The organism is Streptomyces coacervatus (assembly GCF_029223485.1).
GTDB classification, from domain to species: Bacteria; Actinomycetota; Actinomycetes; order Streptomycetales; family Streptomycetaceae; genus Streptomyces; species Streptomyces coacervatus.
In genome coordinates, this window is sequence record NZ_JARHTP010000012.1 from 288,358 (window position 1) to 346,028 (window position 57,671).

Annotated in this window: 5 protein-coding genes (2 of these 5 only partly in view); all 5 read right to left on the minus strand. The window is 72.9% G+C overall.

Annotation, left to right across the window (positions count from 1 at the left end; translation table 11 throughout):
* Positions 1-8,176: the 5' portion of a type I polyketide synthase gene (locus P2Q00_RS29055; RefSeq protein ID WP_275776010.1), read on the minus strand. 7,925 nt of this gene lie to the left of the window's left edge; 8,176 of the gene's 16,101 nt are visible here — the first part of the coding sequence; the start codon lies at positions 8,174-8,176; its stop codon lies beyond the left edge, outside the window.
* A 70-nt stretch (positions 8,177-8,246) separates the two neighbouring features.
* Positions 8,247-23,729 (minus strand): type I polyketide synthase, encoded by a 15,483-nt coding sequence (locus P2Q00_RS29060; RefSeq protein WP_275776012.1) that lies wholly within the window; start codon positions 23,727-23,729, stop codon positions 8,247-8,249.
* Between the two features lie 275 nt (positions 23,730-24,004).
* Positions 24,005-28,960 (minus strand): type I polyketide synthase, encoded by a 4,956-nt coding sequence (locus tag P2Q00_RS29065; protein ID WP_275776013.1) that lies wholly within the window; start codon positions 28,958-28,960, stop codon positions 24,005-24,007.
* A gap of 74 nt (positions 28,961-29,034) precedes the next feature.
* The gene (locus tag P2Q00_RS29070) at positions 29,035-49,038 is read right to left on the minus strand and encodes a type I polyketide synthase (protein ID WP_275776015.1); all 20,004 of its coding nucleotides are present in this window, start codon (positions 49,036-49,038) and stop codon (positions 29,035-29,037) included.
* A gap of 24 nt (positions 49,039-49,062) precedes the next feature.
* Positions 49,063-57,671, minus strand: partial view of a type I polyketide synthase gene (locus tag P2Q00_RS29075; protein ID WP_275776017.1) — the 3' portion only. The gene runs 1,579 nt beyond the window's last position; the window shows 8,609 of its 10,188 coding nt (coding positions 1,580-10,188); its start codon lies off the right edge, out of view; its stop codon occupies positions 49,063-49,065.

Consider the following 57,671-nt stretch of genomic DNA (forward strand, 5'->3'; position numbering starts at 1 on the left):
CGCAGCCGACCTGGCCGCCGGCGTGGGTGACGAGTTCGACGAACGCCGTGCCCGGCAGCAGCACCGAGCCCGACACGACATGGTCGGCGAGCCACGGGTGGGTGCGCGTCGACAGCCGGCCGGTGAACACCGTCCCGTCGTCGCCGGCAAGTTCCACCATCGCGCCGAACAGCGGGTGGCCGGCCGCCGCCAGTCCGAGCGCGGCCGGGTCGCCCCCGGCGCTACCGGCCGGCGACGGCCAGTACCTGCGGTGCTGGAAGGCATAGGTGGGCAGATCGACGCGGCTCGCGCCGGTGCCCGCGAACACCGCCTCCCAGTCCGGCTGTGCGCCGTGGGCCTGGGCGAAGGCGAGTGCGGCCGTCAGGGTGCCGGTCTCCGGCCGGTCGCCGCGCAGGGTGGGGGCGCAGGCGATGCCCTCGCCGGTGACGCACTCCTGCGCCAGCGCGGACAGCACACCGTCGGGTCCGAGTTCGACGAAGGTGGTGACGCCCTCGTCCTCCAAAGCCCGGACGGCGGCGCAGAAGCGGACCGCCTCGCGGACGTGCCGCACCCAGTGGCCCGGCGTGCATATCTCCTCCGCGGTGACGAGCGCACCGGTGAGGGCGGACACGACGGGGATGCGCGGGGCATGGAAGGTCAGGCCCTCGGCGACCTCGCGGAAGGCGTCCAGCATGCCGTCCATGTGCGGGGAGTGGAAGGCATGACTGACCGTCAGACGCTTCGTCTTCCGGTCCCGCTCCTCGAAGCGGGCCGCAATGTCCAGTACGGCGTCCTCGTCGCCGGAGACGACCACGGACGCGGGGCCGTTGACCGCGGCGATGCTCACGGCGTCGGTCAGGTACGGGGTGATCTCGTCCTCGGTGGCCTGGACGGCCACCATCGCCCCACCTGCGGGGAGTTCCTGCATCAGCCGGCCGCGCGCGGCGACCAGCGTGCACGCATCCTCCAGCGACAGCACACCCGCACAGTGCGCCGCCGCAAGCTCGCCGATGGAATGCCCGGCGAGGAAGTCGGGGGTGAGCCCCCACTCCTGGAGCCGGCGGAACAGCGCCACCTCCAGCGCGAAGAGCCCGGCCTGGCTGTACGCCGTCTGGTCCAGGGGTTCGCGTTCGGAGCCGAACAGGACGTCCCTCAGCGGGTGTTCCAGGTGCCGGTCCAGCTCCGCGCAGACCGCGTCGAAGGCGGCCGCGAAGGCGGGGTGGGCGGCGTACAGCTCGCGGCCCATACCCGGGCGCTGGCTGCCCTGGCCGGTGAACAGGAACGCGGTACGGCCGCCCGAGGCGGCGCGGCCACGCAGCAGACCCGCTGCCGGTGTGCCGTCGGCCAGCGCGGTCAGGCCCGCGAGCAGAGTGTCCCGGTCGTTCCCGACGACGGCGGCACGGTGTGCCAACGGGGCGCGGGCGGTTGCCAGCGTGTATCCGACGTCGGCCGGGTGCAGTCCGGGATGGGCGGCGAGGTGGCCACGGAGCCGGTCGGCCTGGGCGCGCAGGGCGTCCTCGGTTCCGCCCGACACCGGCCAGATCAGGTCCGGCGCCCGGTCGGGTTCCGGCCGGGGGTGTGCGGGGGCGACGGCCGCCGGGGCCTGCTCGATGATGGTGTGGGCGTTGGTGCCGCTGATGCCGAAGGAGGAGATTGCGGCCCGACGCGGCTGACCGGTCTCCGGCCATGCACGATTCTCGGTCAGCAGCTCCACCGCGCCCGCGGACCAGTCCACGTGTGTGGACGGCTCGTCCACGTGCAGGGTCCGCGGCAGGACGCCGTGCCGCATCGCCATGACCATCTTGATGATCCCGGCGACACCGGCCGCGGCCTGCGTGTGACCGAGGTTCGACTTGACGGAACCCAGCCACAACGGCCGGTCCTCCGCGTGCTCCTGGCCGTAGGTGGCCAGCAGCGCCTGCGCCTCGATCGGGTCACCCAGCGTCGTACCCGTACCGTGCGCCTCCACCGCGTCGACCTCCGCCCCCGACAGCCGGGCGTTGGCCAGCGCCTGCCGGATCACCCGCTGCTGCGACGGACCATTCGGCGCCGTCAGACCATTGCTCGCACCATCCTGGTTCACCGCCGAGCCGCGGACCACCGCCAGCACCGGATGGCCGTTCTTCCGGGCGTCCGACAGCCGCTCGACGAGGAGCAGGCCCGCGCCCTCGGACCAGCCGGTGCCGTCCGCGCCCGTGGCGAACGCCTTGCAGCGGCCGTCCGCGGCGAGGCCGCGCTGCCGGCTGAAGCCGACGAAGGTGCCGGGCGTCGCCATGACGGTGACGCCGCCGGCCAGGGCCAGCGTGCATTCGCCCGAGCGCAGCGCCTGGACGGCCAGGTGCAGGGCGACCAGCGACGACGAGCAGGCCGTGTCGATGGTGACCGCGGGACCCTCCAGGCCGAAGGTGTAGGACACCCGGCCGGAGGCGATGCTGCCGGTGGCCCCCGAGCCGAGCGAGCCTTCGGCGACCCCGGGAGCCTGCTCCAGCAGCGAGGCGTAGTCGTGGTACATCACGCCGGCGAAGACGCCGGTCCGGCTGCCGCGCAGGGAAGCCGGGTCGATACCCGCCCGTTCGAACGCCTCCCAGGCGGTCTCCAGGAGCAACCGCTGCTGCGGGTCGGTGGCGAGAGCCTCACGCGGGCTGATGCCGAAGAGCGCGGGGTCGAAGTCGCCCGCGTCGTGCAGGAAGCCGCCCTCGCGGGTGTAACTGGTGCCGGGGTGGTCGGGGTCGGGGTGGTAGAGACCGTCGACGTCCCAGCCCCGGTCGGCCGGGAAGGGGGTGATCCCGTCGAGGCCGGCGGCAACCGCCTGCCACAGGTCCTCGGGGGTACGGACCCCGCCCGGGTAACGGCAGCTCATCGCGACGATCGCGATGGGCTCGTGGTCGTCGGTGACCACCGATACGGCCGTCTCGGCCGTGCGCGTGCCGATGATCTCGGCGTGCAGGTGCCGGGCGAGGACGGCGGAGGTGGGGTGGTCGAAGACCAGGGTGGCGGCAAGCCGCAGTCCAGTGGCCCCGCTCAGGCGGTTGCGCAGTTCCACCGCGGTCAGCGAGTCGAAGCCGAGTTCCTTGAAGGCCGCGTCGGGGTCGATCGCCCGCGGGCTGTGGTGGCCGAGGGTCGCCGAGACATGCGTACGCACCAGGTCCAGCAGCAGGCGTTCCTGCTCGGCCTCGCCGAGGCCGGCCAGATCCTGCGCGAGCGAGGAGGCACCGGTGCCCTGGGCCTCGGCGGTCCGGCGGGCGGGGACCCGCACCAGGCCGCGCAGCAACGGCGGCACAGTGCCGGCGGCCGCGTCGGCACGCAGCGCGGTCAGATCGAGCCGGGCGGGAACGAGCAGGGCTTCGGAGGACGAGGCGGCCGCATCCAGGAGCGTCAATCCCTCGGCCGCGGACAGGCCTTGCACCCCGCCGCGGTTCATCCGCTCGACGTCCGAGGCGTCCAGGCCGCCCGCCATGCCGCCGTCGGTGTCCCACAGCCCCCAGGCGAGCGACACCGCGGGAAGGCCCAGGGCGCGCCGGTGGTGGGCGAGGGCGTCCAGGAAGGCGTTGGCGGCGGCGTAGTTGGCCTGGCCGGGGCTGCCGAAGACGCCCGCGGCCGAGGAGAACAGCACGAACGACGACAGGTCCATCTCCTGTGTCAGCTCGTGCAGATGGAGTGCCGCGTGCACCTTGGGGCGCAGCACGCGCCCGAGCCGCTCGGTGGTCAGCGAGCCGACGACACCGTCGTCCAGCACCCCGGCGGTGTGCAGGACGGCGGTCAGCGGATGTGCCTGAGGAACGTCGGCCAGTACGGCCGCCAGCGCGGCACGGTCGGCGACGTCGCAGGCGGCCCAGGTGACCTGGGCGCCCGCCTGCTCCAGTGCGGCGGTCAGCCCGGTCGCGCCGGCGCCACCGCGGCGGCTGACGAGCAGCAGATGGCGTACCCCGTGCTCGGCCACCAGGTGGCGGGCGACGAGGCCGCCCAGCGTGCCGGTGGCGCCGGTGACGAGAACGGTGCCGTCGGGGTCGTAGGGCCGCGTGCTCGGGTCGGTGACGGCCGCGCGGGCCAGCCGCGGTGCCCGCAGCGCTCCCTCACGCACGGCGATCTCCGGCTCGCCGCAGGCCAGGGCGACCGAAAGCGCGGCGGAGGAACCGTCCAGGTCTACGAGGACGAAGCGCTCCGGGTGCTCCGACTGCGCTGAACGCACCAGCCCCCACAGGGCCGCGTGCGTCAGGTCGCCGGCCGTCTCGCCGCTGTCTGCGGCCACCGCGCCACGGGTGACGAAGACCAGCCGGGCGTCGGCGAACCGCTCGTCGGCCAGCCAGGATTGCAGCAGGCCCAGCGCGCGCCCGGTCGCCTCGGTCACCGCCTCGGCGCCGGTGTCCGCGTCCGGGGACGTGAACGTGACCAGGACCGTGTCGGGCACGGTGGCCGAACCTGCGTCGAGGGCAGCCCGCAGGCCGTCCAGGTCCGCGTACCGGTCCGCCTCGGCGACCGGTGAGGCCTCTGAGTCACCCAGCACGGCCCACCGGCCGGCGGGGATCACCGAGGGCACCGGGACGGCTGCCCACTCGACCCGGAAGAGCGACTCGTGGTGGCCGGTGCGGACCTGCTCCGCCGACACCGTGCGCAGCGTCAGTTCGTCGACGCGGGCCACGGGCCGGCCGGCGGCGTCGGCGACGGTCACGGACACCACGTCCGGCCGTCCGGTGCCCGCCAGCCGCACGCGTGCGGCCGACGCGCCGACGGCCTGCAGCGACACTCCGCTCCAGGAGAACGGCAGCCGTCCCCGGCCGTCGTCGGCCACCACTCCACCGAGCCCGAGGGCGTGCAGCGCCGAGTCCAGCAGGGCCGGGTGCAGCCCGTAGGAGCCGGCCTGCGGCCGCTGGCCGTCGCCCAGTTCGACCTCGGCGAAGATCTCCTCGCCGCGCCGCCAGGCCGCCCGCACGCCCTGGAAGTCGGGCCCGTACTCCAGGCCGGCGGCGCTCAGCCCGTCGTACAGACCGTCGAGGGGCAGCGCGACTGCGCCTTCGGGGGGCCAGACCGTCAGGTCGGCGTCCCCGGTCGTGACGGCCCCCGTGGTCAGCACGCCCGCGGCATGCCGGGTCCACGGCGCGTCGGCGGGCGCCTCCTCGGACCGCGAGTACACGGACAGCGAGCGCCGGCCGGACCCGTCCGGCGGGCCGACCCACAGCTGGATCTGGACCCCGGCCGTCGCGGGCAGGACCAGCGGAGCTTCGAGGGTGATCTCCTCCAGGTGGTCGCAGCCGACCTGGTCACCGGCGCGGAACGCCAGTTCCACGAAGGCCGTGCCGGGCAGCAGCACCGAGCCCATGACGGTGTGGTCGGCGAGCCACGGGTGGGTGTCGAGCGCCAGCCGTCCGGTGTAGAGGAAGCCGTCGGTGTCGGCGAGGGCGACGGCCGCCCCCAGCAGCGGGTGGTCGGCGGCGCCGAGCCCGGCCGAGGTCACGTCCCCGAGCGGGTAGCCGCTGTCCAGCCAGTACCTCTCGCGCTGGAAGGCGTAGGTCGGCAGCTCGACCTGGTGCCCGCCAACCCCGGCGTACACCTCGCTCCACGCGATCGGCACACCTCGCACATGGGCCTGGGCCAGAGCGCCGGCCGTACTCTCCGCCTCCGGCCGTCCCTGACGCAGCACGGGGACGAAGGCGTGGTCCTCGCCGGTGACGCACTCCTGCGCCATCGCCGAGAGCACGCCGTCCGGGCCGAGCTCGATGAAGGTGCGGACGTTCTGGGCTTCGAGAGTGCGGATGCCGTCGTGGAAGCGGACGGCCTCACGGGCGTGGCGGACCCAGAAGTCGGGGCTGGTGAGCTCCTCGGCGGTCGCGATCGTCCCGGTGAGGTTGGAGACGACAGAGATGCCGGGGGCCTCGTACGACAGACGCTCGGCGACCTTACGGAAGGCCTCCAGCATCGGGTTCATGTGCGGGGAGTGGAACGCGTGACTGACCGTCAGACGCTTTGTCTTACGGCCCTGCTCCTCGAAGCGGGCGGCAATGCCGAGCACGGCGTCCTCGTCACCGGCGATGACCACGGAGGTGGGGCCGTTGACGGCCGCGATGCTGACGGCGTCTGTCAGGTACGGGGTGACCTCGTCCTCGGTCGCCTGCACCGCCACCATCGCGCCACCGGACGGCAGTTCCTGCATCAACCGGCCGCGCGCAGCCACCAAAGTGCAGGCGTCCTCCAGCGACAGCACACCCGCACAGTGCGCGGCCGCGATCTCACCGATGGAGTGACCGGAGACGAAGTCCGGCCGCACGCCCCACGATTCGAGGAGACGGAACAGCGCCACCTCGACCGCGAACAGGGCGGGCTGGGTGTACGCCGTCTGGTCCAGGATCCCCGGCTCGTTGCCGAACACCGCGTCCCGCAGCGGCAGTTCGAACCGCGCGAAGACCTCGTCCAGCGCCTGGGCGAACACGGGATACGCGTCGTACAGCTCACGGCCCATCCCCAGCCGCTGACTGCCCTGCCCGGTGAACAAGAACGCCGTCTTCCCTGCCCTGACCCGGCCGTGGACCAGGTTCGTGCGGGGTTGGTCGGCCACCAGTGCGTCGAGTCCGGCGAGGAGGGAGTCGAGGTCGCGGCCGACGACGACCGCGCGGTGGTCGAAGGCCGCGCGGCCGGTCGCGAGGGTGCGGCCGATGTCGGCGACGGTCGTGCCCTGATGGGCCGTCAGGTGGGCGCGGAGCCGGTCGGCCTGGGCGCGCAGTGCCTCGGGCGTCCTGGCGGACAGCGGCCAGAGTTGCGGGACGCGGTCGCCGTCCGGCCGGTCCTGTACGGCGCTGCCGTCGGGCCGGTTCTCGGGGGCCTGTTCGAGCACCGTGTGGGCGTTGGTGCCGCTGATGCCGAAGGAGGAGACCGCGGCCCTGCGCGGACGGCCGGTCTCCGGCCAGGTGCGCTCCTCGGTGAGCAGCGAGACCGCGCCCGCCGACCAGTCGACGTTGCGGGTCGGCTCGTCGACGTGGAGGGTCGGGGGCAGCACGCCGTGCCGCATCGCCATGACCATCTTGATGATCCCGGCGACGCCCGCGGCGGCCTGGGTGTGGCCGATGTTGGACTTGACGGAGCCCAGCCACAGCGGGCGGCCGTCCTCCCGGCCCTGCCCGTAGGTGGCGAGCAGCGCCTGCGCCTCGATCGGGTCGCCGAGCGTCGTACCGGTGCCGTGCGCCTCCACGGCGTCGATGTGGGTGGGCGACAGCCTGGCGGCGGCCAGGGCCTGGCGGATGACGCGCTGCTGCGAGGGGCCGTTGGGCGCGGTCAGGCCGCTGCTCGCGCCGTCCTGGTTGACCGCGCTGCCGCGGACGAGGGCGAGCACCCGGTGGCCGTTGCGCTCGGCGTCGGACAGGCGCTCCAGGAGCAGCATGCCGGCGCCCTCGCCCCAGCCGGTGCCGTCGGCGGCGTCTGCGAAGGACTTGCAGCGGCCGTCGAGGGCGAGGCCGCTCTGACGGCTGAACTCGGTGAAGGTGCCGGGTGTCGACATGACGGTGACACCGCCGGCCAGGGCGAGCGTGCACTCGCCCGAGCGCAGCGCCTGCGCGGCCAGGTGGACGGCGACCAGCGAGGAGGAGCAGGCCGTGTCGATGGTGACGGCGGGGCCCTCCAGGCCGAAGGTGTAGGCCACCCGGCCCGAGGCGATGGAGCCGGAGCTGCCGTTGCCCAGGAAGCCCTCGACCTCCTCCGGCACGGTGAACAGGCGGGCCCCGTAGTCGTGGTACATCACGCCGGCGAACACGCCGGTGCGGCTGCCGCGCAGTGTCGTCGGGTCGATTCCGGCCCGTTCGAACACCTCCCAGGAGGTCTCCAGGAGCAGCCGCTGCTGCGGGTCCATCGCCAGCGCCTCGCGCGGCGAGATCCCGAAGAACGCCGGGTCGAACTCGGCGGCGTCGTGCAGGAAGCCGCCCTCGCGGACGTACTCCCTGGGCCGGCCGTCGCTGTCCGGGTCCGGGTCGAAGAGGACGTCGGTGTCCCAGCCGCGGTCGGCCGGGTAGGCGGAGAGGGCGTCGCCGCCGTGGGCGACGAGCTCCCACAGGTCCTCGGGGGTGTGCACCCCTCCGGGGTAGTGGCAGCTCATCGCCACGATGGCGATCGGCTCGGTGTCCCGCTCCTCCACTTCGCGCAGCCGTCGTCGGGCCTCGCGCAGATCGGTCGTCGCCCGCTTGAGGTAATCGAGGTACTTCTCCTCGTTCACCATGTACGCCGTCCCCGTGGTGATAGTGGTGGGATGTGTGCGAGCCGGAAAGCGCGGGCTCGGTGCGCGTGGGTCAGGAGAGGCCGAGCTCGCCGTCGAGCAGGTCGAAGATCTCGTCCGCGGTGGCGGAGTCGATGTCGCCGCTCGGGGTGGAGTCGGTTGCACTGTGCGTGTCGTTCCACTTGGACAGGAGCTCTCGCAGGCGGGCGTCGATGCCGGATCGTTCGACGTCGTCGGGGCCGACCGCGGAGAGGATCGCCTCAAGGCGGTCGAGTTCGGCGTGTACGCCGTGGGCGGCCGGGGCGGCGCCGTCGCCCAGCTCTGCGCTGAGGTGGCCGGCGAGCGCCGTCGGGGTCGGATAGTCGAAGATCAGCGTGACGGGCAGGCGGATGCCGGCGGCCGTGCCGAGTCGGTTGCGCAGGTCGACGGCGGTGAGCGAGTCGAAGCCCAGGTCGAGGAAGCCTCGGCCGGGGTCGACCGCGTCCGGCCCGCCGTGGCCGAGCACGGCGGCGACCTGGGTGCGTACCACGTCGAGCAGCGCGCGTTCGCGTTCGGTGCCCGTCAGCCCGGCCAGGCGCTGCTCCAGGGAGTTCGCCGTGGGTGCGCCGACCGTGCCCGCGCCGCCGGCGGCGCGCGGCGCCGGGGTGCGGACGAGTCCGCGCAGCAGCGGGGACAGGGTGCCGGCGGCGGCCTGGGCGCGCAGTCCGGCGGCGTCGGTGCGCATCGGAACGAGCAGCGGGTCGGGGAGCGTGCCGGCCGCGTCGAACAGGGCGAGGCCCTCGGCCACCGACAGTGGCGCGACGCCGGCGCGGGCCATCCTGGTCAGGTCGGCCTCCGTCAGGGCGCCCGCCATGCCGTCGTCGGTGGCCCACACGCCCCAGGCGAGCGACGTGGCCGGCAGGCCCCGGGCCGCGCGATGCTGGGCGAGCGCGTCGAGGAAGGTGTTCGCCGCCGCGTAGTTGCCCTGCCCGGCGGCGCCGAACAGGCCGGCGACGGAGGAGAAGAGGACGAACGCGGTCAGGTCCAGGTCGCGGGTGAGTTCGTGCAGGTTCCATGCCGCGTCCGCCTTGGGGCGCAGCACCCGGTCGATGCGGTCCCCGGTCAGTGTGTCGAGGACCCCGTCGTCGAGGACACCGGCGGTGTGGACCACCGCGGTCAGCGGGTGTTCGCCCGGTATCGCCGCAAGCAGCCCGGCCAGCGCCTCCCGGTCCGCGGCGTCGCACGCGGCCCAGGTGACGCGGGCGCCCGACGCCGCCAGTTCGGCGGTGAGTTCCGCGGCGCCTTCGGTGGCCTCGCCGCGACGGCTGGCCAGCAGCAGGTGTCGTACGCCGCGTTCGGCCACCAGATGGCGGGCGACCAGCCGGCCGAGGGTGCCGGCCCCGGTGATGAGGACGGTGCCGGACGGGTCGAGTTCGGTGGTGGTGGTCTCCGCGGTCGCCTCGGCGCGGGCCAGGCGGCAGGCGTGTGCGGTGCCGGAGCGCAGGGCGAGTTGGGGTTCGCCCGCGGCCAGGGCGGCGGCCAGTACCCGGCGCGAGGCGTCGGTGCCGTCGGTGTCGATCAGTGTGAACCGGCCGGGGTTCTCCGACTGCGCGGCGCGGACCAGACCCCACACCGGTGTGTGGACGAGGTCGGTCACGTCCTCCGTGGGCCGGGTTCCGGTCGCACCGGTGGTGACGAACACCAGGTGTGCCCGGCCCAGGCGGGTGTCGCTCAGCCAGGTCTGCACCGTCCGCAGGGCCTCGTGGGTGGCGGCCCTGGCGGCCTCGGCGGTGCCGCCGGTCCCGTTCCCGGTCTCGTTCCCGGCGGGCAGCGGGACGAGCACCACGTCGGGTACGTCGTCGGCGGCGGCGAGCGCGGGCAGATCGCGGTAGTGGACGAGCCGTTCGCCGCAGAGGGTGTCCGCGTCCTCGGGGCGGCCCAGCACGACCCAGCGCTCGCCGGCCGGAATGCCCTCGGCCGGCACCGGCAGCGGTGTCCACTCGACCCGGAACAGCGAGTCGTGGCCGGCGCCGCGGGACGCGGCGAGCTGTCCGGCGTTCACGGGGCGCAGGATGAGCTCGTCGACGGAGGCGACCGGTCGTCCGGTCGCGTCGGCGACCCGCAGCGCGACACCGCCCGAGGCGCCCGGTGCGAGGCGCACCCTCAGCGAGTCGGCGCCGGCGGCGTGCAGCCGGACACCGGTCCAGGCGAACGGCAGGCGGGGGCCGCCCGCGGTGCCGTCCGGGTCCGGGAGGAGTCCGCCCAGCCCGATGCCGTGCAGGGCGGAGTCGAGCAGTGCCGGGTGCAGCCCGAAGGCGGCCGCGTCGGCCGGGAGGCCGTCGGGCAGCCCGATCTCGGCGAACAGGTCGTCGCCGCGCCGCCATACGGATCGCAGCCCCTGGAAGACGGGGCCGTAGCCGAGTCCGGACGTGGCGGCGGCCTCGTACAGGCCGTCGGTGGGGACCTCGGTGGCGCCCTCGGGCGGCCATACGGCCAGGTCGAACGGCTCGGGCTCGGGCGCGGTGGCCAGCAGGCCGGCCGCGTGCCGCAGCCACGGCTGTGCGTCGGCCGCGTCCTCGGGGCGGGAGTGCACGGCGAGGGTGCGCCGGCCCGAGTCGTCCGCAGCTCCGACGCTCAGCCGCAGGTGCAGCCCGCCGTGGTCCGGCAGGACCAGGGGTGTTTCCAGGGTGAGTTCCTCGACGGTGTCGCAGCCGCTCTGTGCGGCGGCGCACAGCGCGAGTTCGACGAAGGCAGTGCCGGGCAGCAGCACGGTGTCCATGACGGTGTGGTCGGCGAGCCACTGCTGGGTCTGCAGGGACAGCCTGCCGGTGAGGACGAGGCCGCCGGACTCGGGCAGTTCGACCGTCGCGCCCAGCAGGGGGTGGTCCGCCGCGTCGAGGCCGGCTGCCATCACGTCCTCGGCGGAGAAACCGACGTCGAGCCAGTAGCGCTGCCGCTGGAAGGGGTAGGTCGGCAGCTCGACGCCGCGCGCGCCGGTGGCCGCGAAGAACGCCGGCCAGTCCACCGCCGTGCCGCGCACATGCAGCCCGGCGAGCGCCGTCGTCACCGACTCGGCTTCCGCCCGGCCGCCGCGCAGCAGGGGCAGGAACGCGCCGTCGGTGACGCTCTCCTGAGCCAGCGCGGAGAGCACCGCGTCGGGTCCGAGCTCCACGTAGGTGGTGACGCCCTGCTCCTCCAGCGCGCGTACGCCGTCGGCGAAGCGGACGGTGTCGCGCACGTGCCGCACCCAGAAGTCGGGCAGCGTCATGTCGGTCTCGGTCAGCGGGGCACCGGTGAGGCAGGAGACGACCGGGATGCGCGGGGCGTGGCAGGTAAGGCCCTCGACGACCTTGCGGAAGTCGCCCAGCATGCCGTCCATGTGCGGGGAGTGGAAGGCGTGGCTGACGGTCAGCCGGCGCGTCTTGCGTCCCCGCACCGCGAAGGCGGCCGCGAGGTCCAGTACGGCGTCCTCGTCGCCGGAGATCACCACGGACTGCGGTCCGTTGACCGCCGCGACGGCGACACCGTCGGGAAGGGTGATCTCCTCCTGTGTGGCCTGGATCGCCACCATCGCGCCACGCTCCGGGAGGTCGCGCATCAGCCGGCCGCGGGCGGCCACCAGGGTGCAGGCGTCCGCGAGCGACAGCACACCGGCGCAGTGCGCGGCGGCCAGCTCGCCGACGGAATGACCGCACAGGACGTCAGGACGTACGCCCCACGCCTCGACCAGCCGGAACAGCGCTACCTCTAGGGCGAACAGGGCGGGTTGGGTGTACTCGGTACGGTCCAGCAGCTCGCCGTCGGCCGCGAAGAGCACCTCTGTCAGGGGTTCGTCCAGGTGGCGGTCGAACTCGGCGCAGACCGCGTCGAGGGCCTGCGCGAACTCCGGGTACGCCGCGTACAGTTCGCGGCCCATGCCGGGACGCTGGCTGCCCTGACCGGTGAAGAGGAAGGCGGTCGTGCCGTCCGTGGCCGTGCCGCGCAGCGCGTTGCCGTGCGCCTCGCCGCGCGCCAGCGCCTCCAGGCCGCGCAGCGCCTGCTCGCGGTCGGCGGCGAGCAGGGCCGCCCGGTCGTCGAGGGCGGCGCGGGTCGTGGCCAGGGAGAAGCCGAGGTCGGTGATGCTGCTGTCGGGGTGGGCGAGCAGGTGGGAGCGCAGCCGGTGCGCCTGGGCCTGCAGGGCGTCCGTGCCCCGTGCGGACAGCAGCAGCGGGACGACCGGCAGCCCGCTGTCCACTCCGGTGTCCGGCGCGGTGGCCGTCGGCTCCGTGGTGGTGGGGGCCTGTTCGAGGATGACGTGTGCGTTGGTGCCGCTGATCCCGAAGGACGACACGCCCGCCCGGCGCGGTCCGGCGCCGGCAGGCCAGGCGCGGCCCTCGGTGAGCAGTTCCACCGCGCCCGCCGACCAGTCGACGTGCGGGCTCGGCTCGTCCACGTTCAGGGTCTGCGGCAGCATGCCGTGCCGCATCGCCAGCACCATCTTGATGATGCCCGCGACGCCTGCGGCGGCCTGGGTGTGGCCGATGTTCGACTTGATCGACCCCAGCCACAGCGGGCGGTCCGCGGGCCGTCCCTGGCCGTAGGTGGCGATGACCGCCTGCGCCTCGATCGGGTCGCCCAGCGTCGTTCCGGTGCCGTGTGCCTCGACCACGTCGACCTGCGCGGAGGAGACGTGCGCGTTGGCGAGGGCCTGGCGGATGACCCGCTGCTGCGAGGGGCCGTTGGGGGCGGTCAGGCCGTTGCTCGCACCGTCCTGGTTGACGGCGCTGCCGGCGACGAGCGCCAGCACCTGGTGGCCGTTGCGGCGGGCGTCGGACAGGCGCTCCAGGAGCAGCATGCCGGCGCCCTCGCCCCAGCCCGTGCCGTCGGCGGCGGCCGCGAAGGACTTGCAGCGGCCGTCGGCGGCGAGGCCGCGCTGCCGGCTGAACTCGATGAACGTGCCCGGGGTGAACATCACGGTGACGCCGCCGGCCAGGGCCAGCGAGCACTCCCCGTTGCGCAGCGCCTGCGCGGCCAGGTGCAGGGCCACCAGGGACGAGGAACAGGCCGTGTCGACGGTGACCGCCGGGCCTTCCAGGCCGAAGGTGTACGCCACCCGGCCCGACACCACGCTGCTGGAGCTGCCGGTGCCCAGATAGCCCTCCACCTCGTCGGGGACGGCGTGCAGCCGGGCTCCGTAGTCGTGGTACATCACGCCGGCGAACACGCCGGTCCTGCTGCCGCGCAGGGACAGCGGATCGATCCCGGCCCGCTCGAAGGCCTCCCAGGTGGTCTCAAGGAGCAGCCGCTGCTGCGGGTCCATGGCGAGCGCCTCGCGCGGGTTGATCCCGAAGAACCCCGGGTCGAACTCCGCGGCGTCGTGCAGGAACCCGCCTTCCCGGGCGTACGAGGTGCCCTGGTGGTCCGGGTCCGGATGGTAGAGGCCGTCGAGGTCCCAGCCGCGGTTGCCGGGGAACGCCGAGACGCCGTCGGCGCCCGCGGCGAGCATTCCCCACAGGTCCTCGGGGCTGCGCACGCCGCCCGGGTAGCGGCAGCTCATCGCGACGATGGCGATGGGCTCGTCGTGGCCTGCCGCGGCCACGGGTGCCGGGACGACGGCGGAGCCTGCGGTGCCGGTCAGCTCGGCGCGCAGATGGCGGGCGAGCACGGTCGGATCGGGGTAGTCGAAGATCAGCGTGGCGGGCAGGCGCAGCCCGGTCGCCGCATTCAGCCGGTTGCGCAGCTCGACCGCGGTGAGCGAGTCGAAGCCGAGCTCCTTGAAGGCCCGGCCCGACTCGACGGCCTCCGGGCCCGCGTGGCCGAGTACGGCGGCCACCTGGGCGCGGACCAGGGTGAGCAGCGTGCGGTCCTGCTCCTCGGCGGGGAGCCCGGAAAGCCGCTCGGCCAGGGCCCCTTCGGCACCGGCGGCGGCCGCCTCGGCCACCCGGCGCACGGGGGTGCGGACCAGGCCGCGCAGCAGCGGCGCCAGGGTGCCGGCGGCCGCCTGCGCACGCAGGGCCGCCGGGTCCACCCGCATCGGCACCAGGGCCGGTTCGCCGAGCGTCCGGGCGGTGTCGAACAGCGCCAGCCCTTCCTCGACGGTCAGCGGCGGCAGGCCCGCGCGCCGCATCCGCTCGATGTCGGTCTCGTCCAGGCCGCCGGCCATGCCGTCCGCGACCGCCCACAGGCCCCAGGCCAGTGAGGTGGCGGGCAGTCCCCGGGCCTGGCGGTGCTGGGCGAGCGCGTCGAGGAAGGCGTTGGCGGCCGCGTAGTTGCCCTGACCCGGGCCGCCGAAGACGCCGGACGACGACGAGAACAGGACGAAGGCGGACAGGTCGAGATCACGGGTCAGCTCGTGCAGATGCAGTGCCGCGTACGCCTTCGGACGCAGCACCTCCTCCAGCCGCTGCCCGGTCAGGGATCCGATGACGCCGTCGTCGAGCACACCGGCGGCGTGCACGACGGCGGTCAGCGGATGCTCTGCGGGTACGGCGGCGAGCACCTCCTCCAGTGCCGCGCGGTCCGCGACGTCGCAGGCGGCCCAGGTGATCTGCGCACCGAGCGCGCCGAGTTCGGCGGTGAGCTCCGCAGCTCCCTCGGCCGTGTCGCCGCGTCGGCCGACCAGCAGCAGCCTGCGTACGCCCGCCTCCGCCACCAGGTGGCGGGCAATCAGCCGTCCCAGGGCTCCGGTGGCGCCGGTGATCAGCACGGTGCCCTCGGGGTCGTACGGCCGCGTCTGCGGCTCGGCCCCGACGGCGGCCCGGGCCAGCCTCAGCGCCCGTACGGTGCCCTGGCGAACCGCCAGTTGCGGCTCGCCGCACTCCAGCGCCGCCGGCAGGATCTGCCACGAGTCGTGGTCGCCGTCCGTGTCGAGCAGGACGAACCGGTCCGGGTTCTCGGTCTGCGCGGAGCGGATCAGACCCCACAGCGCGGCGTGCGCCGGGTCGTCCACCGTCTCGCCGGGCTCGGCGGCCACCGTCCCATGCGTGACGAAGACGAGGCGGGACGCGACGAACCGCTCGTCCGCGAGCCATGCCCGGGCGGCGTCGAGGGCCGCGCCCGCGGCCCGGCGCACCCCGTCCTCGGTCGGGTCGCCGACCGACGGGCAGGGCAGCAGGACCACGTCCGGGACCTGGGCGCCGGTGTCCACGGCGGCCGTCAGCGCGGCCAGGTCCGGATACGCGTCGGCGCGGAGTCCGCCCGGCACATGTCCGGCCGTCTCGCCGTCCGTGCCGAGCACCGCCCACCGTCCGGCGGTGTCGCCCACGGTCGTCGGCGCGGCGGGCAGCGGGGTCCAGTCGTGCCGGAACAGCGCCTCGTGATAGGTGCCGCGGGCCTGGCGGAGCGCATCGTCCGAGACCGGACGGAGCCCGAGCGCCTCGACGGCGGCGACGGGCGCGCCGGTCACGTCGGCGATCTCCAGCCGGACCGCCTCGGTGCCCGCCGCGACGAGCCGGACGCGCACCGCGGCGGCACCGCCTGCGTGCAGCGACACTCCCGTCCATGCGAAGGGCAGCCTGCCCTGTCCGTCGGAGGCGCCCAGTCCGTCGAGGCCGATGGTGTGCAGGGCGGAGTCGAGCAGCGCGGGGTGCAGGCCGAACCGGCCCGCCTCCGCCTCGGCGTCGCCCGCCAGGGACACCTCGGCGAAGAGCTCGCCGTCCCGCCGCCAGACCCGGCGCAGCCCCTGGAAGGCGGGCCCGTAGGCGAAGCCGATGGCGCCGAGCTGCTCGTAGCGGTCCTCGACGTCCACCTCGGTGGCGCCGGCGGGCGGCCAGACAGCCAGGTCGAAGGAGGCCGTCGGCCGGCCGCCCGAGGCCAGCACACCGTCGGCGTGCCGGGTCCATGCTTCCTCGGCGGGCGCGTCCTCGGTCCGTGAGTGCAGGGCGAGCGGACGGCGTCCCGCGCTGTCGGCCGCACCGACCACCAGCCGCAGCTGAAGCCCGCCGTGTTCGGGCAGGATCAGCGGCGCCTGAAGCGTCAGTTCCTCCAGGTAGTCGCAGCCGGCCTGGTCGCCCGCGTGCAGTGCCAGCTCCAGGAAGGCGGTGCCGGGCAGCAGGACCGAGCCCGCGACCGCGTGGTCCGCCAGCCACGGGTGGCTGTGCAGCGACAGCCGCCCGGTGAGCAGCAGCCCGTCCGAGTCCGGCAGCTGCGCGCACGCACCCAGCAGGGGATGTCCCGTCTCCTCCAGTCCGATGGCGGCGACGTCACCCGCCAGGTAGGCGGGCAACTGGGGCCAGTAGCTGCGGTGTTGGAAGGCGTAGGTGGGCAGGTCGACACGGCGGGCGCCGGTCCCGGCGTAGTACGCCTGCCAGTCGACCGGGATGCCGCGGGTGTGGGTGTGGGCGAGGGCCGTGGTCAGGGTCGCGGGTTCGGGGCGGCCCGCGCGGAGCACCGGAACGAAGGCGTGGTCCTCGCCGGTGACGCAGTCCTGCGCCATCGCCGCAAGCACACCGTCCGGGCCCAGCTCGATGAACGTGGTGACGTTTTGCGCTTCGAGGGTGCGGATGCCGTCGTGGAAGCGGACGGCTTCGCGGGCATGACGGACCCAGAAGCCGGGGTCGGTGAGCTCCTCGGCGGTCGCTAGAGCGCCGGTGAGGTTGGAGACCAGCGGGATGCGCGGGGCCTCGTACGACAGACCCTCGGCAACCCGGCGGAACGCCTCCAACATGCCGTCCATGTGCGGGGAGTGGAAGGCATGACTGACCGTCAGACGCTTCGACTTCCGGCCCTGCTCCTCGAAGCGGGCCGCAATCTCCAGTACGGCGTCCTCGTCACCGGAAACCACCACGGACGTCGGGCCGTTGACGGCCGCGATGCTCACCGCGTCGGTCAGGTACGGGGTGACCTCGTCCTCGGTGGCCTGCACCGCCACCATCGCACCACCGGACGGCAGTTCCTGCATCAGCCGACCACGCGCGGCGACCAGCGTGCACGCATCCTCCAGGGACAGCACACCCGCACAATGGGCGGCCGCGATCTCACCGATCGAGTGGCCGGAGACGAAGTCCGGCTTGACGCCCCACGATTCGAGGAGCCGGAACAGCGCCACCTCCACCGCGAACAACGCGGGCTGCGTATACGCGGTCCGGTCGAGCAGCTCGGTGTCGTGGTCGAACATGACGTCCAGGAGCGGCCGTTGCAGGTCCCGGTCGAGGTAGGCGCAGGCGCCGTCCAGTGTGTCAGCGAAGACCGGATATGCCTCGTACAGTTCCCGGCCCATCCCCGGCCGCTGGCTGCCCTGCCCCGTGAACAGGAACGCCGGCTTCCCGGCTACGGGGGTGCCCTCGACCAGTACGGCAGTGCTCTGTCCCTGGGCCAGTGTCTCCAGCGCCGCCAGGAGCCCGTCGCGGTCGGCGGTGATCAGTGCGGCGCGGCGCTCGAAGTGGGAGCGCCCCGTGGCGAGCGAGAACGCCACGTCCGTGAGGTCGGGCGAAGGGTGGCGGGACAGGTGGGAGCGCAGGCGTCCGGCCTGGTCGCGCAGGCCGTCCGCGGTCTTCGCGGAGAGCAGCAGCGGGGCCGCCGCGGCCGGTCGTGCCGGGCGGACCGCACTCTCGTCCTCGGCGGCCTCGGGGGCCTGTTCGAGGATGGTGTGCGCGTTGGTGCCGCTGATGCCGAACGAGGAGACACCGGCCCGCCTAGGACGGCTTTCGACCGGCGTCCACTCCTGGGAGTCCGTGAGGAGGGCGACCGCGCCGCTCGCCCAGTCGACGTGCGGGGTCGGCTCGTCCACGTGCAGGGTCGGCGGCAGGACGCCGTGCTGCATCGCCATGACCATCTTGATGATCCCGGCGACGCCGGCCGCGGCCTGGGTGTGGCCCAGGTTGGACTTGATGGAGCCCAGCCACAACGGCCGTCCGTCGGGGCGCTCCTGACCGTAGGTGGCGAGCAGCGCCTGGGCCTCGATCGGGTCGCCGAGCGTCGTACCGGTGCCGTGCGCCTCGACCGCGTCGACGTCGGCGGCGGACAGCCCGGCACTCGCCAGGGCCTGCCGGATGACGCGCTGCTGGGAGGGGCCGTTGGGCGCGGTCAGGCCGTTGCTGGCGCCGTCCTGGTTGATGGCGCTGCCGCGCACCACGGCGAGGACGGGGTGGCCGTTGCGGCGGGCGTCGGACAGCCGCTCGACGAGCAGCACGCCCACGCCCTCGCCCCAGCCGGTGCCGTCCGCGGCCGCGGCGAACGCCTTGATGCGTCCGTCGGCGGCCAGGCCGCGCTGCCGGCTGAAGTCGACGAACGACGCGGGAGTGGACATCACCGTGACACCGCCGGCCAGCGCCATGGTGCACTCCCCGGCGCGCAGCGCCTGGATCGCCCAGTGCAGCGCGACGAGCGAGGAGGAGCAGGCCGTGTCGACGGTGACCGCGGGGCCTTCGAGGCCGAGGACGTAGGAGACGCGGCCGGAGAGGACACTGGCGGCGTTACCGGTGCCGAGGAAGCCCTCGACGCCCTCCGCGGCGGCCAGCATCAGGGACAGGTAGTCCTGCCCGTTGGTGCCGGCGAAGACGCCGACCCGCTCACGGCGCAGCGTCGTCGGGTCGATCCCGGCCCGCTCGAACGCCTCCCAGGAGGTCTCCAGGAGCAGCCGCTGCTGGGGGTCCATCGCCAGCGCCTCGCGCGGCGAGATCCCGAAGAACGCCGGGTCGAACTCGGCGGCGCCGGCGAGGAATCCGCCGTCGCGTACGTAGGTGGTGTTCTCGCCCCGGCCCTCCGGGTCGTGCAGGGCGTCGACGTCCCAGCCGCGGTCGGCCGGGAAGCCGGTGATCGCGTCCTGCCCGGCCGCCAGCAGTTCCCACAGGTCTTCGGGGGTGTGCACGCCGCCGGGGAAGCGGCAGCTCATCGCCACGATGGCGATGGGGTCGTCGGCGTCGTCGGCAGAGGTGCCGCGGGCCGGTCCCGTGGTGTCCGGGGCCGGCGCGCCGAGCAGGGCGCCGCGCAGGAAGTCGGCCAGCGCGAGCGCGTTGGGGTGATCGAACACGAGGGTCGCGGGCAGCCGCAGTCCGGTGAGCGACCCCAGCAGGTTGCGGATCTCGACGGCGGTCAGGGAGTCGAAGCCGAGGTCGCGGAAGGCGCGTTGGGGCTCGACGGATTCCGGCCCGGGGTGGTTGAGGACGGCCGCGACCTGGGTGCGGACGAAGTCCAGGACGAGCCGCTCCCGTTCGCCTTCCGGTGCATCCGTGAGGCGGCGCCGGAAGGACGACGGGTCACCCGAGGCGGCGTCGGTACCGGCGACACCTTCCAGCGCGCGCCGGGCCTCGGGCAGGCCGGTGATGAACGGGTTGGGGCGCACTGCGGTGAGTCCGGGCGCGAGCCGCGCCCAGTCGATGTCGGCGACGAGCGAGAACGGCTCGTCGAGCGCGAGCGCCCTGTCCAGTGCGGTGAGCGCCAGCTCGGGGTCCATCGGTGCCAGCCCGGCCTGGCGGAGCCGCTGGGACACCACCTGGTCGGTGGCCATGCCGGCCTCGGCCCAGGCGCCCCAGGCGAGCACGGTGGCGGGCAGGCCCTGGGCCCTGCGGTGTTCCGCCAGCGCGTCGAGGCAGGCGTTGGCCGCGGCGTAGTTGCCCTGACCGGCACCGCCGAAGGTGCCCGCGAACGAGGAGAAGAGCACGAACGCGGACAGGTCGAGGTCGCGGGTCAGTTCGTGCAGCACCGTCGCGGCGGCCGACTTGGGCCGCAGCACGGTCGCGAGCCGCTGCGGGGTCTGGGCGTCCAGCACTCCGTCGTCGAGCACACCTGCGGCGTGTACGACGGCGGTCAGCGGGTGCCGCTCGGGAACCGTGGCCAGCAGCTGGGCCAGGGCGGCGCGGTCGGCGACGTCGCAGGCCGCGACGGTCACCTCGGCACCCAGTGCGGTGAGTTCGGCACGCAGTTCGGCGGCACCGGGGGCGTCCGCGCCGCGGCGGCCGACCAGCAACAGGTGTGCGGCGCCGTTGCGGGCCAGCCGGCGTGCGACCCGGGCGCCGAGCGCACCGGTCCCGCCGGTGATCAGGGTGGTTCCGGTGCGGGGCCAGGTGTGCGCCGTCGAGTCGGCCGGGGCCGTCTGCCCGGCGCGGGCGAGGCGGCGTACGAAGATGCCCTGGGAGCGTACGGCGAGCTGGTCCTCGTCGCCGAAGCCGCCCGGGTTCGCCGGGGTGGCCATGCCACCGAGGATGTCGGCGAGCCGGGCGAGCGCGCGCTCGTCGGGCGTCTGGGGCAGGTCGATCAGCCCGCCCCACCGCTCCGGGTACTCCTGGGCGGCCGACCGGCCCAGGCCCCACACATGTGCCTGGCCCGGGTTGCGCAGCAGGTCGGAGCGGCCCACGCTGACCGCTGTCCGGGTGACGCACCACAGCGGCCCCTCGACGCCCGTGTCGCCGAGCGCCTGCACCAGCACGGTGGTCGCCGCCAGGCCCGCCGGCACCGCCTCGTGGGCGGCATGCGGCCGCTCGTCGAGAGCGAGCAGCGACAACACGCCGCTGACGTCCGCGGCGTCGCCGTCCAGTGCGGCGCGAATCCGCTCGACGACCGCCGAACGGTCGTCGGCCGCGGCGTCGAGCACACAGTGCCGTACGGTCACACCGCTGTCGGCGAGCATGCGTCCGGCCGCGCTCACCCAGGCCTCGTCGGCGAGCCCGGCGGGCGTGACCAGCAGCCAGGTGCCGGTCAGCGGCCGGTGCACGGTCTGTGTCAAGGGCTGCCAGGTCACCCGGTAGCGCCAGCTGTCGACGGTGTTGCGGTCGCGGTTGCGCCGATGCCAGGCGGACAGCACGGGCAGGACGTCGCTGAGCGGCTGGTCGGCGTCGACCCCGAGGGTTTGCGTGAGCGCGGCGAGGTCCTCGCTGTCCACGACCTCCCAGAACTGCGCGCTCACCGCGTCGAGGGCCTCGGCGGACAGCGCCTCCGGCTGGGAGAACGGGTCACGTGGCCAGTACGCCTGATGCTGGAAGGCGTACGTGGGCAGATCGACGCGCCGGGCACCGGTGCCGGAGAAGAAGGCCTCCCAGTCGACGGCGACACCGCGGGCGTGCAACCGTGCGGCGGCGGTCGCCAGCGCCTGCGGCTCGGGGCGGTCCTTGCGCAGGGCGGGGGTGAAGGCGGCACCCTCGCGCGTCACGCAGTCCTGTGCCATGGCCGTCAGCACACCGCCCGGCCCGAGCTCCAGGCAGACGGTGACGTCCTGCCCTTCCAGGTACCGCATGCCGTCGAGGAAGCGGACCGCCTCGCGCGCGTGCCGCACCCAGAACTCCGGCGAACACACCTCGTCGCGGGTCGCGATCGTGCCGGTGAGGTTGGAGACGAGCGGGATGCGCGGAGCCTCGTACGACAGACCCTCGGCAACCCGGCGGAACGCCTCCAACATCCCGTCCATGTACGGGGAGTGGAACGCGTGACTGACCGTCAGACGCTTCGTCTTACGGCCCTGCTCCTCGAAGCGGGCCGCGATCTCCAGTACGGCGTCCTCGTCACCGGAGACCACCACGGAGGCCGGACCGTTGACCGCGGCGATGCTCACGGCGTCGGTCAGGTACGGGGTGACCTCGTCCTCGGTCGCCTGCACCGCCACCATCGCGCCACCGGACGGCAGTTCCTGCATCAACCGGGCGCGCGCCGCGACCAGCGTGCACGCGTCGGCCAGCGACAGCACACCCGCACAGTGCGCGGCCGCGATCTCACCGATGGAGTGACCGGAGACGAAGTCCGCCCGGATGCCCCACGATTCGAGGAGACCGAACAGCGCCACCTCGACCGCGAACAACGCAGGCTGGGTGTACGCCGTCTGGTCGATCAGCCCGGCATCGTCGCCGAACATCGCCTCACGAAGCGGCAGTTCGAAGTGGGCGAAGATCTCGTCCAGTGCCCGGGCGAACACGGGGTAGGCGTCGTACAACTCACGGCCCATACCCGCACGCTGGCTGCCCTGACCCGAGAACAGGAACGCCACCTTGCCCTCAGTGGCCGCTTCCGACGCGCTCATCATCTCTCCGGCGGCCAGCGCGGTGAGACTCGTCAGCAGCTCCTCGCGGTCGCTCGCGACGAGCACGGCCCGGCGGTCGAGCGCGGGGCGGCCGACGGCCTGGGAGTAGGCGATGTCGGTGAGAGGCACTTCCGGCCGGGCTGCCAGGTGGGCGCGGAGCCGGCCGGCCTGGGCGCGCAGCGCCGCCTCGTCCTTGCCGGACAGCGCCACCGGTAGGTGCGGCAGGTGCCCGGCCCCCTCGGTGGCCGGCGCCGCGGTCCCGGTGGGCTCCTCGGCCTCTTCCAGGATGGTGTGGGCGTTGGTGCCGCTCATGCCGAACGACGACACGCCGATGCGCCGCGGGCGGTCGGTGCGCGGCCACTCCCGTGCCTCGGCCAGCAGCGACACCTCGCCCGCGGCCCAGTCGACGTGCGGCGTCGGCTCGTTCAGGTGCAGCGTCCTGGGCAGCACGCCGTTGCGCAGGGCCATGACCGACTTGATGACGCCGGCGACGCCCGCGGCGGCCTGCGCGTGTCCGATGTTGGTCTTCAGCGAGCCGAGCCAGAGCGGCTGGTCCTGCGGCCGGTCCTGGCCGTAGGTGGCGATCAGCGCCTGGGCCTCGATCGGGTCGCCGAGTCCGGTGCCGGTGCCGTGCGCCTCGACGGCGTCGACCTCCTGCGGGGTGAGCCGTGCGTTGGCCAGGGCCTGCAGGATGACCCGCTGCTGGGACGGACCGTTGGGTGCCGTGAGCCCGTTGCTGGCACCGTCCTGGTTGACGGCGGTGCCGCGCACCACGGCCAGCACCGGGTGCCCCTTGCGACGGGCGTCGGAGAGCCGTTCGACCAGCAGGATGCCCACGCCCTCGGCGAGGCAGAACCCGTCGGCCGCGGAGGAGAAGGCCTTGCAGCGGCCGTCCATGGCCAGGCCGCGCTGCTTGCTGTAGTCGATGAAGGTGCCCGGTGCCGACATCAGGGTCGCACCGCCGGCCAGCGCCATCGAGCACTCGCCGTTGCGCAGCGCCTGCACCGCCAGGTGCAGGGCGACCAGCGACGAGGAGCAGGCGGTGTCGACGGTGACCGCCGGGCCTTCCAGGCCGAAGGTGTAGGACAGCCGGCCGGAGGCGACGCTGGCGGCGTTGCCGGTGCCCAGGTAGCCCTCGAGATCCTCGGACGAACTCAGCAGCGCGGTCAGGTAGTCGTGGCTGCTGGTGCCGACGAAGACGCCGACCTGCTTGCCGCGCAGGGTCGTCGGGTCGATGCCGGCCCGCTCGAACGCCTCCCATGACGTCTCCAGCAGCAGCCGCTGCTGGGGGTCCATCGACAGCGCCTCACGCGGACTGATGCCGAAGGGGCTGGAGTCGAACCCGGCGATGTCGCGGACGAACCCGCCCTGCTTGACGTAGCTGGTGCCCGGGTGCTCGGGGTCGGGGTGGTAGACGGTGTCGAGATCCCAGCCGCGGTCGGCAGGAAACTCGGTGACGACGTCCACTTCATCGGTCACCAACTGCCACAGGTCCTCGGGAGAGGTGACCCCGCCCGGGTAGCGGCAGCTCATCGCCACAATGGCGATGGGGTCCTGGTTCTTCGCCTCGGCCTCACGCAGGCGCTGACGGGTCTGATGCAGATCCGCCGTCACCAGCTTGAGGTAGTCCCGCAGCGTCTCTTCATTCGCCATTTAAACGCAACCCATTTACGGCAGACGGCATCGGAAAAAGGAACCAGAAATTAATCGGACCGAGAAGTGATTCAACCCGCTCCTCATGGGCAGGCTATGGTCGCCGAAATGCCCCCGACAACCCCTGACCGCCCCCTACCCACCCCTGCATGACCGGGGGTGAGCAGGGGGAAAGAACCTCGGGATCGATTTCACCGCGGTCCTCGACCGAGAAGCCTGACGGACACCGGGGAAATACGTCAATGCTCACGGGCCATACTTCGTGAAAAGGTGAGTTACGCCCTGCCGAGGCCCTCATTGATAAAGGCGATGAGTTCCTCGTCGCTCGCCCCCTCAAGCTGTGACACGTCATCGATGCCACCGCCGCCCGCGGACGGGGTCTCGGCTGCCGGCGCGTCGGTGTCGTTCCACTTCCCCAGCAGCGCCTGCAGGCGCATGGTGATGCGGGCCCTGGTCACGTTGTCCGGGCTGGTGCCGGCGAGCAGCGACTCCAGCCGGTCGAGCTCCTCCAGCACCGGTGCACCACCGTCCGCCTCCGGCACCACCTCGCCGCGCAGGTATCCGGCCACCGCGGACGGCGTCGGGTGGTCGAAGATCAGGGTGGGCGGGAGCTTCAGCCCGGTGGCGGCGCCGAGCCGGTTGCGGAGTTCCACGGCGGTGAGCGAGTCGAAGCCGAGTTCCTTGAAGGCCCGGTTGGCCTCCACCGCGTCGATGCCCGCATGTCCCAGTACGGCGGCGACGGCACCGCGTACCAGATCCAGCAGGAGGCGCTCCTGCTCGGTGGCCGACAGGCCCGCGAGCTGCTTGGTGAGCGGAACCGTGCCCGCGGGGTCGTCCGTGTGCTCGGATTGTGCGTTCTCGATGACTTCCCGGGCCTCCGGCAGGTCGTCCAGCAGGGGACGCGACCGGTCCGCGTTGAAGGCCAGCGCGAAGCGCTTCCACTCCATGTCGATGACGGTCAGTGCCGTCTCGTCCCGGTCGAGGGCGTGGCCCAGGGCCGTGACGGCGAGTTCGGGCGCCATCTCCAGGATGCCGTGCCGGCGCATACGGTCACCCACCGGCCCGGCGACCGCACTGCCATCGCCCCACGGTCCCCAGGCAAGCGTGGTGGCCGTCAGTCCCTCTGCCCGCCGCTGCTCGGCCAGCGCCTCCAGGAAGGCGTTGCCCGGTGCCTGGTTGCCCTGGCCGGGGGCGCCGAAGGTGGCGGCGAAGGAGGAGAACAGCACGAACGCCGACAGGTCCAGGTCCCTGGTGAGTTCGTGCAGATGCCGGGTCGCCTCGACCTTGACCCGCAGGACCCGGTCCAGCTGATCGGGTGTCAGCGCCTCGATGACACCGTCGTCCAGGACGGCCGCAGTGTGCACCACCGCCGTCAGCGGCCGCTCCTGCGGTATCGCAGCCAGCAGTCCGGCAAGGGCGGTGCGGTCGGCGACGTCGCAGGCCGCGACCGTCACCTCGGCACCCAGCGCGGTGAGTTCCTCGAGCAGTGCGCCCGCGCCGGGGGCGTCGGGGCCGCTGCGGCTGGTCAGCAGCAGGTGCCCGGCACCGTTGCCGGCCAGCCACCGGGCCACATGCGCGCCCAGCGCGCCGGTACCGCCGGTGACCAGCACCGTCCCACCGGGCCGCCAGTCACGCACCACCGGGGTGCGATCCAGCGGAGCCCGCACCAGACGCCGTACGAACACGCCCGTGGACCGCAGCGCGAGCTGATCCTCGTCACCGCCCGCCGCGAGCGCGTCCGCGAGCCGGCTCAGCGCCCGCTCGTCGGCCTCCTCCCCGGCCGCGGACGGCAGGTCGAGCAGACCGCCCCACCGCTCACCGTGCTCCATCGATGCCACCCGGCCCAGGCCCCAGACCAGCGCCTGCTCCGGGTTCTCCAGCCGCTCGGAGGGGCTGACGGAGACCGCGCCGCGGGTGGCGCACCACAGCGGTGCCGTGACCTGCGCATCACCGAGGGCCTGCACCAGGGCGAGGGAGCTGTGCAGCGGCTGCCCGGCGTCCAGGGCGAGCAGCGACAGCACCCCGCTGACCGGCTCCCCCTCGCCGAGCTCCTCACGGAGCAGGGCGGCCAGGGTTTCCCGGTCGGCGGACTTGACCACCAACTGCTGTACGCCGGCGCCTCGTTCGGTGAGGGCCTGGGCCATGCCGGTCGCCAGCGAACCCTGGCTGTCCGGGGACGTCAGCAGCAACCAGGTTCCGGAGATCCGTGGCGCCGTCGAACTGCCCGACAGCGGCTTCCAGTTGACCCGGTACCGCCACCCGTCAAGGGTCGACGTCTCACGGCTCTGCCGCCGCCAGGACGACAGCGCAGGCAGCACCTCGCTCAGCCGCTGATCCCCGTCGACCGCCAGCTCCGCAACCAGCGTCTCCCAGTCCTCCCGCTCCACCGCCTCCCAGAACAAGGCATCCGTACGGTCCGTCGGCGATGCGGGCAGTGCCGCGCGGGCAGCGGGCTCGGGCCAGTAGTTCTGGTGTTGGAAGGCGTAGGTGGGCAGGTCGACCCGGCGGGCACCCGTTCCGGCGAACACCGCCTTCCAGTCCACCGACACCCCGTGCACGAACGCCTCACCCAGCGAGGCCAGGAAACGGTCCGCTCCCCCGTCGTCACGGCGCAGCGTGCCCACGACAGCGGCCTGCCGGCCGGCGTCCTCGACGCTCTCCTGCACCCCCATCGCCAGCACCGGATGCGCACTGCACTCGATGAACGCACCAAAACCCTGCACCAGCAGCGTGCGCACCGCACCGTCGAGTTCGACCGTGCGCCGCAGATTCTCAAACCAGTACCCGGCCGAAAGCTCCGCACCCTGCACCCACCGGCCGGTCACCGTCGACAGGAACGGCACCCGTGCAGGCCGCGGCTCGATGCCGTCCAGGAGCTGCAGCAACTCCTCACGCAGCAAATCCACTTGGGCGGAGTGCGAGGCGTAATCCACCGGCACCCGCCGCGCCCGCACCCCGTCGCTCTCACAGGCGGCCAGCAACTCGTCCAGGGCCTGCGGCTCACCGGAGACCACCACCGACGACGGCCCGTTCACCGCCGCCACCGAAATCCGCTCCTCACCCCAGACCGCAATCCTCTCCCGCACCGCCGCCACCGGCAGCGCAAGCGAGACCATGCCGCCCAGCCCGGCCAGCACCCGGCCGATCGCCTGACTCCGCAACACCACCACCCGCGCCGCATCCCCCAGACTCAACACGCCCGCCACGCAGGCCGCGGCAATCTCCCCCTGGGAATGACCCAGCACCGCGGCCGGCTCCACACCCGCCGCCCGCCACACCTCGGCCAGCGAGACCATCACCGCAAACAGCACGGGCTGGACCACATCCACCCGCTCCAACGACGGCGCACCCTCCACCTGCCGCAGCACATCCACCAACGACCAGTCCGTCAACGACTCCAGCGCCGCCGCGCACTCACCGATCCGGGCAGCAAACACGGGCGAAGCGTCCAGCAGCTGCGCGGCCATGCCCGCCCACTGCGAGCCCTGACCCGGGAAGACGAACACCGTCTTACCCCCCGCACTCACCCCCTGCACCACACCCGGCGCCACCGAACCCGCCGCCACCGCACCAAGCCCCGCACACAACCCCGAAGCCTCACCACCCACCACCACCGCACGATGCTCCAGACCCGCACGCCCCACCGCCAGCGACACACCCACATCCACCGCACGCACACCCCCATGCGCGTCCACCCACCCCAGCAACCGCCCCGCCTGCTCCCGCAACGCCGCCGCACTCCCACCCGACAGCACCCACGGCACACACCCACCAACCACCAGACCCGACCCCGGCACACCCACCGGCACGTGCCCCGACCCCGACTCCGGCTCCAGCCCCTCCTCCACCGGCGCCTGCTCCACCACCACATGCGCATTCGTCCCACTGAAACCGAACGCGGACACACCTGCCCGCCGCGCGTGACCGGTCTGCGGCCACTCGGTGGGCCCGGTGAGCAGCTCGACGGCTCCGGTGGACCAGTCGACATGCGGGGTGGGCTCGTCGATGTGCAGGCTCTGCGGGAGCACACCGTGCCGCATCGCCAGCACCATCTTCATCACACCCGCCACACCCGCGGCGGCCTGCGTGTGGCCGATGTTCGACTTGATGGAGCCCAGCAGGAGCGGCCGGTCCGCAGGGCGATCCTGGCCATAGGTGGCCAGCAGCGCCTGCGCCTCGATCGGATCACCCAGGCTCGTACCGGTGCCGTGCGCCTCCACGACGTCGACATCGGCCCCCGACAGCCGGGCGTTGGCCAGTGCCTGCCGGATCACCCGCTGCTGCGACGGACCGTTCGGCGCCGTCAGACCATTGCTCGCACCGTCCTGGTTCACGGCACTGCCACGGACCACCGCCAGCACCGGGTGGCCGTTCTTCCGGGCGTCCGACAGCCGCTCGACCAGCAGGATGCCCACGCCCTCAGCCGGACCGAAGCCGTCGGCGTCGGCGGAGAATGCCTTGCAGCGGCCGTCCGCGGACAGCCCGCGCTGCCGGCTGAACTCCACGAACAGACCGGGCGTGGCCATCACATGGGCGCCGCCGGCGAGCGCGAGATCGCACTCGCCGTTGCGCAGCGCCTGCACCGCCAGGTGGAGGGCGACGAGCGAGGCCGAGCACGCGGTGTCCACCGTCACCGCCGGACCCTCCAGCCCGAACGTGTAGGAGATACGTCCGGAGATCACACTGGCGGCGTTGCCGGTGCCCAGGTGGCCGGCGAAGTCATCGTCGGCTTCCAGCAGGGCGGACAGGTAGTCGGAGCCGTTGACACCGACGAAGACACCGGACTGGCTGCCCCGCAGCGTCACCGGGTCGATCCCCGCCCGCTCGAACGCCTCCCACGACGTCTCCAACAGCAACCGCTGCTGCGGATCCATCGCCAACGCCTCACGCGGACTGATCCCGAAGAACCCCGGATCAAAACGCGTCGCCTCCCGCAGGAAACCACCCTCCCGCGTATACGACGTCCCCTGCGCATCCGGATCAGGGTCGTACAACCCCGCCACATCCCAACCCCGGTCCACCGGGAACCCCGACAACGCATCCCCACCCGAAACCAGCAACCGCCACAGATCCTCCGGCGACCGCACATCACCCGGGAAACGACAACTCATCCCCACAATGGCGATGGGCTCCCGGGCCCGGTCCTCGATGTCCCGCAGCCGCCCGTACGCCTCGTCGAGATCCGTCGTGACTTTTTTGAGGTATTCGCGGAGCTTTGCTTCGTTCGCCATGGGCGCTTCACCTATTCGGATGGTCGTCGAGATCGTGGCAGGGGTGGGTGCGATGCGGTGGCCGGCTCATGGCTTCAACTCGCGCCGAAACGCTTGTCGATGAAGTCGAACAGCTCGTCGTCGCTGGCGTCTTCGAGGACCGCCGTGGTCTCACCGCCGCCCTGGGCACGGCGTGCGTCGTTCCACTGCGCCAGAAGCGACTGCAGGCGTACCGCGACCCGGGCGTGTGCCGCGTCGTCCCCCGTCAGTGCCGCCAGGTCGTCGGTCGCCAGCGAGGAGAACGCGTTCTCCAGCCGGTTCAGCTCGTCCAGCACGGACACCTCCGGCTCGGCCACCTCGGGCGCGACCTGCCCGAGCAGGTGCTGAGCGAGTGCCGCCGGGGTCGGGTAGTCGTAGACGAGCGTGGCCTGCAGGCGCAGCCCCGTCGCCGTGTTGAGCCGGTTGCGCAGTTCGACCGCGGTGAGGGAGTCGAAGCCCAGTTCGCGGAAGGCCTGTCCGGCGCCCACCTCATCGTGCGAGGTGTGCCCCAGGACGGCGGCCACCTGCCCGCGTACCAGATCGAGCACTGTCTGTTCCCGCTCGGCCGCCGACAGCCGGGCCAGCCGCTGCGCCAGTCCCTCGGCGGCGCCTCCGGCGCCGGTGCCGGTGTGGCCGTCGCCGGAGCGGCGGCGGACCGTGGTGCGCACCAGGCCTCGGAACATCGGCAGGAGGTCGCCGCTCGCCGCGGCGGCGCGCAGGGTGCCGAAGTCGAGCCTGAGCGGCACCAGGACGGCCTCGCCGGATGCGGTGCTCGCCCGGCAGGCGGCGTCGAACAGGGCGAGTCCCTGGTCCTCCTGCAGCGGCAGTACGCCTCCGAGCGCCGCGCGGGAGCGGTCGGCGGCGGCCAGCCTGCCCGCCATGCCGCGTTCCTCGGCCCACATGCCCCACACCAGGGACAGAGCGGTCAGTCCGCGGGCGCGGCGGTGCGCGGCCAGCGCGTCGAGGAAGACGTTGGCCGCCGCGTAGTTGGCCTGCCCGGCAGCGCCGAGCGTGCCGGCTGCCGCCGAGAACAGTACGAATGCCGACAGATCCAGGTCCTGGGTCAGGTCGTGCAGATTGAGGGCCGCGTCGACCTTCGCCCGCAGCACCCGGGCGACCCGCTCGGGCGTGAGCTTGTCGACGACACCGTCGTCCAGTACGGCCGCGGTGTGCACGACGGCCGTCAGCGGATGCTGCGCCGGCACCGTCGCGAGGAGTTCGGCGAGCGCCGCACGGTCGGCCACGTCGCAGGCCGCCACCGTGACCTCCGTCCCCGACCGGCCGAGTTCCTCCCGGAGTTCGGCCATGCCCTCCGCGGCGGGTCCGCTCCGGCTGACCAGCAGCAGCCGGCGGGCACCGTGCTCCGCCGCCAGGTGCCGTGCGAGCAGCCGCCCCAGCCCACCGGTGGCCCCGGTGATCAGGACGGTCCCCTGGGGATCGAACGCCGGAGCCGGCCGCTCGACGACCCGCGCCGTACGGGCAAGGCGCGGCACGTACGCGGAACCGGACCGCAGGACGAGTTCCGGCTCCCCGGACATCACGGCCCCCGCAAGCGCGCCGTAGGAGGCATCGGTCCGGTCGGTGTCGAGCAGGACGATCCGGTCGGGGTTCTCCGACTGCGCGGACCGCACCAGGCCCCATACCGCCGCGTGCGCCAGGTCCGCGACGTCCTCTCCCGGGCCGGTGGCGACCGCACCGGCGGTGAGGACCGCCAGCCGGGTGCCGGCGAACCGGTCACCGGCCAGCCAGGACTGCAGGGCGCCGAGCACCTGGGTGACGGAAGCACCGACCTGCGCGGCCAGGCGGGACGTGTCGCCGTGGTGGCCGTCATCGTGCTCGCCGTGAGCGTCGCGCGGTCCGGATACGCAGGGCAGCAGGATCACGTCCGGAACCGCACGGCCCGCGCCGACGGCCGCCTCCAGCGTCGACACGTCGTCGAAGACCTCGGCCCGGATGCCCGCCGTCAGGAGCGACGCCGTCACCCCTGCGTCGTCCAGTGCGCCGATGACGACGTAGCCGCCGCTCTCGGATGCGGCGGCGGATGCGACGGGCGTGCGCAGCCACTGGAGGCGGAACAGCGAGTCATGGTGGGCACCGCTGTCTCCGATCGCCGCGGCGGTGGCGGCCACCTGCTCGGCGGTGAGGGGGCGCAGGGCCACGGACTGTGCCGTCACCACCGGGGCACCGGTGGAATCCGTCGCGGTGAGCGCCACGGAACCGTCGCCCAGGGAACCGATCCGCACCCGCAGCGCGGAGGGCGCCGGGGCGTGCAGTACCACCTCCCGCCAGGCGAGGGGCAGATCACCCGCTCCGGCACCGCCGGGAGCACACCGCTGAGCCGCCAGGAGCGCCGCGTCGAGCAGCGCGGGAGGCAGGGCGAACTGCTCGGCGCCGGCCCGCTGTTCGCCTTCCCTCTGGTCGCCCTCCTCGTGTACCGGAGCGAGTCTCACCTCGGCGAAGACCACACCGTCGCGCACCCACACCTGCTCCAGCGTCCGGAAGGACGCGCCGTGCACGACGCCTGCGGCAGCCGACGCCTCGTACAGCGTGTCGACCGGCACCGCCTCGGCACCGGCCGGCGGCCAGACCGCCAGGTCGGCCGTATCAGGGAGGATGTGTCCGGCATCCGGCGCAGCAGTGAGCGTGGCGCTCGCGTTGCGGGTCCACGGGGCGTCCGGCCGAATGTCGTCCCCGGCACCGGAAGTCGCCCGCTCGGGCCGCGAGTACACCGTCAGGGTGCGGCGGTCCGACCGGTCCCCTGTGCCGTCGACAGGTCCGGACTCGCCGACCCGCACCCGCAGTTGGACGCCACCGTGCTCCGGCAACACCAGCGGCATGTGCACGTCCAGCTCGACCGGCACCGGGCAGCCGACCCGCTCGCCGGCGTGGATCGCCAGCTCCACGAACGCCGACGCGGGCAGCACCACCTGCCCCATGACCGTGTGATCGGCCAGCCAGGGATGTGTCTGCAACGACAGCCGCCCCGTGAACAGGCAACCGTCGGAATCGGGCAGCTCCACGGCGGCACCCAGCAACGGATGGTCCGACGAGCCGATCCCGACGGACGTCACGTCGTCGGAGCCGGTGACGACGTCGACCCAGTAGTGCCGACGCTGGAAGGCGTACGTGGGCAGGTCGACGCGGCGGGCACCGGTCCCGGCGTAGTACACCGGCCAGTCCACCGCGATACCCCGGACGTGGGCGTGCGCGAGAGCCGTGGAGAGGGTTTCGGGCTCCGGACGGCCCGCGCGGAGCACCGGTACGAAGGCGTGGTCCTCGCCGGTGACGCAGTCCTGCGCCATCGCCGACAGCACACCGTCCGGGCCGAGCTCGATGAACGTGGTGACGTTGTGCGCTTCGAGGGTGCGGATGCCGTCGTGGAAACGGACCGCCTCGCGGGCGTGACGGACCCAGAAGCCGGGGTCGGTGAGCTCCTCGGCGGTCGCGAGCGCGCCGGTGAGGTTGGAGACCACCGGGATGCGCGGGGCCTCGTACGACAGACCCTCCACGACCTTGCGGAAGTCGGCCAGCATGCCGTCCATGTGCGGGGAGTGGAAGGCGTGACTGACCGTCAGACGCTTCGTCTTGCGGCCCTGCTCCTCGAAGCGGGCCGCGATCTGCAATACGGCGTCCTCGTCACCGGCAATGACCACGGACGTCGGGCCATTGGCGGCCGCGATGCTCACCGCGTCCGTCAGGTACGGGGTGACCTCGTCCTCGGTCGCCTGCACCGCCACCATCGCGCCACCGGACGGCAGTTCCTGCATCAGCCGGCCGCGCGCGGCGACCAGCGTGCAGGCGTCCGCAAGTGAGAGCACACCCGCACAGTGGGCGGCCGCGATCTCACCGATGGAGTGGCCGGAGACGAAGTCCGGCCTGATGCCCCACGATTCGAGCAGCCGGAACAGCGCCACCTCCACCGCGAACAACGCGGGCTGCGTATAGCCCGTCTGGTCCAGGATCCCCGGCTCGTCGCCGAACACCGCCTCACGCAGCGGCAGTTCGAAGTGAGCGAAGATCTCATCCAGTGCCTGGGCGAACACGGGGTAGGCGTCGTACAACTCCCGGCCCATCCCCAGCCGCTGGCTGCCCTGACCGGTGAACAGGAACGCCGTACGGCCCTCACCAGCCGTTCCCCGGACCACCTGCGGGCCCGGCTCCCCCGTTGCCAGTGCGGCCAGCCCGGCCAGCATGACGTCGCGGTCACCACCGACCACCGCCGCCCGTCGCTCCAGCGCGGCCCGCGAAGTCGCGAGCGAGTAGGCGACATCTGCCGGCCTCACATCGCCGTCCGAGACGATCCGCGTCCACAGGCGTTCGGCCTGAGCCCGCAGCGCGCCGTCGGACTTGGCGGAGAGAACCCATGTGGTGCTCAACGGTTCGGCCTGGTACGGAAGAGTCTCCGTCCGGTCCACATCTTCAGCCGGTGGCTGCTCGAGCACGGTGTGGGCGTTGGTGCCGCTCACGCCGAACGAGGAGATGGCGGCCCGCCGGGGACGGCCCGTCTCCGGCCACTCCCGCGCCTCGGTCAGCAGCTCGACCGCGCCCGCCGCCCAATCGACATGCGGGGTCGGCTCATCGACATGCAGAGTCTGCGGCAGCACACCATGCCGCATCGCCATCACCATCTTGATGATGCCCGCGACACCGGCCGCCGCCTGCGTGTGCCCGATGTTCGACTTGATCGAACCCAGCCACAACGGCCGGTCCTCGCCGCGCTCCTGACCGTAGGTGGCCAGCAACGCCTGGGCCTCGATCGGATCACCCAGCGTCGTACCCGTACCGTGCGCCTCCACCGCATCCACGTCCGACGCCGACAGACCCGCCGACGCCAAGGCCTGCCGGATCACCCGCTGCTGCGACGGACCATTCGGCGCCGTCAGACCATTGCTCGCACCATCCTGATTCACCGCCGAGCCGCGGACCACCGCCAGCACCGGATGGCCGTTCTTCCGAGCGTCCGACAGCCGCTCCACGAGCAGCATGCCCACACCCTCACCCCAGCCGGTGCCGTCCGCACCCGCCGCGAACGCCTTCACCCGGCCATCGGCAGCAAGACCACGCTGCCGGCTGAACTCGATGAACGCGCCGGGTGTCGACATCACGGTCACGCCGCCAGCCAGGGCCAGCTCGCACTCACCACTGCGCAGCGCCTGGGCGGCCAGGTGCAGGGCGACCAGCGACGAGGAGCAAGCCGTGTCCACCGTCATCGCGGGGCCTTCGACACCGAAGGTGTAGGCGAGACGCCCGGAGACGACGCTGGCCGAGTTGCCGGTGCTCATGAAGCCGTCCGTGGCTTCGGTCGAGTTGAGGACCAGGGACAGGTAGTCCTGACCGTTGGTCCCGATGAAGACGCCCGCCTGGCTGCCGCGTACGGACGACGGATCGATCCCGGCGCGCTCGAACGCTTCCCAGGACGTCTCCAGCAGCAACCGCTGCTGCGGGTCCATCGCCAGCGCTTCACGCGGGCTGATCCCGAAGAACGCCGGGTCGAACTCGGCTGCGTCGTAAAGGAATCCGCCCTCACTCGCGTAGGAGGTGCCTTCGCGCTCGGAGTCGGAGTCGTACAACGACTCGATGTCCCAGCCGCGGTCGGTGGGGAAGCCGGAGATCGCGTCCCGCCCGGAGGCGAGGAGTTGCCAGAGGTCTTCCGGTGACCGTACGCCGCCGGGGAAGCGGCAGCTCATGCCGACGATCGCGATCGGGTCGTCCGCCGCCTCCGCCGACCGCGGCACCGGGCCGTCGGCCACCGCCTGGGTGCCGAGCAGCTCCGTCCACAGGTGATCGGCCAGCGCCGTCGGAGTCGGGTAGTCGTAGATCAGCGTGGCGGGAAGCCGCAGCTCTCCCGCGGCCCCCAGGCGGTTGCGGAGCTCGACCGCCGTCAGCGAATCGAAGCCGAGCTCCTTGAACGCGCGGTTGGCTCCGACGGTCTCAGGGCCGGCGTGGCCGAGCACGGCCGCGACGGTCTCACGTACCAGCTCCAGCAGCAGGCGCCGCTGCTCTGTCTCGGGGAGACGGGACATGCGCTGTACGAGGGCCGACGTGGGCGCCCTGTCCGTGCCGGAGTCGGCGGCGGATTCGGCGGGTGCCAGGGCCGCGCGTGCTTCGGGGAGTTCCGCCAGCAAGGGGCTTTGGCGCACGGCGGTGAAGCCGGGTGCGAACCGCTGCCAGTCGACGTCCGCGACGGCCACCACCGTGTCGTGCGCGTCCAGTGCGTGCTGCAGCGCGTCGATCGCGGCCGAGGTGGCCATCGGCGGTACGCCGCCGGCCCGCATCCGCTGCGCGAGGTTCTCGTCGGATGCCATACCGCCTTCGGCCCATGGGCCCCAGGCGATCGAGGTGGCGGGCAGTCCGTCGGCCCGCCGCTGCTCGGCAAGCGCGTCGAGGTGAGCATTGGCCGCGGCGTAGTTCGCCTGGCCCGCCGTTCCCCATACGCCACTCACCGAGGAGAAGAGCACGAAGGCCGACAGGTCCATGTCCCGGGTGAGTTCATGAAGATGCACCGCGGAGACGGCCTTCGCCCGCAGCACCGCCTCGAACCGCTCCGGAGTCAGCGAGTCCAGCACCCCGTCGTCCAGCACACCGGCCGTATGCACCACCGCCGACAACGGCAACTCCACCGGCACCGACGCAAGGAGTTCGGCGATTGCCACACGGTCGGCCACATCACACGCCGCCACCGTCACCCGGGCACCCAACGACCCGAGCTCCGCCGCCAACTCCGCCGCCCCCGGCGCCCCCGAACCACGACGACTCGTCAACAGCACATGCTCAGCACCCCGACCCACAAGCCACCGCGCCACCTCCGCACCCAACGCACCCGTACCACCCGTCACCAACACCGTGCCGCGCGGGGCCCAGGCGTCCTCGTGCTCCGGGCCCTGCGGTGCCCGCAGCAGCCGGCGTCCGAAGAGGGCCGAGGAGCGTACCGCGACCTGGTCCTCGTGGCCGCTGCCGGCCAGCACGCCGGCCAGTCGGGACAGTGCCCGCTCGTCCGGCGTCTGCGGCAGATCGACCAGTCCGCCCCAGCGTTCCGGATGCTCCAGGGCGGCCACCCGCCCCAGACCCCAGATCTGTGCCTGCACGGCATCGTGCACCGGCTCGGAGGCGGCCGTGGCGACCGCGCCACGGGTGAGGCACCACAGGGGTGCCGTGACACCGGAGTCGCCCAGTGCCTGGATCAACAAGGCGGACGGAGCGGCGCCCGTGCCGGCGTCCGGCAGCCACAGCACGCCTTCGAGCTCCGGCGCGTCGCCGACGGCGTCCTGGATCAGCGTGGCCAGCGAGTGCCGGTCGGCGCCGTCGAAGGGGACGGTCAGTTGCCTGAGGCGGGCCCCGTGCCGGGTCAGTCCCTCGATGACATCTGCCGCGGCTTGGGCGCGCGGCACCACCGTCAGCCACTCCCCGGGCAGCCGGGGAGCACCGCTCTCACGCAGCGGCTGCCACACCGCCCGGTAGCGCCACCCTGTGTCCGCCGACGGCAGGGCAGTCCGCGGCCAGTAACGCCGGTGCTGGAACGCATAGGTGGGCAGGTCGACACTGCGGGCTCGACCATCCGCGAAGAACGCCTGCCAGTCCACCGCGACACCGCGCACATGAGCCTGTCCGAGCGCCGTCACCAGCGTCTCCGGCTCGGCGCGTCCCCTGCGCAGCACAGGCACGAACATCCGGTCCTCGCCGGTGACGCACTCCTGCCCCATCGCCGACAGCACACCGTCGGGCCCGAGTTCGACGAAAGTCGTCACATTGTGCGCTTCGAGAACGCCGATCCCCTCGTGGAACCGGACCGCCTCGCGGGCGTGGCGGACCCAGAAGCCGGGGTCGGTGAGCTCGTCGGCAGTCGCGAGAGCGCCGGTGAGGTTGGAGACCAGCGGGATGCGCGGGGCCTCGTACGACAGGCCCTCCACGACCTTGCGGAAGTCGGCCAGCATGCCGTCCATGTGCGGGGAGTGGAAGGCGTGACTGACCGTCAGACGCTTCGTCTTGCGGCCCTGCTCCTCGAAGCTTGCCGCGATCTCCAGGACGACGTTCTCGTCGCCCGCGATCACGACGGAGGTGGGGCCGTTGACGGCCGCGATGCTCACGGCGTCGGTCAGGTACGGGATGACCTCGTCCTCGGTGGCCTGCACCGCCACCATCGCGCCACCGGGCGGCAGTTCCTGCATCAGCCGACCACGCGCCGCGACCAGCGTGCACGCGTCGGCCAGGGACAGCACACCGGCACAGTGCGCGGCCGCGATCTCACCGATCGAGTGACCGGACACGAAGTCCGGCCTGATGCCCCACGATTCGAGGAGCCGGAACAGCGCCACCTCGACCGCGAACAACGCGGGCTGCGTGTACGCCGTCTGGTCGATCAGCTCGGCGTCGTCGCCGAACACCGCCTCACGCAGCGGCAGTTCGAAGTGAGCGAAGATCTCATCCAGTGCCCGGGTGAACACGGGGTAGGCGTCGTACAACTCCCGGCCCATGCCCGCACGCTGGCTGCCCTGACCGGTGAACAGGAACGCCGACTTGCCCCGGCTGTCTGTGCTGCCGCGGATGACTCGAGGCGACGGGCTGCCCAGGGCCAGAGCCTGAAGGTCTGCCACCGCAGTGGCGTGCTCCGATGCCACGACCACCGCGCGCTCTGCGAAGGACGAGCGGCCCACGGCCAGTGAGTATCCGATGTCCGCCAGACCCTGTTCGGGGCGCGCCGTCACATGCGACCACAGCCTGTCGGCCTGCGCAGGCAGGGCGTCGGCGTCCATCGCCGACACGAGCAGCGGCACGACCGTGGCGGCGGGGTACGACCCCGTCCCGGGGACCTCGGCCATGTCCCCTTCGGGCGCCTGCTCGATGATGGTGTGGGCGTTGGTGCCGCTGAAACCGAAGGAGGAGACACCCGCCCGGCGGGGACGGCCGGTCTCCGGCCACGACCGGGCCTCGGTCAGCAGCTCTACCGCACCCGCCGACCACTCCACATGCGGGGTCGGCTCGTCCACGTGCAGGGTCTGCGGCAGCACACCGTGCCGCATCGCCAACACCATCTTGATGATGCCCGCGACACCGGCCGCCGCCTGCGTGTGACCGATGTTCGACTTGATCGAACCCAGCCACAACGGCCGGTCCTCGCCGCGCTCCTGGCCGTAGGTGGCCAGCAGCGCCTGCGCCTCGATCGGGTCACCCAGGCTCGTACCGGTGCCGTGCGCCTCCACCGCATCCACGTCCGACGCCGACAGACCCGCCGACGCCAAGGCCTGCCGGATCACCCGCTGCTGCGACGGACCATTCGGCGCCGTCAGACCATTGCTCGCACCATCCTGATTCACCGCCGAGCCGCGCACGACCGCCAGCACCGGATGGCCGTTCTTCCGAGCGTCGGACAGCCGCTCCACCAGGAGCATGCCCACACCCTCACCCCAGCCGGTGCCGTCCGCACCCGCCGCGAACGCCTTCACCCGGCCATCGGCAGCAAGCCCACGCTGCCGGCTGAAGTCGATGAAGGTGCCCGGTGTCGACATCACGGTCACACCGCCGGCCAGGGCCAGCTCGCACTCGCCACTGCGCAGCGCCTGGATCGCCCAGTGCAGGGCGACCAGCGAGGACGAGCAGGCCGTGTCCACTGTCACGGCCGGGCCTTCGAGACCGAAGACGTAGGCGAGCCGTCCGGAGACCACGCTCGCCGCGTTGCCCGTGCCCAGGTGCCCCTCAAGCCCCTCGGGGTCCTCCAGGAGGAGCGAGAGGTAGTCCTGGCCGTTGGTGCCCACGAAGACTCCGGCCTGGCTGCCGCGCACGGTCGCCGGGTCGATTCCGGCCCGTTCGAAGGCTTCCCAGGTGGTCTCCAGCAGCAGCCGCTGCTGCGGGTCCATGGCGAGCGCCTCACGCGGGCTGATCCCGAAGAACCCCGGGTCGAAGTCGCCCGCGTCGTAGAGGAATCCGCCCTCACGCGCATACGAGGTGCCGGGTGCGTCGGGGTCCGGGTTGTAGAGGCTTTCGATGTTCCAGCCGCGGTCGAGAGGCAGACCGGAGACGGCGTCCGCGCCGGAGGCGAGCAGCTGCCACAAGTCCTCCGGCGACCGTACGCCGCCGGGGAAGCGGCAGCTCATCGCCACGATCGCGATCGGGTCGTCCGCCGTCTGCCCCGCTCGCGACACCGGGCCGTGGGCCACCGCCCGGGTGCCGACCAGTTCGGTCCACAGGTGATCGGCCAGCGCGGCCGGGGTCGGGTGGTCGAACACCAGCGTCGTCGGGAGCCGCAGGTCGCTCGCGGCGCCCAGTCGGTTGCGGAGTTCGACCGCTGTCAGCGAATCGAAGCCGAGCTCCTTGAACGCCCGCCCGGCGTCGACGTCAGCGGCGTCCGCGTGGCCGAGTACCTGGGCGACATGCGTGAGGACCAGGTCGAGGAGGAGCTGTTTCTGTTCCGCCTCGGCGAGCCCGGCAAGCCGCTGGGCCGCCGAGGACCGGGGGGCCGCACCGGGTGCCGGGGCCGCGGCCTGTTCGGGCCGCGCCTCGGGCAGGTCTGCCAGCAGGGGGCTGGGCCGCACTGCGGTGAACCCGGTGGCGTAACGCTGCCAGTCGATGTCCGCGACGGTCACCACGGTCTCGTCCTGGTCCAGCATCCGCTGCAGCGCGGAGATCGCCGCGTCGCTCGCCATGGGCGGGACTCCGCCGAGCGCCATGCGCTTCGCCAGCGCCTCGTCGGACGCCATGCCGGTCGCCCAGGCGCCCCAGGCGATCGAGGTGGCGGGCAGTCCGTCGGCCCGCCGCTGCTCGGCGAGCGCGTCGAGGTGGGCGTTGGCCGCGGCGTAGTTCGCCTGGCCGGGAGCGCCGAGCGTGCCGCTCATGGAGGAGAAGAGCACGAAGGCCGACAGGTCCATGTCCCGGGTGAGTTCATGAAGATGCACCGCGGAGACAGCCTTCGCCCGCAGCACCGCCTCGAACCGCTCCGGAGTCAGCGAGTCCAGCACCCCGTCGTCCAGCACACCGGCCGTATGCACCACCGCCGACAACGGCAACTCCACCGGCACCGACGCAAGGAGTTCGGCGAGCGCCACACGGTCGGCCACATCACACGCCGCCACCGTCACCCGCGCACCCAACGACCCGAGCTCCGCCGCCAACTCCGCCGCCCCCGGCGCCCCGGAACCACGACGACTCGTCAACAGCACATGCTCAGCACCCCGACCCACAAGCCACCGCGCCACCTCCGCACCCAACGCACCCGTACCACCCGTCACCAACACCGTGCCCTCGGGCTTCCACGCCCGTGCCGGCGGGGCACCGGCCGCGGAGGCGCGGACCAGCCTGCGGGCGAGCAGGCCGGAGGGGCGGATGGCGATCTGGTCCTCGTCGGCCGCGCCGGAGCCGGCCGCACGGGACAGGGTGCCGGTCGCACGGGACAAGGTGCCGGCCAGTCGGGACAGGGTTTGGTCGTCCACCGTCTCGGGCAGGTCGATCAACCCGCCCCAGCGTTCCGGATGTTCCAGGGCGGCCACCCGGCCAAGACCCCAGACCGCCGCCTGCGCCGGGTCCCTGGGCCGGTCTCCGACGGCGGTCGACATCGCGCCACGGGTGACACACCACAGCGGGGCCGTGGCCTGGGCGTCGCCCAGCGCCTGCACCAGTACGGCGGTCGACGTCACCGCCTGGGGGCCGTCCAGCAGTGAGAGGACGCCCGTGACCGCGGACGCCGCAGTGGCGAGCCGTTCGGCCAGTGCAGCACGGTCGTCCGCGTCGGTCTGCGTCAGCACGAACTCATGGACGTCTGCACCGCGTTCGGCCAGTCCGCCGTAGATGTCCGCGGCGGCTCCCGTCTCCGGCACGACCACCAGCCATCGGCCGGACAGCCGTGTCCCGGAGGCATCGGCCAGCGGCTTCCACACGGTGCGGTAGCACCAGCCGTCCACCGTCGACCGCTCATCGCGCCGACGACGCCAGGAGGACAGGACGGGCAGCATGCTGTCGAGCCAGGTGTCCTGCTCGACCTCGAGTTCGGCGGCGACGCCGGCCGGGTCCTGGCGCTCCACGGCCTGCCAGAACCGCGCTTCCCCGGCGGCTTCGCCCACCGCGGCGGGCCGGGCAGCGGTGCCCATGTGCTCGGGCCAGAAGCGGTGACGCTGGAACGCGTAGGTGGGCAGGTCGACGCTGCGTGCACCGGTGCCGGCGAAGAACGCCCGCCAGTCCACTGCGACACCCCGGATGTGGATCTGCGCCAGCGCCCTGACCAGCGCCTCCGCTTCGGCGCGCCCCTTGCGCAGCACGGCTTCGAACGCTTGGTCGTCTTCGGTGACGCACTCCTGGCCCATCGCCGACAGCACACCATCGGGCCCGAGTTCGACATACGTCGTCACGCCTTCGGCCTCGAGCGCCCGAATGCCGTCGTGGAAACGGACGGCCTCGCGGGCATGGCGGACCCAGAAGCCGGGGTCGGTGAGCTCCTCGGTGGTCGCGAGCGCGCCGGTGAGGTTGGAGACGACCGGGATGCGCGGGGCCTCGTACGACAGGCCCTCGGCAACCTCGCGGAACGCCTCCAGCATCCCGTCCATGTGCGGGGAGTGGAACGCGTGACTGACCGTCAGACGCTTCGTCTTACGGCCCTGCCCCTCGAAGCGGGCCGCGATCTCCAGTACGGCGTCCTCGTCACCGGCGATGACGACGGAGGCCGGACCGTTGACGGCCGCGACGCTCACCGCGTCCGTCAGGTACGAGGTGACCTCGTCCTCGGTCGCCTGCACCGCCACCATCGCCCCACCGGACGGCAACTCCTGCATCAGCCGACCACGCGCGGCGACCAACGTGCACGCGTCGGCCAGCGAGAACACCCCCGCACAGTGCGCGGCCGCGATCTCACCGATGGAGTGGCCGGAGACGAAGTCCGGCCTGATGCCCCACGATTCGAGCAGCCGGAACAGCGCCACCTCCACCGCGAACAACCCAGGCTGGGTGTACGCCGTCTGGTCCAGGATCCCCGGCTCGTCGCCGAACACCGCCTCCCGCAGCGGCAGTTCGAACCTGGCGAAGACCTCATCCAGCGCCTGAGCGAACACGGGATAGGCGTCATACAGCTCCCGGCCCATCCCGAGGCGCTGACTGCCCTGCCCGGTGAACAAGAACGCCGACTTGCCGCCGGCAGGGGTGCCCTGCACGAGTCCGGTCGTGCTGCTCGCTTCGGACAGCGCGGTCAGCCCGGCCACCAGACCGTCGCGGTCCTCCGCGAGGACGACCGCGCGCGCGTCGAAGGCCGAGCGTCCGGTGGCCAGCGAAGCGGCGATGTCGAGCGGCTGCGGCCCGGTGTGCGTGTCGAGGTGGGACAGCAGGCGGTCGGCCTGGGCGCGGAGGACGTCATGGGAGCGGCCCGACAGCAGGTAGGGCAGCACGGGCGGTGCCGCAGGGCCGGTCGGCCGCTCCGGCTCGTCCGTGGGCGCCTGTTCGAGGACGACATGTGCGTTGGTGCCGCTGTATCCGAACGAGGAGACACCCGCACGGCGCGGCCGACCCGTCCGGGGCCATTCCCTGGGCTCGGTGAGCAGTTCCATCGCCCCCGACGACCAGTCCACGTGCGGGGTCGGCTCGTCCACGTGCAAGGTCTGCGGGAGCAGGTCGTGCCGCATCGCCAGGATCATCTTGATCACACCGGCGGCGCCCGCGACGGCCTGGGTGTGGCCGATGTTCGACTTCACCGAGCCCAGCCACAGCGGGCGGTCGACGGGGCGGTCCTGACCGTAGGTGGCGAGCAGCGCCTGGGCCTCGATCGGGTCGCCGAGCGTCGTACCGGTGCCGTGCGCCTCCACCGCGTCGACGTCGGCGGCGGACAGCCCGGCACTCGCCAGGGCCTGCCGGATGACGCGCTGCTGGGAGGGGCCGTTGGGCGCGGTCAGGCCGTTGCTCGCACCGTCCTGGTTGACGGCGCTGCCACGCAGTACGGCCAGCACGGGGTGGCCGTTGCGGCGGGCGTCCGACAGGCGTTCCACCAGCAGCATGGCGACGCCCTCGGACCAGCTCGTGCCGTCGGCGGCGGCCGCGAACGCCTTGATCCGGCCGTCGGCGGCCAGGCCGCGCTGCCGGCTGAACTCGGTGAAGGCACCCGGCGTCGACATGAGCGTCACGGCTCCGGCGAGGGCCAGTGAGCACTCACCGTTGCGCAGTGCCTGCGCGGCCAGATGCAGTGTGACCAGCGAGGAGGAGCAGGCGGTGTCGACGGTGATCGCGGGGCCCTCGAGGCCGAACGTATAGGAGAGGCGGCCGGAGGCGACGCTGGCCGCGTTGCCGGTGCCCAGGTGCCCTTCGAGGCCGTCGGCGTCCTGCAGCCACAGGGTCAGGTAGTCCTGTTCGTTGGAGCCGACGAAGACACCGGTCCTGCTGCCGCGCAGCGTGGCCGGGTCGATCCCGGCCCGCTCGAACGCCTCCCAGGAGGTTTCGAGCAGCAGCCGCTGCTGCGGGTCCATCGCCAGCGCCTCGCGCGGCGAGACCCCGAAGAAGTCCGCGTCGAAGTACGCGGCGTCGTGCAGGAAGCCGCCCTCGCGCGTGTAGCTGGTGCCCTCACGGTCGGGGTCGTCGCTGTACAGGGCGTCGAGGTCCCAGCCCCGGTCGGTCGGGAAGCCTGTGATGCCGTCGCGGCCGGACACCAGCAGCTGCCAGAGGTCCTCGGGGTTGCGGACCCCGCCGGGGAAACGGCAGCTCATCGCCACGATCGCGATGGGGTCGTCGGCCGCGGCACCGGCCACCGGCACCACGGCGGTCTCGGCCTGCCGGCCGAGGAGCTCACCGTGCAGGTGCTTCGCGAGCGCGGCCGAGGTCGGATAGTCGAAGACGAGCGTGGGGGGCAGCCGCAGACCGGTCGCATCGCCGAGGAGGTTGCGCAGTTCGACGGCGGTGAGCGAGTCGAACCCGAGCTCCTTGAACGCGCGGGCGGGTTCCACCGCCGCGGGGCCGGTGTGCCCGAGCGCGTTCGCGACCTGGGTCCGTACCAGATCCAGCAGGATCCGGTCCTGCTCGGGTGCCGTCAGGCCGGTCAGCCGGTCGAGCAGGTGCGAGGCGCCGCCCGCCGCGGAGCCGGCGGCGCCGGCCGCCCGGCGCCGCGGAGCACGCACCAGCCCCCGCAGCAACGGTGACATGGCGCCCGCCGCCTGGCCGCGCAGGGCCGGCACATCGACTCGCATCAGGACAAGAGCCGGCTCGTCGGTGTCCTGGGCGAGGTCGAACAGCGTACGGCCCTCGGCGGCCGACAGCGGAGGCAGACCGGCGCGGCGCAGGCGGCGGATGTCCGTCTCGTCCAGTGTGCTCGCCATGCCACCGGACTCGCCCCACAGGCCCCAGGCCAGCGAACTGGCCGGCAGCCCCTGGGCCCGCCGGTGCGCGGCCAACGCGTCGAGAAACGCGTTGGCCGCGGCGTAGTTGGCCTGTCCGGGGCCGCCGAAGACACCGGAGGACGACGAGAACAGCACGAACGACGACAGGTCCAACTCCTGTGTCAGCTCGTGCAGATGCACGGCGCCGTCGACCTTGGGCCCGAAGACACGGTCGACACGGTCCGGCGACTGGGAAGCGAACACACCGTCGTCCAGCACGCCGGCTGTGTGCACGACAGCGGTCAGCGGATGGTCGGCCGGGACGGATGCGACGACCTCGGCGAGCGCCTCGCGGTCGGCCATGTCACAGGCCGCCCAGGTGACATGCGCACCGAGCGCGCCCAGTTCGGCTGTGAGTTCGTCCGCACCGGGTGCCTCGGCGCCGCGTCGGCTGACCAGCAGCAGGCGCCGGACCCCGTGCTCCGTCGCCAGATGCCGGGCGAACAACCCGCCCAGCATCCCCGAAGCACCCGTCAGCAGCACGGTCCCCTCGGGGTCGTACGCCGTCGGACGCTCCGCGGCGGCCCCTGCCGCGACCCGGGCCAACCGCGGCACCAGAAGTTCCCCGCCACGTACCGCCAGCTGCGGTTCGTCCGCGGCCGACGCGGTGGGCAGGACACGCCAGGACGCCTCCTCCCCGTCGCAGTCGACGAGGACGAAACGGTCCGGATTCTCCGAGACTGCGGAGCGCAGCAACCCCCATACGGCAGCCAGGGCCGGTTCGACGTCCGCGTCCCGCTCGGCCGCCGCGACCGCACCACGCGTCACCACGACCAGCCGCGCCCCCGCGAACCGGGGGTCGGCCAGCCACGCCTGCGCCAACTCCAGCGCCTCGACCACCGCGGCACGCACCGCGGCCCCGGAGAGGGCACCCGTCGCACCGATGTGAACGAACACCTCGTCCGGCACCGGAGCACCCGAGTCCACGGCGGCCGACAGCGCCGCCAGGTCCGCGTGCAGTCCGCTCGTCGCGTCCGGGAAGCCCGCCGGGAACGAGGTCCCGCTGCCGAGCACGGCTCGGCGGACACCGGCCACGGCGGCGGGTTCGGTCGCCGCGGCGGGTTCGGTCGCCGCGGCGGCCGGGAGGTTCACCCACTCCACTCGGAAGACCGACTCGTGGTACGCGACCCGTGCGGCCTGTACCTGGTCCTTGGAGACAGCGCGCAGCACGAGCGACTCCACGGTCGCCACGGGTGCCCCCGCGGCGTCCGCGACCGCCAGCCGGACAGCGTCCCCACCCGTCGGCGCGAGGTGCACGCGCAACGCCGAGGCACCGCCGGCATGCAACGACACCCCGCTCCAGGCGAAGGGCAGGCGCCCGCCACCGGCGTCGTCCAGCACGCCCAGCCCCAGCGCGTGCAGTGCGGCATCGAGCAGAGCGGGGTGCAGTCCGAACCGTCCCGCCCCGTCCACGGCCGCCTCGGGGAGGGCGACCTCGGCGAAGACCTCGTCCCCGCGGCGCCATGCCGCCCGCAGCCCCTGGAAGGCCAGCCCGTAGCGCAGGCCTGTCTCGGCCAGCTCCTCGTACAGGCCGGCCACCTCGACCGGTTCGGCGCCCGCCGGTGGCCATGCGGACAGGTCGCCGGAGGACCGCCGGGCGCCGGAGACGGCCAGCAGACCGGTGGCATGCCGGGTCCACGCCTGCTCGGTTCGGGCGTCCTGCGGTCGCGAGGCGACGGTTAGCGGCCGCCGTCCGTCGTCGTCCGGCGCGCCGACCACCAACTGCAGCTGTACGCCACCCCGCTCGGGCAGCACCAGCGGCGCCTCCAGCGTCAACTCCTCCAGCCGGTCACAACCGACCTGGTCACCGGCCCGGATCGCCAGCTCCACAAACGCCGTACCCGGCAGCAGCACCGCACCCATCACCGCGTGATCCGCCAGCCACGGCTGCGTCTCCAACGACAACCGACCCGTGAACAACAACCCGTCGGAGTCGGCCAGCGGCACCGCCGCACCCAGCAACGGATGCCCGGCCGCCTCCAGCCCCGCCGACACCACATCACCCACCCAACCCGCGGGCGCCTCCAGCCAGAAACGCTGCTGCTGGAAGGCGTAGGTGGGCAGGTCGACGCGCCGTGCGCCGGTCTCGGCGTAGTACACCGGCCAGTCCACCGCGATACCCCGGACATGGGCATGCGCGAGGGCGGCGGTCAGGGCCTCGGCCTCGGAACGATTCGCCCGGAGGGTCGGCACGAAGGCCTGGTCACCGTCGCCGGTGACGCAGTCCTGCGCCATCGCCGAGAGCACACCGTCCGGGCCCAGCTCGATGAACGTGGTTACGTTCTGCGCTTCGAGGGTGCGGATGCCGTCGCGGAAGCGGACCGCCTCGCGGGCATGACGCACCCAGAAGCCGGGGCTGGTGATCTCCTCGGCGGTCGCTAGAGCGCCGGTGAGGTTGGAGACCACCGGGATGCGCGGAGCCTCGTACGACAGACCCTCCACGACCTCCCGGAAGGCATCCAGCATCCCGTCCATGTGCGGGGAGTGGAACGCGTGACTGACCGCCAGACGCTTCGACTTGCGGCCCTGCTCCTCGAAACGCGCCGCGATCTCCAGCACGACGTCCTCGTCACCGGCGATGACCACCGAGGTCGGGCCGTTGACCGCGGCGATGCTCACTGCGTCGGTCAGGTACGGGGTGACCTCGTCCTCGGTCGCCTGCACCGCCACCATCGCCCCACCGGACGGCAGCTCCTGCATCAGCCGGCCACGCGCCGCCACCAGCGTGCACGCGTCCTCCAGCGACAGCACACCCGCACAGTGCGCGGCCGCGATCTCACCGATGGAATGACCGGAGACGAAGTCCGGCCGCACGCCCCACGATTCGAGGAGACGGAACAGCGCCACCTCGACGGCGAACAACGCGGGCTGCGTGTACGCCGTCTGATCCAGGACCCCCGGCTCATCGCCGAACACCACGTTCCGCAGCGGCAGTTCGAACCGCGCGAAGACCTCATCCAGCGCCTGAGCGAACACGGGATAGGCGTCGTAGAGTTCCCGGCCCATCCCCAGCCGCTGACTGCCCTGACCGGTGAACAAGAACGCCGACTTGCCGCCGACAGGGGTGCCCTGCACGAGTCCGGTCGTGCTGCCCCCTTCGGACAACGCGGTCAGCCCGGCCACCAGGCCGTCGCGGCCACCCGCGACGACCACCGCACGCCGCTCCAGAGCAGCCCGCGTCGTCGCCAACGAATACGCCACATCGACCGGTTCGCAACCGGAGTCCCCGGCGACACGGTCAAGCAACCGCCGCGCCTGCCCCCGCAGAGCACCCTCGGTCCGACCCGACAGCACCCACGGCACCACCGGCAGTGCCGTCGCAGTCACCGGTGTGTCATCGACCGTGGGTGCCTGCTCGATGATCGTGTGCGCATTGGTGCCGCTCACACCGAAGGCCGAGACCGCGGCCCGGCGCGGCTGACCCGTCTCCGGCCACTCACGCGCCCCGGTCAGCAGCCGCACCGTACCCGCCGACCAGTCGACGTCCGGCGTCGGCTCGTCCACATGCAGCGTCCTCGGCAGCACACCGTGACGTATCGCCATCACCGTTTTGATGACTCCGGCGACACCCGCGGCGTTCTGGGTGTGTCCCATGTTGGACTTCAGCGAGCCCAGCCAGAGCGGTCGGTCCTCGGCACGCTCCTGGCCGTAGGTGGCGATGAGCGCCTGCGCCTCGATCGGATCACCCAGCCGGGTTCCGGTGCCGTGCGCCTCGACCGCGTCGATCTGGTCGGCCGTCAGGCGAGCGTTCTCCAGTGCCTGGCGGATGACGCGCTGCTGTGCGGGTCCGTTGGGCGCGGTCAGGCCGTTGCTGGCGCCGTCCTGGTTGACGGCGCTGCCCCGCACCACGGCGAGGACGGGGTGGCCGTTGCGGCGGGCGTCGGACAGTCGCTCGACGAGCAGCACGCCCACGCCCTCGGACCAGCCGGTGCCGTCCGCCGCCGCGGCGAACGACTTGCAGCGGCCGTCGGCGGACAGCCCACGCTGCCGGCTGAACTCCACGAACACATCGGGGGTGGCCAGTACGGTCACACCGCCGGCGAGCGCCAGGGAGCACTCGTTCTGGCGCAGTGCCTGCACGGCGAGGTGGAGGGCGACGGAGGACGACGAGCAGGCGGTGTCGATGGTGGCCGCCGGTCCCTCCAGGCCGAAGGCGTAGGCGATACGGCCGGAGACCACGCTGGACGCGGTGCCGGTGAGGAGGTGGCCCTCGACGCCCTCCGGAAGGTCGTACTGGCCGGTGCCGTAGGCCTGGGAGGACGCGCCGATGAACACCCCGGTCCTGCTGCCCCGCGCGGCGGAGGGATCGATGCCGGCGCGTTCGAAGACCTCCCAGGAGGTTTCGAGGAGGAGCCGCTGCTGCGGGTCCATGGCCAGTGCCTCGCGCGGCGAGATCCCGAAGAAGTCCGGGTCGAACTGGGCGGCGTCGTGCAGGAAGCCGCCTTCGCGAGCGTAGGTGGTGCCTGCGTGTTCGGGGTCGGGGTCGTACAGCGACTCGACGTCCCAGCCGCGGTCCGTGGGGAAGCCGGTGACGGCGTCCTGGCCGTCGGCCACCAGCCGCCACAGGTCCTCCGGCGACCGGACCCCGCCGGGGAACCGACAGCTCATGCCGACGATCGCGATCGGTTCCCGGGATGCCGCGGTGAGCTGTTGGTTCTGCCGACGCAACCGCTCGGTTTCCTTGAGCGAGGCCCGTAGCGCTTCAACGATCTTTTCGTTGGGGGTTGTCATCTTGTACTCCGCACTTCGGGCGCGTCAGGGCTGGTTGCCGTCGAGAGCCATATCGATCAGATGCTGCACGTCCAGCTCGTCGATGTCGTCGGGGGACAACCCCTGATCACCGTCGTCGGCGGCTGGGGTCGGCTGGGGGTCGGCGAGTTCCAGCAGTGCCTCCAGCAGGCCCGCCTCCCGGATGCGGCCGAGCGGGAGCGCCGCCAGCTTCCTGCGCAGCTCGGCCTCCTGCGGGTCGCCGTCCGGCGCGGGGCCGGTGCCGCCGTCGGGCAGCAGCGCGGCCAGCAGGTGCCCGGCGAGCGCGGCGGGGTTCGGGTAGTCGAACACCAGGGTGGCGGGCAGGGAGAGTCCGGTGGCGGTCCTGAGCCGGTCGCGGAGCTCTACGGCGGTCAGGGAGTCGAAGCCCAGTTCCTTGAAGGCACGGCCGGCCTCGACGGCGTCGGGCGAATCGTGTCCCAGGGCGAGCGCCGCATGTGTGCACACCAGATCGAGCAGCAGGGTCGTACGGTCGTCGGTGTCGAGCCCGGTCAACTGCTCGCGCAGGGCGGGGGCTTCGCCCCCCGGGTCGCCGGGTGTGCCGTCGTCGCCGTGCAGGGCTGCGCGCACCTCCGGCAGGTCCGCGATGAGCGGGCGGGGACGGGCGGCGGTGAAGGCCGGGGCGAAGCGCGCCCAGTCCACGTCGGCGACGGTGACGGTGGCCTCGGGGGCGCCGACGGCCTCCCGCAGTGCCGCCAGGTTGGTCTCCGGTGCCATGGGCGGCAGTCCTCGGCGGCGCAGTTGTTCCTCCGCGTCCCCTTCGGCGGCCATGCCGCCGTCCGCCCAGGGCCCCCAGGCGATGGCGGTGGCCGCCAGTCCACGCGCCCTGCGCTGTTCGGCGAGCGCGTCGAGGAAGGCGTTGGCCGCCGCATAGGCGCCCTGGCCGCCGCTGCCCCACACGCCGGCGATCGACGAGAACAGCACGAAGGCGTCCAGCGTGTCGTCCTGGAAGAGGGCGTCCAGGTGTACGGCGCCGGTGGTCTTGGCGGCGACGACCTCCGCGAACTCCGGCAGAGCCGTCGCGGTGCCCGGGGGCTGCGACACGCCCGCCGCGTGCACGACCGCGCGCACCGGCGCACCGTCCGCGGCGAGTTTCCCGACCAGGGCCTGGAGCGCGGACCGGTCGGCCACGTCGCAGGCCGCGATCGTCACCTCGGCACCCAGGCCGGACAGTTCGGCGGTCAGTCGGGCCGCGCCCGGGGCGTCGGCGCCGCGGCGGCTGAGCAGCACCAGCCGCTCTGCGCCGTTGCGCGCCAGCCAGCGGGCGACGTGGGCACCGAGTGCGCCCGTGCCACCCGTGACCAGCACCGTGCCACGCGGTGTCCAGGAGCTGGCGGGACCGGTGGTGTCCCGAGGCGCGCGTTCGAGTCGGCGCAGGTAGGTGCCGGAGGGCCGGACCGCCACTTGGTCCTCGGCGCCGTCGGCGGTGAGAACGCCGACCAGCCGGTCGGCGGTCCGCTCGTCGACGGTCTCCGGGAGGTCGACCAGGCCGCCCCAGTGCTCGGGCTCCTCCAGCGCCGTCACCCGGCCCAGGCCGGCGACCTGGGCCTGGAGGGTGCTGAGCAGCGGGTCGTCGCCGTCCACCGCGACCGCGCCGCGGGTGACGCACCACAGCGGCGCGCCGATGCCGGCCGACGGGAGGGCCTGTGTCACGGCGGCGGTCAGCGCCAGTCCGGCGGGGACGGCGGGGTGCCCGGGATGCGGCTGCTCGTCCAGCGCGAGCAGGGAGAGCACACCGGTGACGGGTACGGCGTCGGGCACGTCGGCGGCCGCTCGCCGCAGCCGCTCGGCCAGCGCTTCGACGTCCTCGTCCGGCACGCCGACAGGGACCCGCACGATGCCGGCCCCGGCGCGCTCCAGTGCGCCGGTGAGGCCGTCGATCCAGGAGTCGTCGGACAGTGCGGTCGGCACCACGGTCAGCCAGGTCCCGGCCATGCGCACGGTCGCGGACTCGGAACGGACCTGCGTCTCCGCCTGCCGCTTCCACGCGACGCGGTAGCGACGCTCCGCCACGGTGGAGCGTTCGCGCTGCTGCCGGTGCCAGGACGCCAGCGCCGGGAGTACGGCGCTGAGCGGCTGGTCCGCGTCCACGGCCAGTTCGGCGCCGAGTTCGCTCAGGTCTTCGCGTTCGACCGCCGCCCAGAAACGCTCGTGCACGACGTCCGGGGCGCCGCCGTCCTGCCTTCCCGCGGCCGCCAGGGGCGCTTCGGGCCAGAACCGGCGACGCTGGAAGGCGTAGGTGGGCAGGTCGACGCGGCGGGCGCCGGTATCGGCGAAGTACGCCTGCCAGTCGATGTGTGCGCCGCGCGCGTGAGCGCGGCCGAGTGCGGTGGTCAGTGTCCGGGCCTCCGGCCGTCCCCTGCGCAGGGCGGGCAGACAGACCGCGTCGGAGCCGTCGAGGCAGTCCTGGACCAGCGCCGAGAGGACACCGTCCGGGCCGAGTTCGAGGAACGTGGTGACCTGCTGCGTCCGGAGTGCCCGCACGCCGTCCAGGAACCGCACCGCCTCGCGGGCATGCCGCACCCAGAACTCCGGTGTGTCCATCTCGCCGGGGCCCACCACGGCTCCGGTGAGACACGAGACGACCGGCGTGGCCGGCGGACGGTAGACGAGTCCCTCGGCGACCTTCCTGAAGTCGGCCAGCATGCCTTCCATGAGCGGCGAGTGGAACGCGTGGCTCACCGTGAGGCGCTTGGTCTTCACCCCCTGTCCGGCGAGTCCGGACGCGATCCGCGTCACCTCGCTCTCGTCGCCCGCGATGACCACCGAAGTGGGGCCGTTGACGGCCGCGATGCCGACCTGATCGGTCAGATACTGCGTGACCTGCTCCTCGGTGGCCTGGACGGCCAACATGACGCCGCGGTCGGGCAGTTGCTGCATCAGACGCGCCCGAGCGGACACCAGAGTGCAGGCGTCCTCCAGGGACAGCACACCGGCGCAGTGCGCCGCGGCCAGTTCGCCGATCGAGTGGCCCGCCAGGAAGTCCGGCTGCAGGCCCCAGGCCTGCAGCAGCCGGAAGAGTGCGACCTCGATCGCGAACAGGGCCGGTTGTGCGTATGCCGTCTCGTCGATCAGGTCGCCCTGCTCGCCGAAAAGTACGTCCTTCAAGGCGGGGTCGAGACCCTGGCACACCTCGTCGAAGGCCCGGGCGAAGACCGGGTAGGTGTCGTGGAGTTCCCGGCCCATGCCCAGTCGCTGGCTGCCCTGACCGGTGAACAGGAACGCCAGTTTGCCCTCCGTCGGCACATCCTGCGCGGTGCCGGCCGGCGGCTCGCCGTCGGCCAGTGCGCGCAGTTGCCGCGGGAGCGCCTCCTCGTGATCGGCATCGACGACCAGTACGGCCCGCTGCTCCAACCCGGCACGACCCGTCGCCAGGGAGTAGGCGAGGTCCAGCGGGCGCAGCCCCGGCTGTGCGGCAAGCTGCGCGTGCAGCCGCTCGGCCTGCTCACGCAGTGCCTGCCCGCTGCCGGCCGACAGCGCGAAGGGCAGGACCGGCAACACCGCACCCGGCACCGCCTCGGCCTCCGCCTCCACCTCGGGCGCCTGCTCGATGATCGTGTGGGCGTTGGTGCCGCTGATACCGAAGGACGACACACCCGCCCGGCGCGGACGCCCGGTCTCCGGCCACTCCCGCGCCTCGGCCAGCAGCGACACTTCACCTGCCGCCCAATCGACATGCGGCGTCGGCTCGTCCACGTGCAGGGTCTGCGGCAGCACACCATGCCGCATCGCCAGCACCATCTTCATGATCCCCGCGACACCGGCCGCCGCCTGCGTGTGACCGATGTTCGACTTGATCGAACCCAGCCACAACGGCGCGTCCTGGGCACGCTCCTGGCCGTAGGTGGCCAGCAACGCCTGCGCCTCGATCGGGTCACCCAGCGTCGTACCCGTACCGTGCGCCTCCACCGCATCCACATCGGCGGCCGACAGCCCGGCACTCGCCAGCGCCTGACGGATCACCCGCTGCTGCGACGGACCGTTCGGCGCCGTCAGACCATTGCTCGCACCGTCCTGGTTCACCGCCGAGCCGCGGACCACCGCCAGCACGGGGTGACCGTTGCGGCGGGCGTCCGAGAGCCGCTCCACCAGCAGCATGCCCACACCCTCACCCCAGCCGGTGCCGTCCGCACCCGCCGCGAACGCCTTGCACCGGCCGTCCGCCGACAGGCCGCCCTGACGGCTGAACTCGGCGAAAGTGCCGGGTGTCGACATCACGGTGACACCGCCGGCCAGGGCGAGCGCGCACTCGCCGTTGCGCAGCGCCTGGATCGCCCAGTGCAGGGCGACCAGCGAGGAGGAGCACGCCGTGTCCACCGTCACCGCGGGGCCTTCGAGACCGAGGACGTAGGCGACCCGGCCGGATATGACGCTGCTCGCATTGCCGGTCATCACGTGACCGGCGACCGTGTCCGCCATGTCGTCGAGTCCGGTGTCGTAACCGCTGTACGCGGCGCCGACGAACACGCCGGTGCGGGAGCCCCGCAGCGCACCCGGGTCGATCCCGGCGCTTTCGAAGGCCTCCCAGGAGGTCTCCAGCAGCAGGCGCTGCTGCGGGTCCATGGCGAGCGCCTCACGCGGCGAGATCCCGAAGAACGCCGCGTCGAACCGGTCCGCGTCGTGCAGGAAGCCTCCCGCCCGGGCGGGGCCGCCGTCCGGCGAGTACGAAGCCGCGTCCGCGTCCCAGCCGCGGCCGACGGGGAAGCCGGAGATGGCATCGCTCCCCGACTCCAGCAGCTGCCAGAGCTCTTCGGGCGAGGCCACGCCACCGGGGAAGCGGCAGCTCATGGCCACGACGGCGATGGGATCGTCGCCACCGGCACCGCCTGCGAGCGGTACGACCTCGGCGGCGCCGGTCGCGTTCCCGGTGCCGAGGAGCGTCTCGCGCAGATGGCGGGCGAGCGCCGAGGCGTTGGGGTAGTCGTAGACGAGCGTGGTCGGCAGGCGCAGTCCGGTCGCCGTGTTCAGCCGGTTACGCAGGTCCACGGCGGTGAGGGAGTCGAAGCCCACGTCCTTGAAGGCCCGTGCCGGCTCCACCGACTCCGGTCCGGAGTGGCCCAGCACGGCCGCCACATGGGTGCGCACGAGCTCCAGCAGAGTCCGCTCCTGATCGGCGGGGAGCAGTCCACGCAGCCGGCCGGCCAGCGCCGAGCCGCCGTCGGCCGCCGTGGCGGCACCACGCCGCCGGGGGGCACGGATCAGCGTACGGAACAGCGGGGGGACCGATCCGGTGCCGGCCGCTGCGTCGCGGATGGCCGCGAGGTCCAGGCGGGCGGGGAGGAGAACGGACCGGTCACTGCGCAGGGCGCTGTCGAACAGGGCCATGCCCTCCGCCGAGGAGAGCGCGCCCATGCCGGCCCGTGCCATGCGCCGCAGGTCGGCCTCGTCCAGACCTCCGGTGATTCCGCTGGCTTCGGCCCACAGGCCCCAGGCCAGCGAGATCGCCGCGTGGCCCTGGGCGCTGCGGTGCCGGGCCAGCGCGTCGAGATACGCGTTGGCCGCGGCGTAGTTGGCCTGTCCGGGACTGCCGAGGACTCCGGCGGCCGCCGAGAACAGCACGAATGCCGACAGGTCCAGGTCGCGGGTGAGGTCGTGCAGATGCCAGGCGGCGTCCACCTTGGGCCGCAGCACTCGCTCGAGGCGATCGGGCGTCAGCGAGGGAAGCACGCCGTCGTCGAGCACGCCCGCCGTGTGCACCACGGCGGTCAACGGGTGCTCAACGGGTACGGAGGCCAGCAGGGCGGCCAGCGCCTCACGGTCGGCCGCGTCGCAGGCGGCCACGGTCACCTCGGCTCCCAACTCGGCGAGCTCGGCGACCAGTTCCTCGGCGCCATCGGCAGCGAGCCCCCGGCGGCCGGCCAGCAGCAGATGCCGTACACCGTGTTCCGTCACCAGGTGCCGGGCGCACAGCGCACCCAGCGTGCCGGTTCCGCCCGTCACCAGCACCGTGCCCTGCGGGTCGATCGGGCGGGGCTGCCGCTCCGCTCCGGCCGCCGCACGGATCAGCCGCGGGGCGAGCAGTCCGCCGCCGCGTACGGCCAGTTCCGGCTCCGTGCACATCAGCGCCTCGGCGGGCACGGAGACCGCGGAGTCCTCGGGGTCCAGGTCGACCAGGAGGAACCGACCGGGATTCTCGGTCTCCGCGGAGCGCACCAGGCCCCACACACAGGCGCCGGCCAGGTCGGTGACGTCCTCGTCGGCCGTGGCCACGGCGCCGCGCGTGACGAAGGCCAGGCGCGAGCCGGCGAAGCGTTCGTCCGCCAGCCACTCCTGGGCCAGGGCGAGCGCCCACTGCGCCGCGCCGTGCGCGGCATGTGCGGTGTGCGGGGCGGGTGCCGACTGCGGCTGCGGATCGCCGGATGCCGGGGGTGGGCAGGACACGAGGAGCACGTCCGGGACGGTCATGCCTGCGTCGGCGGCCGCGGCGAGCGCGGCCAGGTCGTCGTACCGCTCCATGGCCGAGTCGGACGGTTCGAGCGGGTGTGCCGAGACCAGCGCGGCGGAGACCGGCTCGGCGTCAGGGGCGACGATCTCGGACCAGACCGGCTCGAACAGGGGCACGAGGCCGGTGGCACGCGCGCCGTCGGCCGGGACGGTCTCCGCCGCCGGGCGCAGGGTGAGGCGGTCGACGCGAGCCACCGGCGCACCGGTGGCGTCCGCCGCCTCCAGCAGGAAAGTGCCGCCCGCGGCGGGTGTGAGCCGCATCCGCACCTCCGTGGCACCCACCGCGTACAGCGCGACGCCGTGCCAGGCCGCCGGTACGAGCGGGGCGCCGGAACCGCACGCCGCGGCGAGGTGCGCGGCTGCCTCCAGCAGCGCGGGGTGCAGGGCGAAGCCGGTGGTGTCCGCGCCCTCGGGAAGCCGCACGTCGGCGCAGAGTTCGTCCCCGTGCCGCCAGACGGCACTCATCCCTTGGTACAGCGGCCCGCATTCGAGCCCGACCGCCTCGTAATCCTCGTACAGAGCGCCGACTTCGACACCCTGCGCATCGGCCGGCGGCCATTCCGTCAGCGTGAACGCCGGCTCCGGCGCCGCCGCGTCTAGTACGCCGCTGGCATGGCGCCGCCACGGTATGTCCCCGTCCCCGTCGTGCCGTCCGGCGTGCGAGGAGACGGTGAAAGTCCGCCGTCCGCCCTCATCGGCGGAGTCCACCACGACCTGGACCCGCACCGCACCCTGCGCCGGCACGATCAGCGGTTCGTGGAGCGTCAGCTCCACCAGGTGGTCGCAACCGGCCTGGTCGCCTGCGTGGAGGGCCAGTTCGACGTACGCCGCACCGGGCAGCACGGCGTTCCCGGCAAGCCTGTACTCGTTGAGCGAAGGATGGGTCTGCGGAGACAACCGGCCGGTGAACACATACGCGTCGGCACCGGCCACGGGTACCGCGGCAGTCAGCAGCGCATGACCGGCCTCCTCCAGACCGGCGGCGGTCACGTCACCGGCTCGGGAACCGGGTGCCAGCCAGTAGTGCCGATGCTGGAACGCATACGTCGGCAACTCCACCCGCCCTGCGCCGGTACCCGCGAAACAGGCCTCCCAGTCAATGCCGACACCACGCACATGCGCCTGGGCGAGGGCCGCGGTCAGGGTCCCGGGTTCGGGGCGGCCCGCGCGGAGCACCGGTACGAACGCGTGGTCCTCGCCGGTGAGGCAGTCCTGCGCCATCGCCGAGAGGACACCGTCGGGGCCCAGCTCGATGAACGTGGTCACGTTCTGGGCTTCGAGGGTGCCGATGCCGTCGCGGAAGCGCACCGCTTCTCGGGCATGACGGACCCAGAAGCCGGGGTCAGTGAGCTCCTCGGCGGTCGCGAGAGCGCCGGTGAGGTTGGAGACCACCGGGATCCGCGGAGCCTCGTAGGTCAAGCCTTCGGCGACCTGGCGGAAGGCCTCCAGCATCGGATCCATGTGCGGGGAGTGGAACGCATGACTGACCGTCAGACGCTTCGACTTGCGGCCCTGCTCCTCGAAGGAAGCGGCAATGCCGAGCACGGCGTCCTCGTCGCCCGCGATGACCACGGAGGTCGGGCCGTTGACCGCGGCGATGCTCACTGCGTCGGTCAGGTACGGGGTGACCTCGTCCTCGGTCGCCTGCACCGCCACCATCGCCCCACCGGACGGCAGCTCCTGCATCAGCCGACCACGCGCCGCCACCAGCGTGCAGGCGTCCGCGAGTGAGAGCACACCCGCACAATGCGCAGCCGCGATCTCACCGATCGAATGGCCGGAGACGAAGTCCGGCCGCACACCCCACGACTCCAGCAGCCGGAACAGCGCCACCTCCACCGCAAACAACGCGGGCTGGGTGTACGCCGTCTGGTCCAGGATCCCCGGCTCGTCGCCGAACACCGCCTCCCGCAGCGGCAGTTCGAACCGCTCGAAGACCTCGTCCAGCGCCCGGGCGAACACGGGATACGCGTCGTACAACTCCCGGCCCATGCCCGCACGCTGACTGCCCTGACCGGTGAACAAGAATGCCGTCTTGCCCGACGCGACCGACCCGGTCACCAGACCGGCCGCCGTGCCACGCCCCTCGGCCAGCGCCTCAAGCCCCGCCAACAGACCGTCACGACCACCCGCCACGACCACCGCACGCCGCT

What these genes read in the sequence shown, in the direction of transcription:
- P2Q00_RS29070 (WP_275776015.1), bottom strand. Translation starts at nt 49,038, where the DNA reads ATGACAACCCCCAACGAAAAGATCGTTGAAGCGCTACGGGCCTCGCTC.
- P2Q00_RS29065 (WP_275776013.1), bottom strand. Translation starts at nt 28,960, where the DNA reads ATGGCGAACGAAGCAAAGCTCCGCGAATACCTCAAAAAAGTCACGACG.
- P2Q00_RS29060 (WP_275776012.1), bottom strand. Translation starts at nt 23,729, where the DNA reads ATGGCGAATGAAGAGACGCTGCGGGACTACCTCAAGCTGGTGACGGCG.